Annotated in this window: 42 protein-coding genes (1 of these 42 only partly in view); 29 read left to right on the forward strand and 13 right to left on the reverse strand. The window is 65.0% G+C overall.

Going from position 1 to position 57,671, the window contains the following annotated elements; translation table 11 throughout:
* The first annotated feature begins 155 nt into the window (after positions 1-155).
* The 7 genes from DESPIG_RS12905 (at position 156) to DESPIG_RS08515 (ending at position 5,114) form a co-directional block, all read left to right on the forward strand.
* A complete protein-coding gene (locus tag DESPIG_RS12905) occupies positions 156-1,478 on the forward strand; it encodes an AAA family ATPase (RefSeq protein ID WP_006007499.1) in 1,323 nt (440 codons plus the stop codon).
* A gap of 204 nt (positions 1,479-1,682) precedes the next feature.
* A complete protein-coding gene (locus DESPIG_RS08495; protein WP_006007501.1) occupies positions 1,683-2,879 on the forward strand; it encodes a primase-helicase zinc-binding domain-containing protein in 1,197 nt (398 codons plus the stop codon).
* Positions 2,860-3,339, forward strand: a complete 480-nt coding sequence (locus DESPIG_RS08500; protein WP_040369746.1) for an ERCC4 domain-containing protein — start codon at positions 2,860-2,862, stop codon at positions 3,337-3,339. The genes DESPIG_RS08495 and DESPIG_RS08500 overlap by 20 nt, the downstream gene beginning before the upstream one ends.
* A 22-nt stretch (positions 3,340-3,361) precedes the next feature.
* Positions 3,362-3,499 carry a hypothetical protein gene (locus DESPIG_RS13805; RefSeq protein ID WP_155807045.1) on the forward strand — a complete coding sequence of 46 codons (138 nt, stop codon included), beginning with the start codon at positions 3,362-3,364 and terminating at the stop codon, positions 3,497-3,499.
* The gene (locus tag DESPIG_RS08505) at positions 3,486-3,953 is read left to right on the forward strand and encodes a hypothetical protein (protein ID WP_147589005.1); all 468 of its coding nucleotides are present in this window, start codon (positions 3,486-3,488) and stop codon (positions 3,951-3,953) included. The genes DESPIG_RS13805 and DESPIG_RS08505 overlap by 14 nt, the downstream gene beginning before the upstream one ends.
* Positions 3,944-4,132 carry a hypothetical protein gene (locus DESPIG_RS08510; protein ID WP_006007510.1) on the forward strand — a complete coding sequence of 63 codons (189 nt, stop codon included), beginning with the start codon at positions 3,944-3,946 and terminating at the stop codon, positions 4,130-4,132. Before DESPIG_RS08505 ends, DESPIG_RS08510 begins: the two co-directional genes overlap by 10 nt.
* Before the next feature lies 1 nt (position 4,133).
* Positions 4,134-5,114 (forward strand): hypothetical protein, encoded by a 981-nt coding sequence (locus DESPIG_RS08515; protein WP_006007512.1) that lies wholly within the window; start codon positions 4,134-4,136, stop codon positions 5,112-5,114.
* Between the two features lie 675 nt (positions 5,115-5,789).
* On the opposite strand, the gene DESPIG_RS08520 is transcribed toward DESPIG_RS08515, so the two are convergent.
* The gene (locus DESPIG_RS08520) at positions 5,790-6,764 is read right to left on the reverse strand and encodes a DMT family transporter (RefSeq protein ID WP_006007518.1); all 975 of its coding nucleotides are present in this window, start codon (positions 6,762-6,764) and stop codon (positions 5,790-5,792) included.
* Positions 6,765-7,408: 644 nt separating this feature from the next.
* On the opposite strand from DESPIG_RS08520, the gene DESPIG_RS08525 reads away from it, so the two are divergent.
* Together DESPIG_RS08525 and DESPIG_RS08530 are read left to right on the forward strand one after the other, a co-directional pair.
* Entirely contained in the window at positions 7,409-8,875 is a 1,467-nt protein-coding gene (locus DESPIG_RS08525) for an APC family permease (protein ID WP_006007524.1), read from the forward strand.
* A 216-nt stretch (positions 8,876-9,091) separates the two neighbouring features.
* Positions 9,092-9,829: a sulfite exporter TauE/SafE family protein gene (locus DESPIG_RS08530; RefSeq protein WP_006007526.1), complete on the forward strand. Its 738-nt coding sequence runs from the start codon at positions 9,092-9,094 to the stop codon at positions 9,827-9,829.
* A 90-nt stretch (positions 9,830-9,919) separates the two neighbouring features.
* On the opposite strand, the gene DESPIG_RS08535 is transcribed toward DESPIG_RS08530, so the two are convergent.
* The gene (locus DESPIG_RS08535) at positions 9,920-11,431 is read right to left on the reverse strand and encodes a sigma-54 interaction domain-containing protein (protein WP_006007527.1); all 1,512 of its coding nucleotides are present in this window, start codon (positions 11,429-11,431) and stop codon (positions 9,920-9,922) included.
* 244 nt (positions 11,432-11,675) lie between these two features.
* On the opposite strand from DESPIG_RS08535, the gene DESPIG_RS08540 reads away from it, so the two are divergent.
* From DESPIG_RS08540 to DESPIG_RS08565, 7 genes are all read left to right on the forward strand, one after another.
* Complete coding sequence (locus tag DESPIG_RS08540; RefSeq protein ID WP_006007528.1) at positions 11,676-14,120, forward strand: glycyl radical protein; 2,445 nt, start codon at positions 11,676-11,678, stop codon at positions 14,118-14,120.
* An 88-nt stretch (positions 14,121-14,208) separates the two neighbouring features.
* Positions 14,209-15,105, forward strand: a complete 897-nt coding sequence (locus DESPIG_RS08545; protein WP_006007529.1) for a glycyl-radical enzyme activating protein — start codon at positions 14,209-14,211, stop codon at positions 15,103-15,105.
* 18 nt (positions 15,106-15,123) lie between these two features.
* The gene (locus tag DESPIG_RS14495; RefSeq protein ID WP_155807046.1) at positions 15,124-15,417 is read left to right on the forward strand and encodes an ErpA-related iron-sulfur cluster insertion protein; all 294 of its coding nucleotides are present in this window, start codon (positions 15,124-15,126) and stop codon (positions 15,415-15,417) included.
* A 591-nt stretch (positions 15,418-16,008) separates the two neighbouring features.
* Positions 16,009-16,743 carry a sulfite exporter TauE/SafE family protein gene (locus DESPIG_RS08550; protein WP_006007533.1) on the forward strand — a complete coding sequence of 245 codons (735 nt, stop codon included), beginning with the start codon at positions 16,009-16,011 and terminating at the stop codon, positions 16,741-16,743.
* A gap of 225 nt (positions 16,744-16,968) precedes the next feature.
* Complete coding sequence (locus DESPIG_RS08555) at positions 16,969-18,747, forward strand: TraB/GumN family protein (protein ID WP_006007537.1); 1,779 nt, start codon at positions 16,969-16,971, stop codon at positions 18,745-18,747.
* Positions 18,748-18,824: 77 nt separating this feature from the next.
* Positions 18,825-19,829: a translation initiation factor IF-2 gene (locus DESPIG_RS08560; RefSeq protein ID WP_187119492.1), complete on the forward strand. Its 1,005-nt coding sequence runs from the start codon at positions 18,825-18,827 to the stop codon at positions 19,827-19,829.
* Complete coding sequence (locus DESPIG_RS08565) at positions 19,826-20,896, forward strand: radical SAM/SPASM domain-containing protein (protein WP_006007542.1); 1,071 nt, start codon at positions 19,826-19,828, stop codon at positions 20,894-20,896. The genes DESPIG_RS08560 and DESPIG_RS08565 overlap by 4 nt, the downstream gene beginning before the upstream one ends.
* 590 nt (positions 20,897-21,486) lie before the next feature.
* On the opposite strand, the gene DESPIG_RS08570 is transcribed toward DESPIG_RS08565, so the two are convergent.
* Positions 21,487-22,416 (reverse strand): phosphoglycerate dehydrogenase, encoded by a 930-nt coding sequence (locus tag DESPIG_RS08570; RefSeq protein WP_006007548.1) that lies wholly within the window; start codon positions 22,414-22,416, stop codon positions 21,487-21,489.
* Positions 22,417-22,704: 288 nt separating this feature from the next.
* Here DESPIG_RS08570 and epsC point away from each other — a divergent pair, with 288 nt between their 5' ends.
* From epsC to DESPIG_RS08605, 8 genes are all read left to right on the forward strand, one after another.
* Positions 22,705-23,616 carry a serine O-acetyltransferase EpsC gene (gene epsC, locus DESPIG_RS08575; protein ID WP_040369750.1) on the forward strand — a complete coding sequence of 304 codons (912 nt, stop codon included), beginning with the start codon at positions 22,705-22,707 and terminating at the stop codon, positions 23,614-23,616.
* Positions 23,613-23,759 (forward strand): hypothetical protein, encoded by a 147-nt coding sequence (locus tag DESPIG_RS13815; RefSeq protein WP_006007553.1) that lies wholly within the window; start codon positions 23,613-23,615, stop codon positions 23,757-23,759. The genes epsC and DESPIG_RS13815 overlap by 4 nt, the downstream gene beginning before the upstream one ends.
* 16 nt (positions 23,760-23,775) lie before the next feature.
* On the forward strand, positions 23,776-25,029 hold the full coding sequence (locus DESPIG_RS08580) for an amidohydrolase family protein (RefSeq protein ID WP_006007554.1): 1,254 nt from the start codon (positions 23,776-23,778) through the stop codon (positions 25,027-25,029).
* A 273-nt stretch (positions 25,030-25,302) separates the two neighbouring features.
* Positions 25,303-26,604, forward strand: a complete 1,302-nt coding sequence (locus DESPIG_RS08585) for an NCS2 family permease (RefSeq protein ID WP_006007556.1) — start codon at positions 25,303-25,305, stop codon at positions 26,602-26,604.
* A 43-nt stretch (positions 26,605-26,647) separates the two neighbouring features.
* Positions 26,648-28,027 (forward strand): sodium-dependent transporter, encoded by a 1,380-nt coding sequence (locus tag DESPIG_RS08590; RefSeq protein WP_040369752.1) that lies wholly within the window; start codon positions 26,648-26,650, stop codon positions 28,025-28,027.
* A gap of 337 nt (positions 28,028-28,364) precedes the next feature.
* Positions 28,365-29,738, forward strand: coding sequence for a sodium-dependent transporter (locus DESPIG_RS08595; RefSeq protein WP_040369753.1), 1,374 nt, complete (start codon positions 28,365-28,367; stop codon positions 29,736-29,738).
* Positions 29,739-29,823: 85 nt separating this feature from the next.
* Complete coding sequence (gene lepB, locus DESPIG_RS08600; RefSeq protein ID WP_006007562.1) at positions 29,824-30,444, forward strand: signal peptidase I; 621 nt, start codon at positions 29,824-29,826, stop codon at positions 30,442-30,444.
* Positions 30,445-30,726: 282 nt separating this feature from the next.
* Complete coding sequence (locus DESPIG_RS08605) at positions 30,727-32,253, forward strand: YifB family Mg chelatase-like AAA ATPase (protein WP_040369754.1); 1,527 nt, start codon at positions 30,727-30,729, stop codon at positions 32,251-32,253.
* Positions 32,254-33,058: 805 nt separating this feature from the next.
* Here the strand turns inward: DESPIG_RS08605 and DESPIG_RS08610 are convergent.
* The 9 genes from DESPIG_RS08610 to DESPIG_RS08655 all read right to left on the reverse strand — a co-directional run bounded on the left by DESPIG_RS08610 (position 33,059) and on the right by DESPIG_RS08655 (position 50,799).
* Positions 33,059-34,267, reverse strand: a complete 1,209-nt coding sequence (locus DESPIG_RS08610; protein ID WP_006007566.1) for an acetate kinase — start codon at positions 34,265-34,267, stop codon at positions 33,059-33,061.
* Positions 34,268-34,367: 100 nt separating this feature from the next.
* On the reverse strand, positions 34,368-36,470 hold the full coding sequence (gene pta / locus DESPIG_RS08615) for a phosphate acetyltransferase (protein WP_006007568.1): 2,103 nt from the start codon (positions 36,468-36,470) through the stop codon (positions 34,368-34,370).
* Positions 36,471-36,764: 294 nt separating this feature from the next.
* Positions 36,765-40,313, reverse strand: a complete 3,549-nt coding sequence (nifJ, locus tag DESPIG_RS08620) for a pyruvate:ferredoxin (flavodoxin) oxidoreductase (RefSeq protein WP_006007573.1) — start codon at positions 40,311-40,313, stop codon at positions 36,765-36,767.
* A gap of 728 nt (positions 40,314-41,041) precedes the next feature.
* Complete coding sequence (locus DESPIG_RS08630) at positions 41,042-42,751, reverse strand: FAD-dependent oxidoreductase (RefSeq protein ID WP_006007579.1); 1,710 nt, start codon at positions 42,749-42,751, stop codon at positions 41,042-41,044.
* A 189-nt stretch (positions 42,752-42,940) separates the two neighbouring features.
* Entirely contained in the window at positions 42,941-44,884 is a 1,944-nt protein-coding gene (gene selB / locus DESPIG_RS08635; RefSeq protein ID WP_006007581.1) for a selenocysteine-specific translation elongation factor, read from the reverse strand.
* A 473-nt stretch (positions 44,885-45,357) separates the two neighbouring features.
* Positions 45,358-46,209 (reverse strand): 4-hydroxy-3-methylbut-2-enyl diphosphate reductase, encoded by an 852-nt coding sequence (gene ispH, locus DESPIG_RS08640; protein WP_006007587.1) that lies wholly within the window; start codon positions 46,207-46,209, stop codon positions 45,358-45,360.
* 435 nt (positions 46,210-46,644) lie between these two features.
* The gene (locus tag DESPIG_RS08645; protein WP_006007591.1) at positions 46,645-47,643 is read right to left on the reverse strand and encodes a tRNA dihydrouridine synthase; all 999 of its coding nucleotides are present in this window, start codon (positions 47,641-47,643) and stop codon (positions 46,645-46,647) included.
* On the reverse strand, positions 47,640-49,472 hold the full coding sequence (locus DESPIG_RS08650; RefSeq protein ID WP_147589007.1) for a SulP family inorganic anion transporter: 1,833 nt from the start codon (positions 49,470-49,472) through the stop codon (positions 47,640-47,642). Before DESPIG_RS08650 ends, DESPIG_RS08645 begins: the two co-directional genes overlap by 4 nt.
* A gap of 211 nt (positions 49,473-49,683) precedes the next feature.
* Positions 49,684-50,799 (reverse strand): hypothetical protein, encoded by a 1,116-nt coding sequence (locus DESPIG_RS08655; protein ID WP_040369755.1) that lies wholly within the window; start codon positions 50,797-50,799, stop codon positions 49,684-49,686.
* 238 nt (positions 50,800-51,037) lie between these two features.
* Here DESPIG_RS08655 and DESPIG_RS08660 point away from each other — a divergent pair, with 238 nt between their 5' ends.
* The 5 genes from DESPIG_RS08660 to DESPIG_RS08680 all read left to right on the forward strand — a co-directional run bounded on the left by DESPIG_RS08660 (position 51,038) and on the right by DESPIG_RS08680 (position 56,525).
* Positions 51,038-51,682, forward strand: coding sequence for an OmpH/Skp family outer membrane protein (locus DESPIG_RS08660; protein WP_050760303.1), 645 nt, complete (start codon positions 51,038-51,040; stop codon positions 51,680-51,682).
* 110 nt (positions 51,683-51,792) lie between these two features.
* Positions 51,793-52,488 carry a carbonic anhydrase gene (locus DESPIG_RS08665; protein ID WP_006007600.1) on the forward strand — a complete coding sequence of 232 codons (696 nt, stop codon included), beginning with the start codon at positions 51,793-51,795 and terminating at the stop codon, positions 52,486-52,488.
* Between the two features lie 187 nt (positions 52,489-52,675).
* A complete protein-coding gene (locus DESPIG_RS08670; protein WP_006007604.1) occupies positions 52,676-53,656 on the forward strand; it encodes an AEC family transporter in 981 nt (326 codons plus the stop codon).
* A gap of 278 nt (positions 53,657-53,934) precedes the next feature.
* Positions 53,935-54,909, forward strand: coding sequence for an AEC family transporter (locus tag DESPIG_RS08675; RefSeq protein ID WP_006007607.1), 975 nt, complete (start codon positions 53,935-53,937; stop codon positions 54,907-54,909).
* 140 nt (positions 54,910-55,049) lie between these two features.
* Positions 55,050-56,525, forward strand: coding sequence for a hypothetical protein (locus DESPIG_RS08680; RefSeq protein WP_040369756.1), 1,476 nt, complete (start codon positions 55,050-55,052; stop codon positions 56,523-56,525).
* A gap of 295 nt (positions 56,526-56,820) precedes the next feature.
* Here DESPIG_RS08680 and DESPIG_RS08685 read toward each other — a convergent pair whose 3' ends face one another.
* A protein-coding gene (locus DESPIG_RS08685) for a BPL-N domain-containing protein (protein WP_006007612.1) crosses the window boundary here: on the reverse strand, positions 56,821-57,671 show its 3' portion. 592 nt of this gene lie beyond the right edge of the window; the window shows 851 of its 1,443 coding nt (coding positions 593-1,443); its start codon lies off the right edge, out of view — the gene reads right to left on this strand; the stop codon is at positions 56,821-56,823.

Consider the following 57,671-nt stretch of genomic DNA (forward strand, 5'->3'; position numbering starts at 1 on the left):
TTCTGATGAAAGCAATATGGGCCTTGCCCTCTGCTTCGACCTGCTCCTGGACAAAATCGCCATCGCCGGCGGGGAGCTCTCCTTCCCCCTTGCCGGGCTGCCGCATGAGCGTGACCTGCCCCCGCTGTGGGATCCCGAACGGGAAGGGGGCGACCATGAGTAACATCACGGACGACATCATCCCCTGCGGCGGGCAGCCCCCCTATGCGGACATGATCCTTGCCAACGCCGCGGCCTTCACCTCCCGGGCGGACACGGCAGGAAGGAAGCCTTGCGCCGCCGTTGTCCCGGTGCGGGCCATCCATCTGGAGACGGCGGCCGGTATCCTGTCCACGCCGCCCGTGGCCTGGCGCGTCAAAGGCGTCCTGCCGGCCCAGGGCGTGGCGGTGGTCTTTGGGGCCAGCGGCTCCGGCAAATCCTTCGTGATGCTCGATCTGGCCGCGCATATCGCCCTTGGCCGCCGCTGGTTCGGCTGCCGGGTCAAGGAAGCCTCGGTGGTCTATGTGAACCTGGAAAGCTCCGGCGGGCTGCGGACGCGCCTTGAGGCCTGGGAAAAAGAATACGAACAGAGCTACCCCCGGGACGTCCAGTTCGTACGCGAACGTCTGCGCCTTATGGACGATGTGGAGGCGCTGGCCAATGTCAGCCCCGACGGCGGGGTGGTCATTATCGACACCCTGCACGCGGCGGCTCCTGATCTGGACGAGAACAGCTCCCAGGACATGGGCCTGATCATCGAGGCAGCCACGCGGTTGCAGACCCGGACCGGCGGGCTGGTGGTGCTGGTGCACCATACCGGCAAGGACCAGGGCCGCGGGGCCCGGGGGCATTACAGCCTGACGGCCGATGCCGACGCCGTGCTGGAGGTGGAGCGGGAAAAGAACGGCGCCCGCGCCGTGGTGCTGCGCAAGAGCAAAGAAGGCGTGGACGGCATGCGCTGGCCGTTCCTGCTCAAGGCCGTGCCGCTGGGGACCGACGAGGACGGGGACCCCTTGTCCTCCTGCGTGGTGGCTCCCGATGTCACGGCAAGGCGGGCCGAACGCCGGCCGCACCTGACCCCCTCGCAGGAATACGGCCTTGCCTCCCTCAAGGCGGCCCTGCAGGAAGCGGGAGACGATGCCGTGCATATCGACGTCTGGCGCAGGCATTTTTATGCCCGGTCCCCTGCGGACAATACCAATGCAAAAAAGATTGCTTTCCAAAGGGTCAGAAAAGATTTGGTCAGCCTGGGGGTCATCACCGTACTGGATGACCTGTACTCCGTTCTTTCCGGGACAGGCGGGACAGAGCGGGACAACTGCGGGACATGTCCCGGGGGACACCCCCCTTCCCTGGGGGCGGGACAACCGGGACACACACCTTTAGGTGTGTCCCGGTCCGATGTCCCGGTCCCGGGAGGTGTCCGGGGCCTGTTGCCGGGGGTGCCGGAACAGGGAGCGGGACAAGCCCAATGTCCCGGTACAGGAGGACAAGAATGATCTGTTCTGCCCTGTCCGGTACGACCGGTACAGACCGGTACATAACCGGTACATGTACCGGGGGCATACCCCATCCCGAGACGGTACAAACGGTACACACCCCTTTAGGGGTGTACCGTGTACCGGTACCGGGGGATGCCTGCGGTATGCTGCCTGGAAAAGAACTGCTTTGTACCGGTGCTTGTACCGGGCAGGAGGGGAACGATGCCTGATCTGAGCACCTTCCTTCCCTGCCCGGAGCGATTCAAGCGCAAGGGGCCGCACGAGCTGGCGGGTCCCTGTCCGGCCTGCGGCGGCCGGGACCGTTTCCTGGTCTGGCCGGATCGCCCGCGCGGCGGCGCGTACCTGTGCCGCCAGTGCGGTGCCCGGGGCGACGGCATCCAGTTCCTGCGGGACTTCTGCCGCCTGTCCTATGCCGATGCCTGCCGCACCCTGGGGCTGGCGTCCGGGGAAGGGATGCGAGGGATGCGGGGGACCACGGGCCGGGGCAGACGCCCCGCCCGCCCCACCGGCACACGGGCGGCACAGACCGGCATGGCCCCTTTTGTGCCGTCCGCACCGGAGATCTTCCCCCCTGCCGTGCTGCCCCCGGATGCCTGGCGGGAGCAGGCCGGGGCCTTTCTGGCCGGGCTGTGCGCTGTGGAGGGGTCCCCCGAAGCAGCCGCCGGGATCTGCGCGGCCCGCTTCCTGCGCCCCGACACATGCCGCGCCCTGGGCGTCGGCTGGAATGGGGCGGACACCTTCCCCACCAGACAGGCATGGGGCCTGCCGCCCCTGGAGGACAGGCGCAAGCTGTTGCTGCCGCGCGGCATCGTCATCGCCACACGGCGCAAGGCCGGGGTGGTGGCGCTGGCCATCCGTGTGCCGGACGAAGACCGGCAGGACGGGAAGCGGCCCAAATACTGGCAGGTGGCCGGGAGCGCCAACGTGCCCTTTGTGGCCGGCCGGGCCGGGGTGCCGGTGGTGCTGGTGGAAAGCGCGCTGGATGCCTGTCTTGTCTGGCAGGAAAGCCAAGCGTCCGTGGCGGCCGTGGCCCTGATGGGCAACTGCAAGGGGCTGGATGCGGACACGGCGGATTTCATCCGGGCCGCGCCGCGGCTGATCGCCTGCCCCGACAATGACGCGGGCGGGCAAAGCGCCTGGCTGCGCTGGCGGGACCTTTTCCCTGCCGCCGCATGTGTCCCCTCCGCCGGAGGCAAGGACCTGGGCGACATGCACCGGGCGGCCCTGGCGCTGGAGCCGGTGCCGACCATCGCGCAATGGCTGGAGGTGGCGTTGTCCAGCCCTGTCAAAAAAGCCCGTATCGCCGCCCTGTCGCACGAAAGGGGCGCGGACGATTCACAGGGCGCAAACGAGGGGAAAACGCGGGAGGAGGGCAGCGGTGCGCGTTATCGTGGATAGCCGGGAGCAGGCTCCCTTTTCTTTCCGGGGGCCGCGCTATGAAGGCGTGACGGTGGAAGTGGGCACCCTGGGCGTGGGCGATTATTCCCTTGCCGGACTGGCGGACAAGGTGGCTGTGGAACGCAAGGAGCTGTCCGATCTGGTGGCCTGTCTGGGACGTGAGCGGGAACGCTTTGAACGTGAGCTGGCCCGCGGCGCCGCCCTGGACGCTTTCTGTGTGGTGGTGGAGGCGAGTTGGGCCGATCTGGCAGGCGGGCAGTATCGCAGCAGGCTGAACCCGCATGCGGCCTGTCAAAGCGTGCTGGCCTTCGCCGGACGGTACCGCCTGCCCTTCTTCTTTGCCGGGAGCCGGGCCGCGGCGGAGTACACGGCCTGGGGCTTCCTGCGGCAATACCTGGAAGGGGCCCGGAAACGCTGGGCCGCCATCGTGAAGGCCCATGATGCGGTGGAAGGTCGCTAACCATCAACGCACGGAGGTGCATATGGAGCTCAATTTCAGGGGGAACGCGGAGGAAGACCTGCGCGCCCTGCATGAACGTGTCCTGAGCGGTGACATGCCGGGATCCCGCGAACTTCTGGCTATCCTGGACAGCATGGATGGGGCCCATGACAGCCAGTAAAAGCACGGCGGAACAGGCAGGGCGTGATGCCCGTGGCCGATTCCGGGCCGGACGGTCCGGCAACCCCGCGGGGCGTCCACCGGGCGCCTCCTGCCGGGCCGTGCGCATGGCCAGGGAATGGGCGGAAACAAAAGGTCTGCCCCTGCTCATGAAGGCCGCCGAAGAGGGAGACTTGGACGCGACCAGGTTGCTGGTGACACTGGCTGTCCCCCGGCAAAAGCCTGTGTCCCTGCCGGAGCCCGTGCCGTCCTTTCCGGCGGACAAAAACCTGCTGGAACAGGGCAAGGCCATCATGGCCGCCGTGACCAAGGGGACCATGACGCTGGATACGGCCCGGGGGTGCATGGAGCTGCTGGGCGTACTGGCCCGGCTGGACGAGAACCTCAACCTTGCGGAGCGTCTGGAAGCTCTGGAAGCCGCCTGGAAATGCAGGAGGGATGACGGATGGGGATGATCGAGCGACGCATCGAAAAACTGGAACGGCTCCTGGGCAGCGACAAGCCGCCCGCTGTGAAGGTCATCTTTCTTGAAGAGGGGGAGACCTTCCCGGAACACGAGGACACGGAAGACAGCGTGACGCTGGTTGTGCGGTGGATCTCACCGAATGCTCACGGCAACAATGAGGAGAAATAGCATGACGCTTTTTTATGAAGCCGACGACGAAATGCCCAAGGAAAACGAACAGGGCATCATGGATGATACAGCCCATGCTGCCCCCTCGCCGGGTGAAGCGAGGAAGGCCGATCCTTTTACCGATGACCTTGATCTTGTCCATAATGCCTATATCGCCAGCAAAGAGCGCCTTAAAGGAGACTGCGGGGCTGCGGACTATGAATTGCTGAGGACCTTCGGCCGAGACGTGATACTTGCCGAAGCGGAGGCCGCGGCCAAGGCAGCGGAAGGGATCGCCGCGGCGCCTCTTGAAGACATCGCTGTCCCCAGGTTCGTGGCCGATGTCGGCAGCATGGACATTTCCTGCGTCAAAAAAAGCCACATCCAGCAGATGGACGCTGCCCTGGAGCGTATCCATACTGCCGGTGCCGGTCTGGCCGCGTTGATCGGCGCCACGGAAGAACGCCTTGCAGATGCGCAGCAACGTACGGGAGGAGCCCCTGCGCTGAATGCCAGGCTGGCGGAACTGGAGGCGCAGCGTACGGAAGCTGTCCTTGACGGCAAGGACTGTCATACACTGGACAAGGAACTGCTGGCGCTGGCAGAGGCACGCGCGGCGGATGACCTGCAGAAAAGACTGGCTGCCGGAGACGTTGCCGCGCTGGATGCACGCTGCGCTGCCCTGCGCGCCTCCCGTGAAAGGGTGGAAAAGCTGTACGAGAAGGTGACGGCCCGGCGCCATGTTTTTGAGGCCTGCATCATCGCGGCGGAATACAACGCTTTGGCAGCAAAACTGGCAAAGCATGTCCGGCGGTTCCTTGAACTGAAAGATCAGTCCGAACGCCTGGAGCCCGGGATCATCCTTCCCCGCACTTGCGGCCTTGGCGTGCACCGTATCCGTATCCCTGCCTTGGGGCTGCGCTGGAGCAAAGTTTCGCCTGATGGTGCCTTGAGCCCGAGCGATCCTTATGGCGAAGCGTACTTCTGCAAGGAAAACATCTAACCGGGATGGGCCCGCACTTGGGTGGCGGGCCCCAGGAGAAGGCTTGGTATGATCAGGGTACAGACCTACGATTCCGTCCCCCGGCGCATCCAGGCGGGCCCTATCGACCCCGGAGCGCCGCATGGAGCGCCAGGCCCAAAAGGAATACGGACAACGCTATTTCGTTTCTCCCACGCAAGACAGGCTGCGGCCCTGGTAAACCAACACCTGCCGGGAATGAAGACCTTTCTGGTGGCGGCGATACGGAAGACGGGGACGCCAACGCAAGACCTGGATGCAAGGATAAAAGGGGGACAGGGGGCATCTGCTCCATGGCATGAAAATAAAGTGTTGGTATTTTTGTTGGTATCCCAATTTTTACAAAAATATAACACTTAGAATTTATTGTATAAAATGTGTGATTTTTGTTGACGCACGACCACCATGGCATGCAAGCCCCTGATGCGAGAGCGTCAGGGGCTTTTTGCGTCTCTGGGGCCTGGGGGGGGCCGCAGATGATGAAGACGGGCCGTCCCGAAAGGGGCGGCCCGTTGGTGTTTTCGGCGCAGGATGGTGCGCGGTGGAGCGGAAAGCGGCGGAAAAAGCAAGGGCCCGGGAGGACACGGAGAACATCCTTCCCGGACCCTTGGGAGCCGTCGTCTGCAGCCGACAGGCTCCATGATCGTGTCTGCATGCTCAATGCTGGGGGGCGCCTTTCCCGGTCAGGGGGCGGGAATGTTCCCGCTCTTCCGTTGGCTCCGTCCCTTCCGTTTTCTTGCCCAGGGCCAGCAGGGCCACACCGCCGAAAAGCAGGCCCATACCGGCCAGTTCCTGGCCGCCGACGGGCTCATGCAGCAAAAAGATGCCCCAGCAGGCAGCGCCCAGCGGTTCCACCAGGGCCAGCGTGGCGGCCATGGCCGTGGGGGTGCGGCGCAGTCCGGCCAGCGTGAGGCTGAAGGCCAGGGCCGCGGTCACGACGCCCAGATACAGGGCCATCCCCAGCCCCTGGGGCTGCAGCAGCCAGAGCGGCGGCGTGCAGAAATGGACGGGCAGCAGCAGGATCCCGCTGCCTGCACAGAGCAGGAGCATGATGTGTTCCGGCGCGTGGACCCGGCCCAGAGGCTTGCTGAAGACGAAGTAGGCGCCGTAGCAGGCCCCCGCCAGCAAGGGCAGGATCAGGGCGGCCGTGCTGGCGCCCTGGCTGCCGCCCAGATTGAGCAGCACGAGTCCCGCCAGGGCCAGGGCCGTGGCGGGGTACCAGATGCGGGCAGGCCTTTCGCCCAGGATGATGTGCGCCAGGATGGCCGCCATGACGGGAGAGAAGCCGATGGCCGTCACCGTGCCCACAGCGACGCCCGCCTGCTGGACGCCCCAGAAGAAGAACACCTGGAAGCCCAGCAGGCCCAGCGTGGCGGGGATGAGCCAGCGCAGCTGCCAGTGTCGCAGGCCTGCGGGCAGGGAATGGCGGCAGGCGCACCAGGCCCAGAGGGCCAGCGCCCCGATCTGCATGCGCAGGGCCCCGATGCCCAGGGGGTGGCTGCCATCCGGAGCCAGGGCCTGCACGGTGCCGGTGGTGCTGAAGCATAGGGCGCCGAGGATGATGCACAAAGGACCGCCAGCCAGCAGGGAGGAGCCGCAGGAAAGCCGCCCGAGGCTCGCTGTGATGCTCATGGTTCGTCAACTCCATAGATAAGGACGTTCGCCAGTCCGCATGTGCAGGCCGGTGATGGGGATCACAAAGCTGTGCCGAGTGTCACAAGCTTGTCTGTGGTCAGCAATTTCCATGCCGCATCAGGGGTATTTATGGAATATGCAATCATATTGATCGAATAGCGTTTGTTTGGTCGTCGGCGGCGGGCAGAGTGGCCTGGAACAGGGGAACCATGGTGCGTGATGGATGGCCTTGCCGGTGGGCCCCCTGACAGGCTGGGCTGCATAAGGCTGATAAATCAAGCTACTGGAGAGAGGGGCGGCTGGAGGCCTTTGAGAAAGGGAAGGTTAGACAAATAATCACAAGCATCCCTTTTTTTACATAATGTAATATAAATTTTAATATAAAAATCAAAATTTTTTTATTTTTCTTACTATTTTTTAAACTAAAATAATGATTATTATTCCTTTTTTCGTGAAAAAACGGGGTATTGTCCGACATAGCGAAGTTTTTCACATATGGCACGCTTGTTGCTGAGCAGGGAGGGACTATAGTTTTCGCCCGGAAGTTCGCCAAAGGGTGCAACGACCAGGCTTCATGTGCATGTATGGCAGCCATAACAAGCAATCCGCAGCGGTATCAAATTCATAACGGAGAAAATGGTATGTCGGAACAGGTCAAGTTGGAAAAGTCCCTTTCGCCGTTGCAGGTGTGCGCACTGGCACTGGGCTCCATTGTCGGTTGGGGTTGCTTTGTGCTGCCCGGTGATATGTTCCTGCCCCAGGCCGGTCCTGTGGGTACCCTGCTTGGTTTCTTTGTCGGCGCCTGCCTGATCAGCTTCGTTGCCGTATGCCTCAGCTACATGGTCAAATACGCCCCTGTTGCTGGCGGTGCTTTTGCTTATGCGTATATCGGTTTTGGCCCTCATGCCGCTTTTGTGTGCGGCTGGGCGCTGGTCATCGGCTATCTTGCCATTGTTGCTATCGACATCGCAGCCCTCTCGGTCATTTTCCGCTTCCTCTTCCCCGGCGTGTTTGAGTTCGGAGAGCTCTATTCCATCGCCGGCTGGACCGTGTATTCCGGCGAAGTCATATTGATGACGGCCGGTACCCTCTTCTTCGGTTACATCAACTACCGCGGTATCGGCTTTGCCGGCGCCCTGCAGCTGATCCTGGCCTTCATGCTGACCTTCGGCATCCTGGCCCTGTTCGGCGGCGTGCTGACCCTGGATACCGCCAGCGTGGCCAACCTGAGCCCCGCCTTCTCCGACAAGCGCAGCATGCTGGCCTGCGTGCTGCTGGTCTTCGCCATCTCTCCCTTCCTGTTCGTGGGCTTCGATACCGTGCCCCAGGCTGCTGAAGAATTCGCCTTCGATCCTTCCCGTGCCCGCAACATCATGGTCGTCGCCATCTTCTGCGGCGTGCTCCTGTACGCCATGGTGATGCTCTCCGTGGGCATGGCCGTGCCGTATCCTGAACTGCTGGCCAAGCTCGACGCCCAGCGCGCCACCGGCGGCGCCGCCTGGGGCACCGGTGAAGTGGCCACCATGGCCTTCGGCAAGTTCGGCTCCATCGTGCTGGCCGTGGCCGTGTTCGGCGCCGTGTGCACCGGTACCAACGGTTTCTTCATCGCCACCAGCCGCCTGCTGCTCAGCATGTCCCGCAGCGGCATCCTGCCCGCCTGGTTCGGTGAGATCCATCCCAAGTACCGCACCCCCTACAAGGCCATCCTGTTCACCATCATCGTCGTGCTGCTGACTCCCTTCGCCGGCCGCTCCGCCGTGGCCTGGACCGTGGACATGAGCTCCGTGGGTACCGGTATCGGCTACCTGTTCACCTGCCTGGCCGCCCGCCGCGTGATCATGGGCAGCGAAGGCGTGGACAAGAAGGGCCTCAAGCTGTTCTGCTGCGCCGTGGGCACCATCACCGCCGTCATGTGCATCCTGCTCCTGCTGGTGCCCGGTTCCCCCGCCCGCATCGGTACTGCCCCCTTCATCTGCCTGGCCGTGTGGGTCGTGCTGGGCTTCATCTTCTACTTCTCCAACAAGAAGCACTGGATCTCCCTGCCTGAAGAAAAGGTCCGTGAGAACGTGCTGGGCCGCAAGGACATCGCGGTCTTCTTCAAGAAGTAACCTCCGGCGGCTCCCCGCAAGGGGAGCCGGACACTGGCTGTCCGTTCGCCGGACCGCCTTTCATGGAAGCCGCCCTGCCCCCCGGGGCGGCTTTTTTATCGGCTCCCGGGCCCCTTGCCAAAACGGCGCGGCGCCCCTATGCAGGAGCAGCACCACAGATCATGCGGCCCCGTTCCCGGAAAGGGCGGCGGGGCCGCGTCCACAGGAGGGAAGGGTATGCCCGAAGCTACGGACCTTTTTGTTTTCTTTGCCTGGATCCTGGGCGGTTTCGTCTCCGGCGTGAGCGGTATCGGCGGGGCCATGGTGGCCTTTCCCCTGCTGGCGCTGGTCATCCCCGTCCATCAGCTCATCGCGCTGACGTGCATCATCAACGTGGTCATGGACGGCTGTCTGGCCAGCATGCACTTCCGGCATTGCCGGCTTTCTTCCCTCTGGCCTATGCTGGCGGGCTCCGTGCCCGGGTCCTTCGCCGGGCTCTACATCCTGCAGATCTGCTCCGGCGCCGTCCTGCAGGGCGCCGTGGGCCTGCTGCTGCTCTACTATGTGTACTGGCAGATGACCTACCGCGCCGCGCAGGGACCCGTTTCCCATCCGCAGATGCTGGGGGCCGCGGCGGGCTTCGGGGCCGGTCTGCTGGGCACGGCCATCTCCTTCGACGGTCCGCCCATCGGCGCCTATGGCCTGTGCATGGGCTGGGAGCCGCGCGTCTTCCTGGGCACGCTGGGCGTCTTTTTCGTGATCCGCGGTTCCCTCACCGTGATCCTGCAGGCCACGGCCGGTTTCTACACCCCGGAAGTTTTGGGCTATGCCCTGTACGGGGCGCCCGGCGTCATCCTGGGCACCCTGCTGGCCTTCCCCGTGGCCAAGTGCATCCCGCAGGAGACCTTCCGCAAGGTGCTGCTGGTCATCATCGGCGTGGCCGGGGCGGTCTGCCTGGTGCGCGCCTTCCTGTAATGCCCGTTTCTGGAGCATGAGATGCGGAACGGCCGGCGGAATGTGTCCGCCGGCCGTTCTCGTCTTTGCCGCATCCTTCGCAGGGCGGGATCAGTCTTCGTTTTCGATGTGCAGGACCTTCATGCGGTAGTGCAGGCCCGCCGGGGTCAGCTCCATGATCCGGGCCGCCTTGGCCACGTTGCCGCCGGTCACGCGCAGCACGTTGCGGATGCAGCTGGACTCGTACTCGTGCAGGCAGGTCTTGATGGAGACGCTGTCGCCGCGCCGGATGCCGCGGTAGTCGAAGTAGTCCGGCGTCGTGCCCGCAGGGACCTGGAGCTGGGCCTCCGCATGCCGCATGACCGGCAGGGGCGGGCGCAGGTCGTCGTCCGCGGGCTGAAGGTTGCAGGCCTCGCGGAAGTGGCGCGGCAGGTTGTGGACGGTGATGACGTCGCTGCCGTCCAGCAGGGCCAGGCTGCCCTCGATGACGTGGGCCAGTTCCCGGATGTTGCCGGGCCAGGGGTAGCGGCGGAAGATGCCCATGACCTCGTCGTCCAGGGTGACGCCGGCGGTCTTCATGGCCAGTTCCGAGCGGTTTATGATATGCCGGACCAGCAGGGGGATGTCGTTCTGGCGCTTGCGCAGGGGCGGCACGGCGATGCCCACCACGGCCAGGCGATAGAAGAGGTCGCGGCGCAGCAGGCCCTGGTCCACGGCCCGCAGGGGATGCTCGTTGAGGATGCTGATGATGCGCACGTTGATGGGGATCTCCGTATGGGAGCCCAGACGGCGCACGCGCTTTTCCTGGATGACGCGCAACAGCTTGGCCTGCAGGCCAAGGGGCATGGAGTTGAGTTCGTCGAAGAGCAGGGTGCCGCAGTTGGCCTTTTCGAACAGGCCGGGCTTGTCCGGGGCGTCGGTGTAGGCCCCCTTGACGGTACCGAACAGGATGCCTTCCAGCAGGTTCTCGGGGATGGCGGCGCAGTTGACCGGGATGAACGGATGCCCGGCGCGGCTGCTGGCCGAGTGGATGGCCTGGGCGAACAGTTCCTTGCCGGTGCCGCTCTCGCCCCAGATCATGACCGGCGAGGAGCTGGTGGCCGCGGAGCGGGCCTCGTGGATGCATTCCTGCAGGGCCTCGTCCCGGCCCACGATGCTGGAGAAGGTATAGTAGTTGTAGGGCGCGTCCGCGTTGCAGGGCTTGAGGGGGCGGCGCGACTCCGAGACGTGGGCGGTGTTGCCCGTCCAGATGGTGAAGGCGATGACGCCGTCCTTGCGCCCGTGGTCGAACAGGGGAAAGAAGTCCGTCACCGTGCTGGCCAGGAAGTTGGTGGAGGTGGCGTACCAGTAGGCTTTTTTGAGCAGGGGCTTGCCGGTCTGGAGGCATTCTATGGTGGGGATGACCTCCAGCTCGTGGGGGACGTAGAGGCTGGTGATGTGCTGTCCTTCCACGGGGATGCGGGTGAAACCGTCGGCACGGCGCTGGATGGGGTTCATGTACTCGCAGATGCCGTCGGCATCGACCACGGCCACACCGATGCACATATTGTCCCAGATGGCCCGGATCTGCGGCGTCAGTACCGAGGCCCGGTTGACGTTGTAGAACTGGCGGCTGTTGAACATGCTTTTCCCCCCGGATAAGGGACTTTTACAAAGAGAAAGTTTTTTTGATTTTCATTAAAATTTCTTTATTTTTTCTTGCGGTCAAGCTGTTTATTTATATCAATAAAAACAAATAGTTAAATATCAAAAATGGCAATTTGTCCATTTTGGCACAGCCTATGCTTTACATTGCGTATCGGCACGGGACGCGCCCGGCGCGTCCCTGCCCCGACATGCAAACAACATCGCCTTTCAGGAGATCGTCATGACCGTACATCAGTTCGAAGACAACGCCGCCAAGGGCGCCCAGGGTTACGCCATCAACTGGGACACCGCCGAAGCCCGCGTGAAAGACCTCAAGGCCTATCTCATGAACGCCCCTCAGGTTATGGACTCCGAGCGGCTGCAGTTCCTGAACGAGGTGTATGAGGAGTTCCAGGGCGAACCCGTTTTCTACATCCGCGCCAAGCTGCTTGAGCGCGTGCTGACCAAGAAAAAGATCTTCCTGGACGGCAACCCCATCGTGGGCACCCTGACCGGTACCCGCGCCGGTGTGTACGCCTATCCTGAATGGAACGTGGCCTGGATCAAGGAAGAGATGCAGATGGCCAAGATGGCTTCTCTGGGCGAGATGAAGATCCCCCAGGAGACCTCCGAGCTGCTGGAAAAGACCTACAAGAAGTGGAAGGGCCGCACCTGCATCGACCTGAACAACAAGATGTTCAAGGACAAGTACGGCTTCAACCCCGCTCCGTACTCCAAGGCCGGCGTGTACTATGACAACGTCAGCGTGGCCAGCGGCTCCGGTATCGCCGACTACCCCCTGGCCCTGAACAAGGGCCTGCGCTGGGTCATCGACGACATCAAGAAGCGCCTGCTGGAATGCCCCACCACCCTGGCCAACAAGGAAAAGCATGACCTGTACCGCGCCATGATCGTGGCCACGGAAGCCGTCATCGCCCACTCCCACCGCTACGCCGACCTGGCCGAAAAGACCGCCGAGACCGAGACCGATCCCAAGGCCAAGGCCGAACTGCTGGAGATCGCCGAGATCTGCCGCCGCGTGCCCGAATTCCCGGCCCGCAACTTCCGCGAAGCCATCCAGTCCTTCTGGTTCATCCATCTGGCCATCGAAGTGGAACAGATGGCCTGCGCCTGCTCCCCGGGCCGCTACGGCCAGTACATGTACCCCTTCTACAAGAAGGACATCGAAGAGGGCAATCTGACCCGCGAACAGGTGCTGACCCTGCTGAAGTTCCAGTGGATCAAGCATCTTGAGCTGGCCGAATACCAGGGCGGCTCCTACGCCATGACCCTGTCCGGCCACACCGGCCAGAGCATCACCATCGGCGGCGTGGACGCCAACGGCAACGACGCCAGCACCGAGCTGGAAGAACTGCTGCTGGAGACCCAGATCCAGATGAAGAACATCCAGCCCACGCTGACCCTGCTCTACCATCCCAAGCTGAAGGAATCCTACATGCAGAAGGTGGTGGAATGCATCCGCGGCGGTTCCGGCCAGCCCCAGATCCTCAACAACAACGTGGTCATCCAGCGCAACCTGGCCCGCTTCTCCCAGTACGAAGGCGGCATCACCCTGGAAGACGCCCGCAACTGCGGCAACTACGGCTGCGTGTCCACCGGCATCTGCGGCAAGGGCAGCTTCATCACCCAGGAAGACCAGCCCTGCCTGGCCAAGATCGTGGAACTGATGCTCTACAACGGCAAGGACCCGCTGACCAAGAAGCAGCTGGGCATCGAGACCGGTGATCCGACCCAGTTCCAGAGCTTCGACGAAGTGTACGACGCCTACAAGAAGCAGCTGCGCCACATCTTCGGCATCTCCCGCAAGCACTCCGACCTGAGCCAGATGGCCCGCCTGCAGGTGGTGCCCAGCATCTTCCGCTCGGTCATGTACGACGGCTGCATCGAAAAGGGCATGTGCGAAGAAGCCGGCGGCACCCGTTATCCCCAGGTCAACCCCATCATGACCGCTGGTATCGACGCCGCCAACTCCCTGCTGGCCATCAAGCACCTGGTGTTCGACACCAAGAAGATCACCATGGCCCAGCTGATGGAAGCCATCAAGGCCAACTTCGAAGGCTACGAAGACATCCGCAAGATGTGCTTCGAAGCTCCCAAGCACGGCAACGACTACCCCGAAGTGGAAGGCTTCGTGCAGCAGTACTACCGTGACGTGGACGAGATCCACCACTCCGTGGGTCCGGACTGCTTCGGCCACCGTACGCCTCTGGACGCCTACTCGCTGTCCTACCACAACTACTTCGGCTCCCTCATGGGTGCCCTGCCCACGGGCCGCAAGGCCGGTGTGGCCCTGACCGACGGCAGCGTGTCCGCCATGCCCGGCACCGACCATGAAGGCATCACCGCCCTCATCAAGTCCGGCGCCGAAGCCATCGACACCGTGCGCTACGGCGCCAACCACTTCAACGTCAAGTTCGTGCCCTCCGCCCTGGAAGGTCCCAACGGTGCCCGCACGCTGATCTCGCTCATCAAGACCTACTGCGACTTCGGCGGCTCTCACATCCAGTTCAACTGCGTGAGCTCCGACACCCTGCGTGACGCCCAGAAGAACCCGCAGGACTACACCGACCTTGTGGTCCGCGTGGCCGGCTTCAGCGCCTACTTCACCCGTCTGGACAAGGGCGTGCAGAACGAGATCGTCAAGCGTACCGAGTACGCTTCCTAACCAACAGCCAATCCTTATATAACCTCCGGCCTGGGGACCGCGTCCGCAAGGGCGCGGTCCCTCCGGTTGTAGTGCGGGGGAGGACGCCATGAGCCAGGGAATGATCTACAATATCCAGAGGATGTCCGTGCAGGACGGTCCCGGCCTGCGGACCACGGTCTTTCTGAAAGGCTGTCCTCTGCGCTGCCTGTGGTGCAGCAATCCCGAATCGCAGCAGTTCACGCCGCAGATGCTGCTGTTCGACAATCTGTGCGTGAGCTGCGGCGCCTGCATGCAGGTCTGTCCCAACGGCGCCGTGGTGCCGCTGGAGAACGGCAAGATGGGCCGCGATACGGAAAAATGCACCCACTGCGGCGCCTGTACCGAGGTCTGTCCCAACAAGGCACGCGTCATGTCCGGCCGTATCATGACCGTGGAAGAAGTCATGGAAGTGGTCCGCAAGGACTGGCTCTTCTACGAGAACTCCGGCGGCGGCGTGACCTTTGGCGGCGGCGAGCCCACGGCGGGCGGGCAGTTCTTCCTCGATCTGGTGCAGACCGCCCATGACGAGGGCCTGCACGTCACGGTGGATACCTGTGGCTTCTGCCCCGAGGACCGGTTTGACAAAACCATCGGCCTGGCCGATCTTTTTCTGTTCGACTGCAAGCACATGGACCCGGAACAGCACAAAAAGCTCACCGGGCAGGACAACGCCCTCATCCTGCGCAACCTGGAGGCCGCGCTCTCTTCGTCCACCGAAGTGCGCGTGCGCATGCCCCTGATGCCGGGCCTCAACGATTCCAACGAGAATCTGGCGGCCATGGCGGCCTTTTTGGGGCGTTTCGGCCGCAAGCAGGTGGAGATCATGCCCTGCCATGCCTTCGGCAAGAGCAAGTACGCCGCCCTGGGCAAGCCTTACCCCGATGTGCAGCAATATACCCCTGAAGGTCTCAAGGCCGCGGAAGAGCGCTTTGCCCGTCACGGTCTTGTCCTTGTCATCGTATAACCCTTGATGGAGAAAACAATGTTCACCGTTACTGTTGACGAGAGCATGCTGGAAAAGCTTCGCGGCATGCTGGAAGATGAAGACGAAGGTACTTGTGTGCGTCTGCGCGAATACAAGGTCGGTGGTGGCTGACATGCCAAGATCGTGCTCGGTCTGGGCATGGACGAATTTGATGAGGACGAAGACGTGCAGATCGACATCGACGGCGTTCCCTTCGCCGCGGAGAAGGATTTTCTGGAAAAGTACGGGACTGCCTTCACGCTGAGCTACGGCGAGAACAAGGAAGTGGTCCTGACCGCCGACCAGGCCTAATCTCCCGGGGATGTCCCCGGCACGGCAAAGGCTCCTGCCCTGGCGATGCCATCGCGAAGAGCTGCCGTAAGCGCCGGCTTCCCCGTCTGACGACGCCGTCCTGAAGCTGGCGACTGCCGCCATCAGGGCGAATACGTGGGGAGCCTGTCCACTGGACAGGCTCCCTTTTTTTATGCCTTTTTTCCTCCTTCCCTGTTGCCAAAAGGCCGCGACCTCCCTAAGCATGGACTGCGCGGTCCGTACTGCAGGCATGCAGGGCGGGCAGGGGAGAGGCCGCGGCCGGAAGGCCCCGCAAGCCAGGCCTTGCGGGCGGGAAAAGATGCTGTGCGGTGCGAAAAGGCCGGTCGCTCCGGCGGCAGTCCTCTGCGGAGCGGGCAGGCCTCAGGCACGGGTAGCCGCTGGCCCCGCCGTTTTCCTGAGGACGTGGACGCCGCACGGCGGATCCCTGATGGGAGCGGCCATCGCCATACGGGGCGTCGCCTCGTTGTGCGTCTGGATGTCCCGCCACCGGCTGTCCGCCGACGGAGCGGCAAGCGACTGAAGTTTGATTTCATCCACTGATGGGGCGGCCCGTGGCCGCAGGAGGGGCGTATGCCCGGGATGACGGAGATCTGTGTGTTCCTCGCCTGGATAGCGGGCGGTTTCGTGTCCGGCGTCAGCGGCATCGGCGGCGCCATGGTGGCCTTTCCTTTTCTGGCCATGCTCCTGCCGGTGCATGAGGCCATCGCCCTGACCTGCATCGTCAACATGGTCATGGACATCTGTCTGGCCAGCCTGCATTTCCGCTTCTGCCGCGTCAGCGCCTTGTGGCCCATGCTGCTGGCCTCGGTGCCCGGGTCCTTTGCCGGGCTCTACATCCTCCAGATCTGTTCCGGCCCCGTGCTGCAAGGCGCCGTGGGCCTGCTCCTGCTCTATTACGTCTACTGGCAGAAGACCTTCCGCGCCCGCGGCAGCATCGCCCATCCCCGGGCGCTGGGCGCCGTGGCCGGTTTCGGTTCCGGCCTGCTGGGCACGGCCATCGCCTTCGACGGCCCGCCCGTGGGGGCCTACGGCCTGTGCATGGGCTGGGAACCGCGCGTGCTGCTGGGCACGCTGGGCGTCTTCTTCGTGCTGCGCGCCACCGTGACCCTGGTGCTACAGGGCATGGCCGGTTTCTACACGCCCACGGTGCTCACCTGCGCCATGTACGGCGCGCCCGGCGTCATCCTGGGCACCTGCATCGCCTTCCCCGTGGTCAAGCACATCTCCCAGCAGGCCTTCCGCAAGGTGCTGCTCTGCGTCATCGCCGTGGCGGGCCTGGTCTGTCTGGTGCGGGCGCTGGGGTAGGCGCGCCTGCCTGAGCACGGCAGGCTGCGTGCCTTTGGGGCGGCCCGGATGGCTGCTGCCCGACACCACGGGCTGGTCAAGCGCGGCGATGCGGCAAGGGCCGGGGCTTGCGCAGCCTCAGGCCCCTACACCCCCTGCCCCGCATTGCGGCCCGCCGTCAAAGCGGCTATCCTGCGAAAAGATGCGAGAAGCATCCTTTCCGCACTCCAGCAGTGAGGCCGCGTCATGAATCCCGTCACCGACATCCTTGCCCGCGCCGTGGTCCCCGAGCATTCCGCGCCCTTCATGCAGGCCGTTTCCGGGGGCCGGGTGCTGACGGTGGATCATTTCGTCTTTTACGCCGCCGAAGACTGGCTCATGGCCATCGCCTACCCCTTGCGGGACGGCGGCGAGTACAGCCACCAGCGTTTCGAGGCCGCCTTGTCCGGGGCCCTGCGCGAGACCGGGGCCACGGCCTGCTTTGCCGTTGGGCCCGACCTGCCGCCGCGTCTGGCGGACAGCGTGCTGGAGCGGGACGAGTTCTACACCCTTCCGGCCGATGCGCCCGTGCCGCCGCGTCTGCGCTCGCCCGTGCGCAAGGCCCGGGAACGCCTGCGCATCGACGAGACGCGCGAGTTCGGGCCGCAGCATCGCCGCCTGTGGGCCGAATTCATGGGCCGGGCCGTACTGCGGGCCAACGTGCGCGAGCTCTTTGCCCGCACGCCGCAGATGCTGGCCGCCGAAGGCGCCGACGTGCGCCTGCTCAACGCCTGGGACGGCGACCGCCTGGTGGCCTGTCTGGTGCTGGATTACAGCACGCCCGCCTTCGTCAGCTATATCGTGGGCGCCCGTTCGCGCAACCATCCCGTGCCCCATGCCGGGGACGCGCTCTTTGCCGTCATGCTGGAGAAGGCCCGCGCGGCGGGCTGCGACTTCGTCCAGCTGGGCCTGGGCGTCAACGAAGGCATCACCCGCTTCAAGCGCAAGTGGGGCGGAACGCCGCAGCTCTCCTACGTCATGGCCCAGTGGCAGGAGCGGCCGCGCGCCGACGTGCATAAGGTGGTGTTGGACGAGCTCATGCAGGCCTTGGTGGAGCGCAGTGACGAGGGCCTTTCCAAGCGCCAGATACTGGACAGGCTGCCCGACCAGCGCCCCTTTGCCATGCTCTGGGAGCTGGAGAAGCAGGGCCGCCGCTCCTGGATCTGCGGCACGGCGCATTTCTTCTGCTATTCCTTTGCCGACTCGTTCCGCCGCCTGTTCCGCAAGGTGGATACCGTCATCTTTGAAGGCCCGCTGGATGCCGAGAGCCTGGCGCAGGTGGAGGCCTGCGGCAAATCTCCCGATCCCGGGACCGTGCCGCTGGACAGCCTGATGACCGAGGCCGAGATCCGGCGGCTGGAGCGCGTGGTCTGCGGCGTGCGCGGGCCGGTGGCGCGCTTTCTGAACATGGAGTGGGAGGACGCGCCGGACGTGCGGGGGCGCCTGCATACCACCCGGCACTGGTACGCCTTCTTCTCCCTCTGGACGGCCTTCCTGGAGCGGCAGGGCTGGCGCGATTCCGTGGATCTGGAGGCCTGGCATCTGGCCCGCGACATGGGCAAGACCGTGCTGGGCATGGAGACCATGGAGGAGCAGCTCCATTCCCTGGAAGTGGTGCCCGTGCCGCGCGTGCTGGATTTCTTCCGTCACTGCGGCCAGTGGCGCTCCTACATGAAGCGCAATATCTACCATTACCTGCGCGGGGAGCTGGAACCCATGATGGGCACCAGCACGGAATTTCCCACGCGCACGCAGCAGGTCATCGACTTCCGCGACCAGCGTTTCCGCGAGCGCATGCGCCCTTTCATCGAAAAGGGCGGGGTCGCCGTCTTCGTGGGCGCGGCCCACATGCTGCGCCTGCGCCGCATGCTCACCGAGGACGGCTTCACGGTGCGGCAGGTGCGGCCCACCTGGATCCACAGGATGCGGGCCCGCCTGCGTGGCGAGGACGATCTTTACCGCATCCCCGCTGACGGGGATCGCTGACAGCCGGGGGCGTCCCGCCGGTCCGTGCTCCGCTGGAGCAGGCCGTGGCCCGGGCGCTCCGCCACAAGGAGACCATCATGTTTTCACAGGGATTGCAGCATTTCACGGCCGAGGCCGTGGTCCCGGAACAGCTGCTGCACTATGTGGCGGCCGTGGCCGGTTCCCGCCCTCTGGCCTGCGCCGGTTTTCCCGCCTATCTGCTGGAAGGGCATCTGGTGCTGGTGGCCTACGACGCGGCCATGCTGGAGACCTTTTCCGGCGGGCCGGATCTGGAAGCGGCCACCGCCAGAGTGAAGGAGGCCACGGATGCGGCCGCCCGTCTGGAGGCCGTGAGCGTGCGCCAGAGCGCCGAGGCCGCCACGGCGGAGGGCGTGCAGCTGCGTGTGGACGCCGCTGTGGATGCGGCCCTTGCCCTGCCGGAGGTGCGCCGGATCACCGTCCTGGCCCCGGTGCGGCCCACACGGGCTCCGCAGGATGCAAGCACGGGAACGCCGGACGCCTACTGGGACCTTGAGCTGCCCCTGCTGCGCGAGGATGGCTCCCTGCCGTGGCAGAAGCTGCGCAACATGGAGCGCCGCGCCCTGCGCGACGTGGAGGTGGTACGCGAGGCCTGGCAGCCGGACCACGCCGCGCTGGTGCAGGACTTTTTGCGCCGCAAGCCCTTTGAGCCGGGCACGGTGCACATCTTCAGCCATCTGGAAAGCTATGTGGGCTCCCATCCCGACGTGCAGCTCTGGGCCGCCCGCCACCGGGAGGACAACAGCCTCCAGGCCTTTGCCGTGGGCGATTACGCCTCCCTGACCACGGCCTTCTACATGTTCGCCTTCCGGCGGCAGGATGCCGTGCCCGGCTGCGCCGACGCGCTGCTGGCCGGGCTGGTCAGCGAGGCCGAGGCCCGCGGGCATATGCGCTTCTGCCTAGGCCTGGGCATCGATCCCGGCATCCGCTTCTTCAAGCGCAAGTGGCATGCCCGCCCGGCGTTGCCTTGTCTGGAGACCGGCTGGAGCACCCGCGCCACCACCTCGGGGGGCGGCTGGTTCTCCCGCTTGCGCCGCCTGCTGGGCGGCGAGGAGGCCGCATGAGTACGCCCGATCCCCTGAGCCCCAAGGCCCTGCCCGGGCCGGGACTGCGCCAATGGCTGCGCGAGGCCTTCACGGGACGGTCCACGCCTCTGCTTTGCATGCAGGTGGAGGTCTCGTCCGTTTGCGCCTGCCGCTGCACCTACTGCCCGCACACCACCAAAAAAGACGTTTGGCAGTCGCGCCTCATGAGCGCCGAGACCTTCGCCGCCCTGTGGCCGCTCATGCGCCAGTGCGGCCGTGTCCACCTGCAGGGCTGGGGCGAACCCTTCCTGCATCCCCGCTTCATGGATTTCGTCAGCGTGGCCCGGCGGGCGGGGTGTGCCGTGTCCACCACCACCTGCGGCCAGCACATGGACGAGGCCCTGGCCGCCGCCATCGTGGACAGCGGCATGGACGTGGTGGCCTTTTCCCTGGCCGGTACCGACGAGGCCAGCAACGCCAGCCGTCAGGGCATCCCCTTCAGCCGGGTCTGCGAGGCCATCCGCTGCCTGCAGGAGGTGCGCCGCAAGAAGCAGGGCGTCCATCTGGAAGTGCATCTGGCCTATCTGCTCCTGCCCTCGCAGCTGGAAGCCGTGAAGCGCCTGCCCGAGCTCATGGAAGAGCTGGATGTGCATTGCGCGGTGGTCAGCACCATGGACTACATCGCTTCGCCGGAGCTGGCCGTGGAGGCCTACAGCCCCGAAGAGGCGGACAAGGTGGCCGCAGCGGCCGCCGTGCTGGCGCCTGTGGCGGCCCAAGTGCGCCAGAGCGGCCGGGAGCTGTGGTACGCCCTGCCTGATCCCGAGGCCGTGGGGCGCGTGCGCAACGGCTGCCGGGAAAACGTGGACCGCACCATCTATGTGGACACGCAGGGCAACCTTTCGCCCTGTGTGTACGTCAACCTGCCCACCAGCGAGGAAGACCCCAAGCGGCGCATCTTTGCCCGCGCCGAATACGGCCGCCCCGCCGAGGAACTGGCCGAGCTGTGGCGCACCAAGGGCTTCAGGGATTTCCGCGCCGCTCTGGCCGGGCCCTGGCCAGACCTGCCCTGCGCGGGCTGCTCCAAGCGCTTCGAGAAGATCTGGTAGAAAGGGCGGAAGAGTTTGAAATGAGGGGGGAAGGGAAACCTTTTTGGAAAAAGGTTCTCCTTCCCCCCCTCAAACTCCCCCCATCCTTTCCAAAAACTTTTATCAGGGAGGATGACAGGGTAGGGGAGCTTGAAGGACTGCTGCCGGCTGCCGGTCTCCGCCGTTGCTCATGGGGAGAGTTTTGCAGCGCGGGAAATCGTTGAACTACCGGGAACGGGATGGCCATCCTGTTCCCGGTAGTTTTTATTATGGATTTTAGACTGTTGGGCGCTACGGTGCGAAACGGGGAACCATCAGCCCCGGGGATGGTCTAGATTCCCGGTCGGCAGCCGGGGGCGTGTCCGCAAGTCTTGGATGGAAGCCGGATGCTCCTGATGCCGGATGTCCGATGGCTGGCTGGCGCATATCCGGTGCCCCATTTGCCTGGGGCAGCAAGATGTCACCGTCTCGCCCGGACAGCGACGGGGACCGGCCATACCGGTCAGAGCAAAAGTTTTTTCGGGGTGGGGGAGAGCACGAGAGGGGGAGGGGCAGTTTTTACCAAAAAACGCCCCTCCCCCTCTCGTCATGATCTCACTGGAGACTGCCGCCTATTTCAAGCCCAGGTCGCGGAGCAGGTTGCTGACGGCCATGTGGCCCATGGTGGCCACGGCGCCGCTGGTGGAGGACGAGCAGTGGGAGCCCATGACCAGATTGTCCAGGGCGTACCAGCGGGCGTCCTGCGGGGGCTCCTGTTCGAACACGTCCAGACCGGCGCCGTAGATGCGCTTCTGCTCCAGGGCCTCCAGCAGGGCGGGGCCGTCCACCAGCTCGCCGCGGGCGGTGTTGATGAGGATGGCGGTGGGCTTCATGAGGGCCAGACGCGGGGCATCCACCAGATGGCGGGTGCTGTCGTCGAGGCTGGTGTGCAGGCTGATGAAGTCGGCTTCGCGGAAGATGCGCTCCAGACCGGCGCGTTCCACATGGTTCTCGCTGGCCCAGGCGTCATCCCAGACGATGTCGTGGCCCAGCACCTTCATGCCGAAGCCCGCGCCGCAGCGGCGGGCCACCCGCTTGCCGATGGTGCCCAGGCCGATGATGCCCACGGTCTTGCCGTACAGGTCGATGCCGGTGATCTTGCTCCAGTCCCGCTCGCGGCAGCGGCGGTCGATGAGGGCCACCTTGCGGGCCACGCCCAGCATGAGGGCCAGGGCGTAGTCGGCCACGGCCTCGCTGTTGGCGCCCACGGTGCGGGAGACCTTGATGCCGCGGGCCTCGCAGGCGGCCAGGTCGATATTGTCCAGGCCCACGCCGTACTTGGCGATGGCCCGCAGACGGGGCGCGGCGGCCAGCACCGCGGCATCCACGGGGTCCACGCCCACGATCAGGCCGTCGCAGTCGGCCAGTTTTTCGCACATCTGGGCGGCGGAAAGGATGCCGCCGGTATCGTTGCGCACGACGTCCAGCCCCGCATCGCGGAGGATGTCGAAGAGTTCGGGATTGTTCTTGCCGAAGGATCGCGGGGTGGCGAGGACTTTCATGACGGGGCTCCTTGTGGGGAAAGGTGTGCGGCGGGGCAGGCGTCCGTTGCCCGCATGAGGCCCGGCCGGAAAAAGGGCCGGACAGGCCGGGGAGCTGTTCGCGTTCTTGCGCTCGCCCTCCGGCGGACGGGCCGTTTGGACGCGGACGGCAGGGGGGCCTGCGTCCTGAACCTAGCCCAGCGGGCGGATTTGTCAACGCCGGGCGCTCTCGCCGGCAGGTGCCCGTTTTCCTTTGCCTTGCGGGCGTCTGCCGTGTACAATGCGCGAAAAAACGCAACGCAGGTGACTATGAGCATTCTTCAGGATAATACTTCTTCCGCCGCCATGGAGCGGCTGGATTCCGTGGTCGACCGTCTTTGCCATCCCGAATCCCTGGACAAGGTCTGGCACTGTTCGGCCCGCGGCATGGCCATGCCTTCCCTGGACAGGCTGAACGAGATCATGGATCGCCTGCGGGCCGCCCTGTTCCCCGGCTATTTCGGGGCCGCGCGCGTCTGGCGGGAATCCATGCGCCATCATCTGGCCGCCAATCTGGACAGCGTCTACCGTCTGCTGGCCGAGCAGATCCAGCGCGGCATCTCCTTCTCCTGCAAGGGCGAGGGCGAAGGCTGCCAGAACTGCGAGCGCAACAGCCGCGAGCTGGCGCTGGCCTTCATGGACAAGCTGCCGGACATCCGCCACAAGCTGGCCGGGGATGCCCAGGCGGGCTACGAGGGGGACCCCGCGGCCACCAGCCCGGGCGAGACCATCTTCTGCTACCCCTCCATGTACACCATGGTGCACCACCGCATCGCCCATGAGCTGTACAGCCTCAAGGTGCCGCTGATCCCGCGCATCATCTCCGAGATGGCCCATTCCCGCACGGGCATCGACATCCATCCCGGGGCCACCATCGGCAACGACTTTTTCATCGACCACGGCACGGGCGTGGTCATCGGCGAGACCTGCATCATCGGCAACAGCTGCCGCCTCTACCAGGGCGTGACCCTGGGCGCGCTCTCCTTCCCCAAGAATGCCGACGGCACTCTGACAAAGGGCATCCCGCGCCACCCCATCCTGGAAGACAAGGTGACGGTCTACGCGGGCGCTACCATCCTGGGCCGCGTCACCGTGGGCCGGGGCGCGGTCATCGGCGGCAACGTCTGGATCACCGACGACGTGCCCGCCGGTGCCAAGGTCACGCAGGAGCGTCCGTCATGAGGCCCGCGCGCAAGGGACGGCTTTTCCTGCCGCTGCTCCTGCTGGCGGCGGTGATGCTGGCGGCCTGCCTGAGCGGCTGCGGCACGGAGGTCAAGGCCAAAGGACAGATGATCGGCGGCGTCTCCATGGGACGCGGCCTGTAACAGCGAGGTCGGGATCATGCGTACTCTGGTACAGGGTGGTCTTGTGGTGCGCCATGACGGCGTACGCAGGGCCGATGTCTTGTTCGAGGACGAGCGTATCGTGGAAGTGGGCGAAAGCCTTTCCGCTTCCGGTGCCTGCGTGGTGGACGCTACGGACTGCTATGTGCTGCCCGGTGGGGTGGACGCCCAGGTGCGCCCCGCCGGTGCGGGACTGGGCGGACTGGCCCGGGCCGCGCTTTTGGGCGGTACCACCAGCCTGGGCGTGCTGCCGCCGTGCGACGGTTCCACGCCGGTGACGGACGGCCTGCCCCTGGATGTGGTCGTGCACGCCGATGCCGCCGGGGAACTGCCGGATGCGGCGGCCTGCGCGGCCTTCCCCGCGTCGCTGCTGACGGCGGCCGATGCCTGCACGCGCCTGCGCGGTCTCAAGAACCAGGGCATGCTGCCGTTGGCGGCCTGCGGTCTGGAGCCCGTGGTCAGGGGCATGCGCGCCCGTCTGGAGGCCGAAGGGCAGCGGGACGTGCAGATCTGGCCGCAGGTCTTTCCCGCCTATGCCGAAGAAACGGCCGTGCGTCTGGCGCTGACCCTGGCCCATGCGGCGGAGAGCCCCCTGTGCCTGGGGCCGGTCTCGTCGGCACGTGCCCTGACGGCGCTTTCCGGCGGGCATGACTGCGGCCGCATCCACGCCTGCACGGCGCCGCGCTATCTGTTGCTGGACGCCGCCTGCTACGGCGAAGGTGCGGCCGAGGGCCTGAAATACGTCTGCATGCCGCCCCTGCGGGCCCCGCGTGACGGGCGCCTGCTGTGGGAAGCCCTTGCCCGCGGCCTGCTGGACCATGTGGTCTCCGCCCATGACGAGGTCAGCTATGCCCGCAAGTGGGCCACCGGCCGGGAATCGGTCTTTGCCTGCCCGCAGGGCATGCCCGGCGTGGAGACGCGCCTGCCCCTGCTGTTCTCGGAAGGCGTGCGCAAAAGCCGTCTGACCCTGCCGCGCTTCGTGGACGTGGCCTGCACCACGCCTGCGGCCCTGCTGGGCCTGGGCGAGTGCAAGGGCCGTCTGGAAGCCGGTTTCGACGCCGACGTGGTGGTGCTGGATCCGGTCTACTGCCGGGAGCTGAGCGTCCGCGGTCTGCATCAGGGCGACTACACGCCCTATGAAGGTCTTGAGGTGCAGGGCTGGCCGCGCCATGTCTGGGCGCGGGGACGCCACATGGTCACCGAGGGCGTCTGGAGCGGCCCGGAACAGGGCGGCACCGGCCCGGCCGCCTGAGGAATGTTTTTGCCGGCGCGGCATCCCTGACGGGGGTGCCGCGCCTTTTTTGCTTTGGCGGCGCACTTGGCAGAGCGGGGCTTGCCGGGTATAAGAACGCTTCGCACCACTGTTGCGGAGCGCAGCCGGACGCCGCGCTGCCGCAGGCCAGGGAAGCATGGCCCCGGCCGGTCGGGCGGATGCCCGGTGACCGGCCCCTGGGGGCCTGTCTTTTTGCCGGTGCGCCGGGGCCCGACTCCCACGGCGGCCCGCTCCGGTTCGAAAGGAGGATGTATGCTGGAAAAGATTTTTGCCCTCAAGGCCAACGGGACCTCGGTCCGGCAGGAATTGCGTGCCGGTCTGACGAGCTTCATGGCCATGTGCTACCTGATCTTCGTGGTGCCTTCCATGCTGGCCGATGCGGGCATGCCGCGCGAGAGCGCCGTGGCCGCCGTCATCTGGGTGACCATCGCCATCACCCTGCTCATGGGCCTGTGGGCGCGCTTCCCCGTGGGCGTGGCGCCCGGCCTGGGGATCACGGCCTTTTTTGCCTATTACGTCTGCGGCCCGGCGGGCTACAGCTGGCAGACGGGCCTGGGCGCCGTCTTCATCTCCGGCGTGTTCTTCATGCTGCTGACCGTGACCCGCGTGCGGCAGATGATCATCGACGCCGTGCCCATGGATCTGAAATACGCCATCGTGGTCGGTATCGGGGCCTTCATCGCCTTCATCGGCCTCAAGAACTGCGGCATCGTGGTGGCGGATCCCTCCACCTTCGTCACCCTGGGGCCCCTGACCAGGCCCGAAGCCCTGCTGGCCCTGGGCGGCCTGGCCCTGATGGCCATGCTCATGTGCCTGCGGGTGCCCGGCTCCATGATCATCGGCATCCTGACCGTCACCGTGGCCGGCGTGCTCTGCGGCGTGACCGCCATGCCGGAGCAGGCCTTTTCCGGTTTCAGTCTGCCCCTGCCCACCGAGACCTTCATGCAGATGGACCTCAAGGGGGCCCTGCATCACGGCCTGATCTCCATCATCTTCACCCTGACCATGGTGGACCTGTTCGACAACATGGGCGTGCTCATCGGTCTGGCGCGCAAGGCCGGCTTCATGGATGAAGAGGGCCACATCCGCCATCTGGACAGGGCCCTGGTGACCGACTCCATCGGTACCATGTGCAGCGCCGTGCTGGGCGCCACCACGGCCACGTCCTATCTGGAATGCGCCGCCGGCGTGGCCGAAGGCGGCCGTACCGGCCTCACGGCCGTGACCATCGCGGGCCTGTTCCTGCTGGCCCTGTTCTTCACGCCGCTGGTGGCCATGGTGCCCGCCTATGCCACGGCCCCCGTGCTGGTGCTGGTGGGCGCCCTGATGATGCAGGAAGTGGTGCAGATCAAGTTCCGCGATCTGAGCGTGGCCATCCCGGCCTTCCTGACCATCATCGCCATGCCCCTGACCTTCAATATCGCTACGGGCTTCGGCTTCGGCTTCATCAGCTTCGTGGTGCTGCGCGTCCTGACCGGGCGCTGGCGCGAGGTGAGCCCCATCATGTACATTGTTGCCGTCTGCTTTGCCGCCAACTTCGCGTTGCGCGGCTAGCAGGGCTGGACCATATCAACTCTCAAAGGATCAAGGCGGAATTATGTCTGGTAACACACAGCGTGAGATGCTGGGAAGCCGTCTGGGCTTCTTGCTGCTTTCGGCGGGCTGCGCCATCGGCCTCGGGAACGTCTGGCGTTTCCCCTACATCACCGGCGCGTATGGTGGCGCCATCTTCGTGGGTATCTATCTGCTCTGCCTGTTCGCTGTGGTGCCTACCATGATCATGGAATTCGCCGTGGGCCGTGCCGCCCGCCGCAACATGGGCCTGGCCTTCCACATCCTTGAGCCCAAGGGCTCCAAGTGGCACTGGGGCGGCAAGGTGGCCCTCATCGGCAGTTATTTGCTGATGATGTTCTACACCACGGTCACGGGCTGGATGCTCTATTACTGCTGGTACATGGCCAGCGGCGCCCTGAGCGGTCTGGATGCCGCCGGTGTGGGCAAGTTCTTCGGCGCCACCCTGGGCGACCCCGTGGCCCAGGTGGTGGGCATGACCCTGGTGGTGCTCATGGGCTGCGGCGTGTGCGCCATGGGCGTGCAGAAGGGCGTGGAACGCGTGGTCAAGCTGATGATGCTGGGCCTGCTCTTCATCCTCATGGCCCTGGTCATCCGCTCCCTGACCCTGCCCGGCGCCGAGGCGGGCGTCTCCTTCTACCTGTCGCCCGATCCCTCCAAGCTGGAGAAGACCGGTCTGTTCCCGGTCATCAACGCGGCCATGAACCAGGCCTTCTTCACCCTTTCCGTGGGCATCGGCGCCATGTGCATCTTCGGCAGCTACCAGGGCAAGGACCGTTCCCTGACCGGTGAGGCCATGTGGATCATGGGCCTGGATACCTTCGTCGCCCTGATGGCCGGCCTGATCATCTTCCCGGCCTGTTTCGCCTTTGGCGTGGAGCCCGGTTCCGGCCCCGGCCTGGTCTTCGTGACCCTGCCCAACATCTTCAACGTCATGGCCGGCGGCCAGCTGTGGGGCACGCTGTTCTTCATCTTCATGAGCTTTGCGGCCCTTTCCACGGTCATCGCCGTGTTCGAGAACATCATCTCCTACAGCGCCGACGTGTGGGGCATGGAACGCCGCCGCGCCACCTGGGTGCATGCCGTGGGCATCTGGGTCTGCTCGCTGCCCTGCGCGCTGGGCTTCAACCTGCTGGCCGACTTCCAGCCCCTGGGCCCCGGCACCTGCGTGCTGGATCTGGAAGACTTCCTCATCAGCAACAACATCCTGCCCCTGGGCGGCCTGTTCTTCCTGCTTTTCTGCTGCCTGCGTCGCGGCTGGGGCTGGGACAACTTCATCGCCGAAGTGGACCAGGGCATCGGCATGAAATTCCCCCGCTGGCTGCGCGGTTATGTGACCTACGTCCTGCCCTGTCTGATCATCTTCGTGTTCGTCATGGGCTACGTGGACAAGTTCTGGAAGTAGGCGGGCCCGGCGGCCCGCAAGGGCCGCTCCCGCTGTCGGGACCGTTCCCCGCGCCGTGCCGCGGCCGCCGGGGGGCGGTCCTGTCATGCCCGGCCCGGGGCAGAGCTGCTCCGGACCGGCCGTATCCCCGTTTTTCAGCCGTCCCCTTGGGGTGACGGTCTTCGCGTCCCGCTCCTGACAATCCGCCGGAGGCCTCCGGCCATGCGCCGCGAGCGTCCCTGGCCGGTACCGGCCAGGCGGCATGGAAGGGCAGGGCGCCGGGACTGAGGTCGTGCACGGCTTCTTTCCCTCACAACGACACATGCCGACCCTCATCCGCGGCCGGCAGGGAGGTTTCATGTCTCAGTCCAGAGAGATGCTGGGCAGCCGTCTGGGCTTTCTGCTGCTTTCGGCGGGCTGTGCCATCGGGCTGGGGAACGTCTGGCGCTTCCCCTATATCACCGGTGCGTACGGCGGCGCGGTCTTCGTGGGCGTCTACCTGCTCTGCCTGCTGGCCGTCCTGCCGGTGATGATCATGGAATTCGCCGTGGGCCGCGCGTCCCGCAGCAACATGGGCCGCGCCCTGAAGGTCCTGCCGCCCGAGGGCACGCGCTGGCACATGTTCAGCAAGATCCCCCTGTGGGGCAGCTACCTGCTTTCCATGTTCTACACCACGGTCACGGGCTGGATGCTGGCCTATTGCTGGCACAGCCTTTCCGGCAACCTGGCCGGTCTGGACACCACGGGCGTGGCGTCCTTTTTCGGCAGCACGCTGGCCAGCCCCTTTGAACAGGTGCTGGGCATGACCATCGTGGTGGGCGTGGGCTGCCTGGTCTGCGCCATGGGCGTGCAGAAGGGCGTGGAGCGCGTGGTCAAGGTCATCATGGTGGGCCTGCTGGCCATCCTGGTGCTGCTGGTGGTCCGCAGCCTGACCCTGCCCGGTGCGGGCGCGGGCGTGAGCTTTTATCTGGCCCCGGATCTGGAGAAGATGCAGAGCGTGGGCTGGTATGCCGTGCTCAATGCGGCCATGACCCAGGCCTTCTTCACCCTGTCGGTGGGCATCGGCAACATGACCATCTTCGGCAGCTACCAGAGCAAGGACCGTTCCCTGACCGGTGAGGCCCTGTGGATCATGAGCCTGGATACCTTCGTGGCCATCATGGCGGGCCTGATCATCTTCCCGGCCTGCTTCGCCTTCAGCGTGGCGCCCAACAGCGGTCCGGGCCTGATTTTCATCACCCTGCCCAACATCTTCAACGCCATGGACGGCGGCATCCTCTGGGGCACGCTCTTCTTCGTCTTCATGAGCTGCGCGGCGCTCTCCACGGTCATCGGCGTGTTCGAGAACATCATCTCCTACAGCGTGGACGTCAGCGGCATGTCGCGCCGCCGTGCCTGCGCCGTGCACTTTGTCTGTCTGTGGCTGGCCTCGCTGCCCTGCGCGCTGGGCTTCAACCTGCTGGCGGACTTCCAGCCCCTGGGCCCCGGCACCTGCGTGCTGGATCTGGAAGACTTCCTGCTCAGCAACAACCTGCTGCCCTTCGGCTGCCTGCTCTTCCTGCTTTTCTGCAGCTGGCGGCGCGGCTGGGGCTGGGACAACTTCGTGGCCGAGGTCAACCAGGGCCAGGGGGTGCGCTTTCCGCGCTTCATGAAGTATTATCTGCGTTACGGCCTGCCCTGCATCATCCTGCTGGTCTTCATCATGGGCTACGTGGACAAGTTCGGCAAATAACCTCCGGGTACTTGCCCTCGGCGCTTTGCCGGGGCATAGTGCAAGGGCCGCACGCTTGGGCGGCAATCACGAAAAAGGAAGATCCATGAGTACATTGCTGCAGAAATCCTCCAAGAAATCGCTGATCCGTGAATACGGCGAAGCCCTGCTGGTGGCGCTGGTCCTGGCTTTCGTCATCAGGACCTTCGTGGTCCAGGCCTACAAGATCCCCTCGGAATCCATGGTCGAGACCCTGCTGGTGGGCGACCATCTGCTGGCCAGCAAGTTTGCCTACGGCATCAAGATCCCCTTCACCCACACCTACATCTACCGTGGCGATGATCCCGCCTACGGTGACATCATCATCTTCGAATACCCCAACGATCCCTCGGTGGACTACATCAAGCGCGTCATCGGCCTGCCCGGCGACGTCATCACCGTGCGTGACAAGCGTCTTTACCGCAACGGCATGCCCGTGGAAGAGAGCTACATCCGCTACGAGCAGCCCAACATCATCGAGCCCATCCGCGACAACTTCGGTCCCGTGACCGTGCCGCCGGACAAGTACTTCGTCATGGGCGACAACCGCGACAACTCGCTGGACTCCCGCTTCTGGGGCTTTGTGGATCGCGGTGCCATCCAGGCCAAGGCCTGGCGCATCTACTGGTCCTGGGACGACAAGGACAACAGCCCGCGCTGGAGCCGCATCGGCAAGGCCGTCCGCTAGGGCCCGAAAACCGGAGGGATTCGTTGCGGGAAGGGGCATGTCTCCGCTGCCGGAAGGCGGCTCCTTTCCCGGTCGTGCCTTCTTCCCGCATCGCGTTATGGGAAGGGCATGACGGTGGGGATCCGTTCCGTGTCCTGCGGGCTTTTTCCACAGGAGCATGATCACAGGCGCTGTCGCAGATGCGGCAGCGCTTTTTTTGCAGCCGTCGTGCGGGCCGGGCAACAGGCCATGCCGCACGGGGAGGCCGTTCAGCGGCAGGGCCGACGGCGGTGGGGGAGGATTATGGTCATACGATTGTACAGCGCCGGTCTGGAAGGGGTGGATGCCTTTCCGGTGGACGTGGAAGTGGATCTGGTGCGCCAGGGGTTGCCCGGCTTTACGCTGGTGGGCCTGGCCGAGGCTGCCGTGCGCGAGGCCCGGGAGCGGGTTTTTTCGGCCCTGCGGGCCTGCGGTTTTCGCCTGCCGCCTTCGCGCATCACCGTGAACCTGGCCCCGGCCGGACGCCGCAAGAGCGGGACGGCCTTCGATCTGCCCCTGGCCTTGGGCCTGCTGGCGGCCAGCGGCCAGATCCCGGTGGAAGCCTTGCAGGGCCGTGTCTTTGCCGGAGAACTTTCCCTTTCCGGTGCGCTCAGGCCGGTGCCCGGCATGTTGCCCCTGACCATCATGGCCCGGCAGCAGGGCCTCAGCTCCGTCATCCTGCCGCCGGACAACGGTGCCGAAGCGGCCGTGGTCCGGGACGTGGCCGTCTACACGCCCACGCATCTTTCCCAGTGCGTGGCCTTTCTGCTGGGGCGGGAAGAGCTCGAAGCCCGGCAGCCCTTGCCCGTGTCTCCAGAGGATGCCGTCCTGTGCGGCATGGACTTTGCCGAGGTCCGCGGCCAGCAGGGCGCGCGGCGTGCGCTGGAAGTGGCGGCCGCCGGCGGGCACAATCTGCTCATGATTGGCCCGCCCGGCAGCGGCAAGACCATGCTGGCCCAGCGTCTGCCCACCATCCTGCCGCCGCTGGACTTTGAAGAAGCCTTGGAAGTGACCAAAATCTACAGTGTGGCGGGCAAGCTGGCCCCCGGTCAGGGACTTGTGCGCGTGCGGCCCTTCCGGGCGCCGCACCACACGGTCTCGGAAGTGGCTCTGGTGGGCGGCGGCCTGCATCCTCTGCCCGGTGAGGTGAGCCTGGCCCACCGTGGCGTGCTCTTCCTCGACGAGCTGCCCGAATTTCGCAAGAACGCGCTGGAAGTGCTGCGCCAGCCCCTGGAGGACGGCCGCGTGACCATTGCCCGTGCCGGGCAGAGCCTCACCTATCCGGCCGCCTGCATGCTGGTGGCCGCCATGAATCCCTGCCCCTGCGGCTACTACGGGGACCCCGACCACGAATGCACATGTCGCCCCGACATCCTGCACCGCTACCGCAACCGGCTGTCCGGTCCGTTGCTGGATCGTATCGACGTCCACGTGGAGGTGCCTGCCGTGCCCTATGAGGACTTGCGCGGGGGCAGCCCTGCCGAAGACTCATCCACCATCCGAAAACGCGTCCTGGCGGCCCGTGAGCGCCAAAATGCCCGTTATACCGGGACGGCCTGCCGTTGCAATGCCGATCTGGGCGGCTTTTTGCTGGAACGCCACTGTGCCCTCGATGCCGCCGGGCACGCGCTCATGGAGCAGGCCGTGCGTGCTCTGGGCCTCTCCGCCCGCGCCTACACCCGTGTGCTGCGTCTTGCCCGCACCATCGCCGATCTGGAGGGCAAGGACGCCATCGCTCCCGCCCATGTGGCCGAGGCCATCTCCCTGCGCGTGCTGGATCGCCCGCAGTAGGCGAGAAGGATAGTTGCGAGGGGGAGGCCCCCCTTTTGTGGACAAAAGGTGCGGCCTCCCCCTCGCGCTCCCCCTCCACGCCAAAAAACTTTGTCAGGGGGACACCTCCTGCCGGAAGAGCAGAAGAAATTATAGGCGTTGAAAGAGACGGGGATTTTTCCCAGCGCCCCAAGCTTTCACCGCCATGCAAGGCTCCTCTCTTTCCCTTCAGAAAAAATTGTTCCGGTTATCAGGCGAGACGTGCGGCCGTCGATGGGCTTGGTGCTTGGCGGTTCCCGGGATGCACAGCATGGTCTGGCGCGCTGTCACCGCCGGTAGTCTGTTGGAGTGCGGTATGGCGGCCCCCCTTCGGGCGACATCTCTGTTGTCGTTTCCCCTCCTTGTTTTTTTGCCTGAACAGAGGAAGGCGCGTGAAGCGCGCCAGACCATGAGCGGTTTTTGGGGGGAGGGGGAGTTTGAGGGGGAGGGCCCGCTTTTTACCGCAGGAAAAAGGGGCCCTCCCCCTCAAGGCGCTCTGCCCGGCAGATCACCGATACAAAGAAAACGGGGCCGTCTCGTGAAGAGACGGCCCCGTTTCGTATCGTGGGAGCTGTCGTTGAGCCGGGAAGCGAGGCACCGGTGCGGCGGGCACAGCTCCGAATGCGGCCTTTGTCGCCGCGCCCCGTCCCATGGTGCTCTGCTTTGAACGGAGGAAGTCGCGCGGGACGCGCCTTTCCAAGAGCGTTTGGGAGGGGGGAGTCTGAGGGGAAGGCCCGCTTGTTACCGCAGGCAGAAGGGGCCCTTCCTCCTCAACATATGTTTTGCCTTAGGCCAGCACTTCCATGGTGGCCTGGGCGATCTGCAGTTCCTCGTTGGTGGGGATGATGAGGACCTTGATCTTGCTGTCGGGGGTGGAGATGGTGCGGGCACCGGGCTTGCGGGTGCCGTTTTCTTCCAGGTTCAGGCGCACGCCCAGTTCTTCCAGGCCTTCGCAGACCTTGGCGCGGACGATGTCGTCGTTTTCACCGATACCGGCGGTGAAGACCAGGGCATCGACCTTGCCGCCCAGCAGGAAGAAGTAGGCGCCCAGGGTCTTCTTGATGCTGCGGACCAGCATGTTGAGGGCCAGTTCGGCCTTCTTGTTGCCGTTTTCCACTTCCTTGTGCACGTCACGCATGTCGGTGAAGCCGCACAGGCCCAGCAGACCGGACTTCTTGTTCATCAGGGTGTCCATTTCCTCGGGGGTCAGGCCCTTCTTTTCCATGATGAAGGGGACGATGGCCGGGTCGATGGAACCGCAGCGGGTGCCCATGATGAGGCCTTCCAGAGGGGTGAGGCCCATGCTGGTATCAAAGCACTTGCCGTCTTTCACACAGCTCATGGAAGAGCCGTTGCCCAGGTGCATGGTGATGGAGCGCAGCTCGGACTGGGGCTTGCCCAAGTATTCGGCGGTCTTCTTGGCGATGTACTTGTGAGAGGTGCCGTGGAAGCCGTAGCGGCGGATGTGCATCTCTTCGTAGATCTCGTAGGGCAGGCCGTACATGTAGGCTTCCTGCGGCATGGCCATGCCGAATTCGGTGTCGAACACGGCCACGTTGGGCACGCCGGGGAAGAGCTTTTCGGCCACTTCGATGCCCATGAGGTTGGCGGGGTTGTGCAGGGGGCCCAGGGGGAAGCAGTCACGGATGATCTGCTTCACGTTTTCGTCCACCTTCACGGTCTCGGTGATGGATTCGCCGCCGTGCAGCACGCGGTGGCCGATGGCGTAGATCTCGCTCTTGTCCTTGATGACGCCCTTTTCAGCGTCGGTCAGCAGGGCGATGACCATTTCCATGGCTTCCACGTGAGTGGGGAAGGCGCTTTCGCGCACGATCTTTTCTTCGTGGTCGGTGTCGGGGGCGATCTTGTGGGTCAGCTTGCCCATGCCCTGGCCGATGCGTTCGGCCAGACCGGAAGCCAGGACGGTCTCGGTGTCCATTTCCAGCAGCTGATATTTGCAGGAGGAAGAGCCAGCGTTGATAACCAGTACTTTCATGAGGATCCTCGTCAGGGGGGAATGGAGGGACGGAGCCTAGGCTCCGTCCCTGATATGGTGGTTGCGGACAGGATGCCGGGCGAGCCGGCGCTGGTCCGTACTACTTCTGCTTTTCGGCAGCGGCCTGGATGGCGGTGATGGCCACGGTATTCACGATATCGGGCACGGTGCAGCCGCGGGACAGGTCGTTGACGGGCTTGTTGAGGCCCTGCAGGACAGGACCGATAGCCACGGCCTCAGCGGCACGCTGCACAGCCTTGTAGGTGTTGTTGCCGGTGTTGAGGTCGGGGAAGATGAAGACGGTCGCCTTGCCGGCCACCTTGCTGTTGGGCAGCTTGGTCTTGGCCACGGTGGGATCGATGGCGGCGTCGTACTGCAGGGGGCCTTCCAGGGAGAGCTCGGGAGCCTTTTCCTTGGCCAGGGCCGTGGCTTCCACCACCACATCCACGTCGGCACCCTTGCCGGACGTACCGGTGGAGTAGGAGAGCATGGCCACGCGGGGATCGATGCCGAAGACCTTGGCGGTATCGGCGGAGGCCACGGCGATCTCGGCCAGCTGCTGGGAGGTGGGGTTGGGGTTGACGGCGCAGTCACCGAAGACCAGCACGCGGTCCTTGAGGCACATCAGGAAGACCGAGGAGACCACGGAGTAGCCGGGCTTGGTCTTGATGAATTCGAAGGCGGGACGGATGGTGTGGGCGGTGGTGTTCACGGCACCGGAGACCATGCCGTCGGCGTCGTCCTTCTTGACCATCATGGTGGCGTAGTAGGTGGCGTCGCTCATGACGTCGCGGGCGCGTTCGATGGTCACGCCCTTGGCCTTGCGCAGTTCGGCGTAGGTGGCGGCGTAGTCTTCGAACTTGGGCGAGGTGGCGGGATCGATGATGGTGGCCTTGCTGATGTCGAGGTGCAGTTCGCGGGCCAGCTTGTTGATCTTGTCCTCATTGCCCAGCAGGATGATGTCGGCCACTTCGCGGCGCAGCAGGATGTCGGTGGCCTGCAGGATGCGGGGTTCCTCGCCTTCGGCCAGGACGATACGCATCTTGTTGGCCTTGGCGCGCTCGATGAGGTTCAGTTCGAACATCATGGGCGTCATACGGCCGGGTTTGGTCATGTTCAGGCGGGCGCTGATCTCCTTGCCGTTGACGTAGTGGTCATACAGGCCCAGCACGGTGTTGATCTTGCGGGTATCGGTGGGCTCGATGAGGCCGTAGATCTCCTGCAGGGACATGAAGGCCTTGGAGGTGTGCTGGTCGGTCAGCAGCACGGGCAGGGGAGCACCGGTCCAGCCTTCGATGAGGCTGCTCACTTCGGCGCTGGGACGGATGCCGCCGGTCAGCAGCACGCCGGCGATGTCGGGCTTGCTGGAGGACAGGCGGGAGGCGATGGAGGCCAGCAGGATGTCGGTGCGGTCGCCGGGGGTCACGATGAGCTGGTCCTTGGCCAGGTAGCCCAGGAAGTTGTCCACGTGCATGGCGGCGATGAGGTAGTCGCCCACCAGGGCGTCGAGGTGGGCCTCGCCGGAGAGCACTTCGGCGTTCAGGCCCTTCTGCAGGTCACGCATGGTGGCGCGGCCCAGGGCGGGCTCGTCCGGGATGGCGTAGACCAGGCCGGGCTTGTCGTCGGCGGCAAAGATATCGCTCAGGTCGTCGGCTTCGGCGCGGGTCAGGCTGGAGCGGTTGACGATGGTGGCGATGACGTCCAGGGAGTAGGGGGCCATGGAGTCGCGGGTCACCAGCAGGGAGTCGCGCACTTCTTCGGCGCTCTTGCCTTCACCGCTGGTGATGAGCATCACGGGGCAGCCCAGGTTGGAGGCGATCTCGGCGTTCAGTTCGAATTCGAAGACCGGGTCCTTGCCCAGGAAGTCGGTGCCCACGCAGAGCACGAAGTCGTGGCGGCTCTGGAGTTCCTTGAACTTCTGGATGATGTTCTCGATGACCAGGTTGCGGTCGCCCTGATTGATGATGGTGCGCACTTCCTGGTAGGTGTAGGCGAAGGTGTCGCAGTAGTCCTGCTTGAGCTTGAAGTGTTCCAGCAGCAGGTTGATGTCCGGGGCGCGGTCATCCAGCTGGGGTTCATTGATGATGGGGCGGAAAATGGCCACATCCTGCATGTTGCGGCTCAGGATGGACATGGTGCCCAGGGCGATGGCGCGCTTGCCGGTGCGCGGGCCCGTGGCGGTAAGGTATAGGGCGCGATGCATGGTTTCCTCCAGGACGGGGCGCTGGCCCCGGTGAATCGATGCCGTTATGTTTGAAGTTTCGCGAGCCGGAAACTTCCAAAGCGCGGGTTGGCTGATGGCGCGCTGCGCGCCGCGGCCCGCAGGCCGCTGCCCTTGCGGGCGGAAATATGGTGTTGCGCCATGCGGGTCTGCCGTCCCGGCATGGGCGCGTCCTTGCCGGCGGGGCCGGAGGACGCAGGGGCTCGACCCGCGCTCCAGATAATGGGGGCGCGGCCGTTGCGGCCGCGCCCCTTCATTTATTCAGCGTATGCCGGCTTAGTTTTCGCTGCCGGGATGGGGCAGGCTGGCCAGCTGCTTGTACAGAGCGTGACGCTCGTTGTAGGCCTTGTCCAGTTCAGCCTTGAGCTGCTTGGACACTTCGGGATCCTTCTTGTCCAGAGCGGCGAAACGGGTTTCGCCGGCCAGGAAGGCCTGCAGTTCGCCGTTGGGATCCTTGGTGTAGTCCAGCTGGAAGGGATTCTTGCCTTCCTTGGCCAGTTCGGGGTTGAAGCGGTACAGGGGCCAGTAGCCGGTCTGCACGGCCAGCTTTTCTTCTTCCTGGCTCTTGCCCATGCCCTTGCGGATACCCTGGTTGATGCAGGGAGCGTAGGCGATGATCAGCGAGGGGCCCTTGTAGGCTTCGGCTTCGCGGAAGGCCTTGAGCACCTGCTGCTTGTCGGCGCCCATGGCGATGGAGGCCACGTACACATAGCCGTAGCTCATGGCCATGCGGCCCAGGTCCTTCTTGCCGATGCGCTTACCGGCAGCGGCGAACTGAGCGATGGCGCCCAGAGGAGTGGACTTGGAGGCCTGACCGCCGGTGTTGGAGTACACTTCGGTATCCATCACCAGGACGTTGATGTCGTCGCCGGAAGCCAGGACGTGGTCCAGACCGCCGTAACCGATGTCGTAGGCCCAGCCGTCACCACCGAAGATCCACACGCTCTTCTTGGTGAAGAGGTCGCCCATATCCCACAGCTTGTGGGCCAGAGCATGGTTGGCTTCGGACAGGCTGTCCAGGTTGTCCAGGATCTCTTCACCGAACTTGCGGGAGCCTTCGGCGTCGTCCATGTTGTCCAGCCAGCCCTGCAGGGAGGCCTTCAGTTCGTCGTCGATGCCTTCGGTGGCCAGGGCTTCCTTCACAGCCAGGGCCAGGGCGCCGCGGCGCTGCTTGTAGCCCAGACCGATACCGCAGCCGAATTCGGCGGCGTCTTCAAAGAGGCTGTTGCCCCAGGCGGGACCGAAGCCGTCCTTGTTGGTGGTGTAGGGCGTGGTGGGGGAAGAGGCGCCCCAGATGGAGGAGCAACCGGTGGCGTTGGCGATCAGCATGCGTTCGCCGAACAGCTGGGTGAGCACCTTGACGTAGGGGGTTTCACCGCAGCCGGCGCAGGCGCCGGAGAACTCATGCAGGGGCTGCTGCAGCTGGGAACCCTTGACGGTGTCGCGAGCCATCAGGTCGTCCTTGATGGAGACGTTGGCTTCGGCGAAGGCCAGGTTGGCCACCTGGGCGTCGATCTGGGTATCCAGGGGCTTCATGGACAGGGCGCGCTTTTCAGGCTTGGTGGGGCAGACTTCCACGCAGGAGCCGCAGCCCAGGCAGTCTTCGGCGTACACCTGCATGCGGAACTTCATGCCGGTCAGTTCCTTGCCCTTGGCAGGCACGGTCACGAAGCTTTCGGGAGCGCCGGCCAGTTCTTCGTCATTGGCGACCACGGGGCGGATGGCGGCGTGGGGGCACACGAAGGAGCACTGGCAGCACTGGATGCAGTTGTCGGCCACCCATTCGGGCACGTTGATGGCCACACCGCGCTTTTCACAGGCGGCGGTGCCCAGGGGCATGATGCCGGCGGGTTCCATGGCGGACACGGGCAGCTTGTCGCCGCGCTGGGCCAGGATGGGACGCACCACACCGGCGATGTACTCGTCGTCGCCGCAATGGCAGACTTCGGCACCTTCGGTGGCGTCAGCCCAGGATTCGGGGTACTTGATCTCGACCAGGGCGTCCATGCCCTTGTCCACGGCGGCGATGTTCATGTTGACGATCTTGTCGCCCTTCATGCCGTAGGTCTTCTTGATGGATTCCTTCAGCAGGGCCACGGCCTTGTCGAAGTCGATCACGTTGGCCAGCTTGAAGAAAGCGGTCTGCATGATCATGTTGATGCGGCCGCCCAGACCCACTTCCTGGGCCACGGCAACGGCGTCAACGTTGAAGAACTTCAGGTGCTTGCGGGCAATGGTGCGCTTCATGGAAGCAGGCAGGTGCTTTTCCATGTCTTCCAGCGACCAGTTGGAGTTCAGCACGAAGGTACCGCCGTCCTTGATGCCGTCCAGGATGTCGTACTGGGTGACATAGGCGGCCTTGTGGCAGGCGATGTAGTCGGCCTGGGTGATGAGGTAGGACGACTGGATGGGGCTCTTGCCGAAGCGCAGGTGGGACACGGTGAAGCCACCGGACTTCTTGGAGTCGTAAGCGAAGTAGGCCTGAGCGTACATGTCGGTGTTGTCACCGATGATCTTGACGGCCTGCTTGTTGGCACCCACGGTACCGTCGGCGCCCAGACCGAAGAACTTGCACTGCACGGTGCCGGCGGGCACGGTGTCGATCTCTTCTTCAACGTCGAGGCTCAGGTTGGTCACGTCGTCGTTGATGCCCACGGTGAAGTGGTTCTTGGGAGCCAGGCCCAGCATGTTGTCGAACACGGCCTTGGCCATGCCGGGGGTGAAGTCCTTGGAGCCCAGACCGTAACGGCCGCCCACGATGGTGGGAGCTTCGCCCTTTTCCATGAAGGCAGTGCACACGTCCTGGTACAGGGGCTCGCCCAGGGAACCGGGTTCCTTGGTGCGGTCGAGGACGGTGATGGTGGTGGCGGTGGCGGGGATGGCCTGCAGCAGGTGTTCGGCCGAGAAGGGACGGAACAGATGCACTTTCACCAGACCCACACGCTGGCCGCGTTCGTTCAGGTAGTTGACGGTTTCCTGGATGACTTCACAGGAGGAACCCATGCTGATGATCACGCGGTCGGCTTCGGGATGGCCCACGTAGTCGAACAGGCGATGCTTGCGGCCGGTGATGGCGGCCACTTTCTTCATGTTTTCCAGCACGATGCCGGGCACGGCATCATAGTACAGGTTGCTGGCTTCGCGGTTCTGGAAGAAGATGTCGGGGTTCTGGGCGGTACCGCGGATATGGGGATGTTCCGGGTTCATGGCATTGGCGCGGAACTCTTCGACCTTGTCCCAGGGAACCAGCTTGCGGATGTCTTCGTAATCGATGGTCTCGATCTTCTGCACTTCGTGAGAGGTACGGAAACCGTCGAAGAAGTGGCAGAAGGGCACGCTAGCGTCAAGGGCGGACAGGTGGGCGACCAGGGCCATGTCCATGCATTCCTGCACCGAAGAGGAGCAGAGGAAGGCAAAGCCGGTCTGACGGCAGGCCATGACGTCCTGATGGTCACCGAAGATGGACAGAGCGTGGGAAGCCAGGGCACGGGCCGAAACATGGAAGACGCCGGGCAGCAGTTCGCCGGCGATCTTGTACATGTTGGGGATCATGAGCAGCAGGCCCTGGGAAGCGGTGTAGGTGCTGGTCAGAGAACCGGCAGCCAGCATACCGTGCACGGCACCGGCGGCACCGGCTTCGGACTGCATTTCACGCACGGTCACGGTCTGGCCCATCAGGTTCTTGCAACCCTTGGCGGCCATTTCGTCCATGACTTCGCCCATGACGGACGAAGGGGTAATGGGGTAAATGGCAGCCGTGTCCGACAGAGCGTAGGCAATATACGCGGTGGCGTTATTGCCGTCCATGGTTTTCATTTTCGCCATCTGTTCCTCCTTGCGCGTCTATCTTGGCGCGCATGTTTTTCCGGAATGGACACACCGGCAGGCCGGTGGTCGTGTGCAAACAGAGAGGATCCATCGCATCATGCCGTGGCATGAGGCCGGAGCGGCCCGGGCGGAAGAAGCCCGAAAAAACGGCCGGGACCGTGCCTGTTCGCAATGGATGAGCCCTACCACAAAATTGTTTGTTTGAACAGTCTAATGTGGTCAGGCTGTGAAAAAAAATGCGCAGGCATTTTTATAAGAGAAACAAAGGGGTTAGGAAGATTTTGGGCCGCTGTGGCCCCGCAGGACGCGTGAGCACCGCCTTTGTCTCTCTTCAGGCTGCCTACTAAAAAGGGCGACAAAAGGCAACTACGGAAAATCCCATGAAATGTGTCATGTGATCATAGCCTGCAAATCGGCGCCGCGCAAGGCTTTGAAGGCGCTTTCCGGCAGGCGGGGACGGCAGGCCGGGCAGGGGCAAAACATGTGCCGGAACGACCGGGACGGGGCCGGGGGGAAGGCGGGCGATCTGGGGGCGGAACGCACCGGAGACAGGCCGGAAAAGCGAGGCAAAGGGCAGACGCGGCAAAGCCCTCTGCCGACCGGTACGGACGTCCGGGCCGCGCTCCCCCGGGGGCAGCGCCCGTCCGCCGGGACGCGGGAGGGCAGGCCATGAAAAAAGGGGCCCCCTGACGGGAGCCCCTTGGAGAGGTCACAAGGACGGACAGCTAGATCTTGCCGCCGGTCTTGAGCACGGCCTGCATGCCACCGGCGGCGTTGACCACGTCGGTGATGCCGTTGCGGGCCAGGATCAGCACGCTGTCATAGGCGCGCAGACCCGTGTTGCAGATGATGGCCACAGGACGGTCCTTGGGCACTTCGTTGACGCGGCTGGGCATCTCTTCCAGAGAGATGGAGTGCCATTCGGGATGGACGGCCTGCACGGCCTGACCGGCCTTGGCGGGACGGGCGTCGATGAAGAAGATGTTGTTCTCGGCGCGCTTTTCCCACAGGGCCATGAACTCTTCGGAGGTGATGGGCTTCACACGGCCGGCCAGCACGTTGTCGGCCACGTTGGCCACCACGTTGACCACGTCCATGGCGGAGGCGAAAGGCGGCGCGTAGGAGATCTCCAGGTTGGAGATGTCTTCCACGGTGGGCTTGCCGTACTGCAGCACGGCGGCCACGGCGTCGATGCGGGCCTTGAGGGCGTCACCGGCGGTGCAGGCGCCCTGGATGCCCAGCACGCGGCGGTCGCTCTTGTCCACCACCAGTTCCAGGCTCATCATGTTCTTTTCGGGATAGAAGTGGGCGCGGTCCAGCTGTTCCACGGCCACGGAGATGGCGTCATAGCCTTCCTTGCGGGCGCGTTCCACGGTGAGACCGGCGCCGCAGAAGGACATGTCGAACAGTTTCACGGCCCAGGTGCCCACGAAGCCGGGGAAGCTGGCGTCGCCGCCGGCCAGGTTGGTGCCGATGACGCGGCCCTGGCGGTTGGCCATGCTGCCCAGGGGCAGGTAGCCCAGCTTGCCGGTGATGAGGTTCTTGATGGCCACGCAGTCACCGCCGGCGTAGATGTCGGGGTCGCTGGTCTGCATCTTTTCATTGACCACGATGGCGCCGAAGGGGGCCACTTCCAGACCGGCGTCCTTGGCCAGCTGGCCGTTGGGCAGGAAACCGGCGGCAAAGATCACCAGCTGGGCGGGCAGTTCGCGCTTGTCGGTGATGACCTTGCACACGGCGCCGTCCTTGCCTTCCAGCTTGACGACCTTTTCGGAGGTGTAGACGGACAGGCCGTGGGCCTCGCAGTCGTGGGCGGCCATCTTGCCCATGTTGTGGGAGAGCACGCCGGGCAGCATCTGGTCCATCATTTCCACCACGCTGACCTTGACGCCCCACATGTCGGACAGGGCCACGGCGGCTTCCAGACCGATGAAACCGCCGCCCACGATGACGGCTTCGTTGACCTGGCCGTATTCGCAGGCTTTGCGGATGACGTCGGCGGCTTCCAGACGGGTGAGGGTCAGGACGTTCTTGAGGTCATGGCCTTCCACCGGAGGCATGCGCGGGGTGGCGCCGGTGGCCAGCACCAGCTTGTCGTAGGGCAGCTTTTCTTCCTCGCCGGTGACCACGTTGCGCACCAGCAGGGTCTTGGCGGCGCGGTCGATGGCCATGGCGCGGGTCTGGTTGCGCACGGTGATGCCTTTCATGGTACGGAAGAATTCGGGGTCACGCACGGTGTGGTAGGGCGTGGCGCGCAGGTCGTCGAGGTTGTTGACCTCGCCGGACACATAATAGGGGATGCCGCAGCCGCCGTAGGAGATGAAGAGGTTTTCATCCACCAGGGTGATCTCGGCGTCGGGCATCAGGCGCTTGCAGCGGCAGGCAGCCTTGGGACCCAGGGCAACGCCGCCGATAACCAGGATTTTCTGTGCCATGATAGACTCTCCTTGTAGAGCATTTGGCGTTTGAAACGCCGGGCGTCTCAAACTTTGTGCCGTCCGGGGACGAGGGCTCTCGCCCGGACACGGGCGGCCGCGGGCGCGGTCGCCGGAGCATGACGCTGTTGTTGGTCGGGCCTCGGGCGGCGACCTTGCGGCCACCGGACAGGGACAGGCAGCCTGTCCCTAACGGCCCCGGTACTGCCGGGCGTCTCCCACCCGGACGGTGATCTTTTCCCTGTCCATGAACTCCAGCAGCGCGATGAGGTACTTGCGCGAGAGGCCCAGGATCTCCTTGAGGCCGCCCACGTCCAGATCCTCGTGGTCGCCGAACCACTGGCGCACCTTGTCCAGGATCTCTTCCACGGCCTCGTTGCTGTAGTACAGGCCGTCCTTGACGCGCACCAGCTTCTTCTGCTCGCAGAGCAGGCGCAGGACGGGCGCCGCCTCCTTGCTGGTCACGCCCAGTTCCTCAAGCACGTCCTTGAGATTGGGCGGGGTCAGGCCCGCACTGACATGGGCCTCCAGCAGCTTGCGGCTCAGTCCCTCCTGGTCGGAAGCCAGCGTGACCTTGTGGCTGGCCAGGCGCAGGCCGTCGCCTTCGGCCACCAGCAGGCCCTTTTTCTGGGCCGCTTCCAGCACGCGGGCCACCAGACGCTGGGGCAGCTTGTCGCCCCAGCCGGCGCACAGGGCACCGCTGGGCAGCGAGGGCTTGAGCGGGTTCTTGGCGTGCAGGGCGGCGGCCCTGTCCAGACAGGCGCGGATCAGGGCTTCGAAATGCAGGCTGGCGATCCACATGCGGCCTTCCTTGTGCCAGCAGATGGCCTCGCCCTGGGAAGAAAGCTGGACCAGCTGCTTTTGCAGGGCCGCGGCGTTCTGGCCGGTGAGGACCTGCAGCTGGCTGTGGCTGGCGCCCGCGCTGCCACTAAGGCTCAGGGCCGCCCTGGTGAGGTCGAGGCCGGAATGGGCCGTGATGTATTCGGGGGCGGCCAGTTCGGGCAGACGGGCCAGCAGATCGAGCTTGTTCTGGAAATCCGGGTCCTTGCGGCGCAGCAGGGGCGGCAGGGGGCTGACGATGGTGCCGCCGGCCACAGTGCGCAGGGGCGAATAGGCGCGCAGCACGCAATGGTCGCCGAAGACCCCCACCATATCATGGGAGAAGCGCAGCTCGGCCAGGCAGGAATCGCCGGGGGCCAGGCGGTCACGGTCGAAGAAGACCACCCGGGCCGCGCATTCCTGCGTGGCGTGGTGGAAGTGGACCTCGGTGCGCTGGCGCAGGGGGCGCGGCGCGGACTTGAGGCACTGCAGGCGCACCAGCCAGCGGCGGGAGGAGAAAAGCGTGTCGGGACGGCACAGGGTGTTGCCGCGATGGATGTCCGTCACTTCCAGGCCCTGGACGTTGACGGCGCAGCGTTCGCCGGCGCGGACCATCTCCACGCTGCTGCCGTGGCGCTGCAGGCTGCGGGCGCGGGTGGGCAGGGCGCCGGGCATGAAGCAGAGTTCGTCCCCTTCGCTGACCGCGCCGGAGATGACCGTGCCCGTGATGACCGTGCCATGCCCCTTGAGGGTGAACACGCGGTCCACCGGCAGGCGGAAGACATCGGAGCCGTGCCGGGGCGGCAGGCTGCTGGCGCAGGCCAGGATGTGTTCGCGCAGGGCCGGGATGCCCTGGCCCGTGCTGGACGAGACGGGGAAGATGGGGGCGCCTTCCAGGAAGGTGCCCTGCAGGAAGGCGCGCACGTCTTCCTGGACCAGCTCCAGCCAGTCCGCGTCCACCATGTCCACCTTGGTCAGGGCCACGAAACCGTGCCGGATGCCCAGCAGGGAGCAGATCTCCAGATGTTCGCGGGTCTGGGGCATGACGCCTTCGTCGGCGGCGATGACCAGCATGACGAAGTCCACACCGGCGGCACCGGCCACCATGTTTTTGACGAAACGTTCATGGCCGGGCACGTCCACGATGCCCAGGCGCTCGCCGCCCGGCATGGGGACCCAGGCGAAGCCCAGTTCGATGGTGATGCCGCGCCGCTTCTCTTCTTCCAGACGGTCACAGTCGATGCCCGTCAGCGCGCGGACCAAAGATGTCTTGCCGTGGTCGATGTGACCGGCGGTACCCAGGATCAGAGCCATTCTACCCCCAGAAAAAACACAGGCGCCCCGCCGGAAACGCCTTGCGGCGGCCCGGTGAACGGGGGCTGTCCCGTGTGCGGAACTGGTTTTCAGTGTACGCCAGAGAGCGGGGCTTTGCAAACGGCTGCGGCGGACGACCGGAGAAGTTTCATGGCTCCAGCGCTCTGGTGAAAAATATCACAATGGTGGCCGGGTCGTGATGCCGCTCAAAAATAATCTTTAAATCCAGACTATTATAACCGGCGTTGAGCCCAGGCCCTGTTTGCCGAAAGGTGCATCCTGCCGGCAAACAAATACAAGAAAAAAATAAGGGGAATGTCCGAAGGGCCCTGGCCGGGGCAGGAAGGGCAGCACCGCGAGGGCCGGGAACGGGAGAAAAGTTTTTTTGCCGCGCGTCACGTACGGTAAAGCCTTTTGTTCACAAGACAGCATGGCTCGCGGGGGCACGTCGTGGCGCCCCCGCGGGCATCCTTTTAATCGGGCAACTGTTCCAGCCAGTGCTGGGTGGCGTCGATGAGCTTGCGGGGGGTGGAGGCCCCGGCGGTGAGCCCCACGCGCTTCTTGCCGGCAAAGTCTTCGGCCCGCAGTTCTTCGGCCTGTTCTATATGATAGGTGCTGATGCCGCTTTGGGCGGCCAGGTCGGCCAGACGGCGGGTGTTGCCGCTCTGGCGTCCGCCCACCACCACCATGGCATCCACCTGGGCGGCGATGCTGCGGGCTTCTTCCTGACGCTCGCGGGTGGCGTCACAGATGGTGGCCAGGACCTTGAGCCGGGGCAGCCGTTCACGCAGTTCCTTTTCCAGCTGCTCGAAGACGGAGCGGTCCTGGGTGGTCTGGGAGGCCAGCACATAGGAGCGTTCCGGGTCCACATGCAGGGCGGCCAGTTCGTCTCGGCTTCCGAACACATGGGCCGGGCCGTGAGCATAGGAGACGAGGCCGCGCACTTCGGGATGATCGGCCTCACCGAAGAGCAGCAGCTCCGCACCGTCGCGGGTGGCGCGTTCGATGGCCAGCTGGGCGCGCTTGACCTTGGGGCAGGTGGCGTCCACCACGTCGGCGCCGGTGGCCCGGACAGCTTCTTCCACCTGACGGGTGATGCCGTGGGCACGGATGAGGACCCTGTCCGCGGCATCGAGCTGGGAAGGATCCTGGGCGCAGAAAACCCCCAGAGCCTCATAATCGGCCAGCACCTGCGGGTTGTGGATGATGGGGCCCAGGGTGCAGGTGCGGCCCTCGCAGGGCTGTTCCAGAGCGGTATCCAGTTTTTGCAGGGCCAGACCGACCCCCATGCAGAAACCGGCGGTCTTGGCGCGGATGACGTCCATAGTTCTCTCCCGGAAAAAAGTCTTTGCGGCAGTGTTCCGTGAGAGGGAGGCCCTGTCAAGGGGAAGGGGCGTTGTCGTTCGCGCTGCGTGGGGATCGCCGCCGGATGGCGGCTGCTGTCCGGTAGGCGCGGTGGCAAGGGGCAGGGCTCATGCGCAGGTGCCTCTTTGGCTGGACAGGGGAGAAGGGGCTGTCTGTGGGACGCCGGGGAAAGGTCGTGCAGGCAGGAGGCGGACGGACTCCTGCCGCTGGGAAGGGGAGGCTGTCCGTGAAGGCAAAGGAAAGCACGGGGGAGAGAAAACCGGAATTCCCTGCCAAGCGTCCTGTGCGGAGCGCGGGACGCTGTGAGCGGTTTTTGAAGGATGGGGGAGCTTGAGGGGGAAGGGGACTTTTTTCCGCTGGAAAAAGTCCCCTTCCCCCTCAACAGATCTTGCCGTCTATTCCGGCAGGAAGCGGTCCATCAGTTCGTGCAGGCCTTCCCAAGAGGTGCAGCGGCAGAGCTCGAGGCGCAGGGCCTTGACGCCGGGCAGGCTGCGCACATAGCGGGGCACCACGCTGCGCATCTTCCAGAGGGCGGCGCGACCGGGGCAGAGCTCCTGAGCCAGTTCCATATGGCGCAGGACCATGGCCCGCAGGGCGGCCGGTGTGGGAGACTGGGGCTCCTCGCCCCGGCAAAGGCGGAGGTGATCATCGAAGATGGCCGGGCCGTGCATGGCGCCCCGGGCGTACATGACCGTATCCACGCCGGTCTGGTCCAGCACGCGCAGGCCGTCCCGGGCGCTGAACAGGTCGCCGCTGGCGATGAGGGGGATGTCCAGGGCCTGCTTGAGCTCGGCCAGCACTTCGTGGGCGGCCTCGCCGCCGAAGCCCTGGCGTGCCGTACGCGGGTGCAGGGTGATCCAGCCCGCGCCCAGATCCTGGAGGCGCAGGGAAAGGTCGCGCCAGACATGCCGCCGGCTGTCCAGGCCCAGACGGATCTTGAAGCCCACCCGTCCGGGACCGGCGGCCCGGAGCATGGCGCGGGCCACTTCCAGGGCGTTGGGCACATCGCCCAGCATGGCGGCCCCGGCCCCCTGCTTGAGGACCTTGGCCACCGAGCAGCCCATATTGAGGTCGAACCAGCCGTAGCCCACGTCGCGGAGCATCTCCACGGACCGTTGCAGGAAGGAGGCCTCGGCGCCGAAAAGCTGGACCACCAGGGGCTGGTCTTCGGGCAGGCTCTGCAAGAGCTCACCGGTGCCGGGGCTGCGGTAGACAAGGCCCTTGGCACTGACCATCTCGGTCACGCAGACCGCCGCGCCGTACCGGCGGCAGAGCAGGCGGAAGGGCAAGTCGCTGTAGCCGGCCAGCGGCGCCAGCCAGGGATGCTCCCGGTCGAAGGGGAGGCTGTCGGGATTGGCCGGGGATTCCGGCAGGAAAAACGCTTTGTGCATCATCGATGTTCCGTAGGGGAAGACGCGGGGTCTTCGGGGCGTATCTGTTGCAGGCGCTGTTGCGCCAGCTGGTCCACGCTGCGGGGAGCAGCGGCCGGGGCACGGGCCGGATCGGGGCAGGATTCCTCGGGACAGCCGGTGTGGCAGCGGATGTGCCTGTCCAGCATGTCCACGCCGATGCGCAGGCCGTCGCCCAGGGTATCGGCCACGAAGCCGTCGCTCAGGCAGTCGATGACGCCCGTGCGGCCAAGGATGTCGCGCACGTTGCGGCTGCCCACCACCAGCACCACCGGCACGCTGCGGGCATAGCAGCGTTCGAGGAACTGCTCAAGGGCGTGGGCGCCGGAGGCATCCAGCCAGAACACGCGGGTCAGGTGCAGGACCACCAGCCGGGGCGGCGTGTCGTCCTCTTCGTAGAGCTGGCGCTCCAGCTCATGGATGGCACCGAAGAAGAGCGTGCCTTCGATGACGTAGACCACCAGGCCCTCGGGCATGTGGTCCGGGGCGTAGCGCATGAGCGGGTCCGTGGCCCGCAGGCGGCGCACCCGGGGATGGGCGGCCTTGTAGATGAAAAGGGTCAGGGAAAGCAGCACGCCGATGAACACGGCCCGCTCCAGATCGAGGAGCAGGGTGGACGCAAAGGTGATGAGCAGCACCCAGCGGTCGATGCGTGTGGCCCGCAGGCAAAGACGGATGGCCGGGATGTCGATCATGTTCACCGAGATGAGCAGCAGCACGCCCGCCAGGGCGGGCATGGGCAACCAGCTGACCAGCGGTGCCATGACGAAGAGCATGGGCAGGGCCAGCAGGCCCGAAAAGACCGTGCCCATGCGGCTGCGCCCTCCGCTGGTGACCACCAGGGCGCTGCGGGTGAAGGAGCCGCAGCCGGGGATGCCGGAGGTGAGGCCCGCGGCGATGTTGCCGAGGCCCTGGCCGATGAGTTCCTGGCTGCCGTCGAAGCGGTCGCCGCGGATGCCCGCCAGCTGCTTGCCGATGGCCAGGGATTCCACGGCGCCCAGCAGGGCGATGGCCAGTGCGGGCATGAACAGGTCGCGGATGGAGGCCATGTCGAAGGCCGGGGGCAGGGAGAGGGGCGGGACCACGCTGGGGATGGCGCCCACCAGGCGCACGCCCTGCTCATGGAGCCCCAGCAGGGCCGAGACGGCGGAGATGATGACCAGGGCCGCCAGGGTGGCCGGGAAGCGGCGCGAGATGCGCTTGAAAAGCAGGATCAGCAGGATGGTGCCCCCGGAGACCAGCAGGCACCAAATGTTGAGCCGGCTGAAATTGTGGATGACGTGATCGATCTGGGGGAAGAAGCCCTGCGCCTGGGAGGAGGGCAGGCCCAGCGCGGTCTTGAGCTGGCCCGACGCGATGAGCAGGGCCGCACCGGCGGAGAAGGCCACCATGACCGAATGGGAGATGAAATTGGCCAGCTCGCCCAGACGGGCAAGGCCCATGCCCACCTGGATGAGGCCGCAGAGCAGGGCGATGCCGAAGATGTAGGGCATGCGGGCCTCTTCGGGCAGGCTGGCCACGGTGATGCCGCCGATGCTGACCGTGCTCATGGTGGTGAACAGCACCATGGAGATGGCGTTGGTGGGCCCGGCGGCCAGATAGCGGGCCGAGCCCCAGAGGGCGGCCACGATGACCGGCAGCATGCAGGCATAGATGCCGTATTGCGGATGCACACCGGCGATGAGGGCATAGGCCATGGCCTGGGGGACGGCCATGGGGGTGACTGTGAGCGCGGCGACGAAGTCGGCGCGGAAATCGCGCAGGCTGTAGTGGCGCAGTTCGTTCAGGAAGGGGAAGAGGCGGGCGGCATTCATGGCGGCGCTCCGTGGCATTGGAGGTGACGGGCCGGAAGGGCGACGCCCGGCAGGACACGGAGCCTGGAAGATCGGCGCATGTCCCCGGCAGGGCGGGCGGCATCGTGACAGGAAAGGGGCAGGGGGATCCCGGCGGCATGCGCCGTGCGGCGTATGGTTCCGCCGTCCTGGCAGGGGACGGCGGCATTGCGGGGGATCGGCCTGCCCCGGCCTAGTCGTGGGAGTCGTCTTCCAGCTTGAGGACGTCCTGCCCCAATGCGTAGCGCATGAGCGAGGGACGCTCCGCGGATTTTTTCAGGGAGCCGATGATGCGGGTCATGCGGCGGGTGCCTTCCAGCACGCCGCCCAGGTGCCCGGCCAGTTCCGTCAGGTCGGCGCGGGCCAGGATCTTTTCCAGTTCCAGGGCCAGACGCTGGCCGCGCGAATCCTCGTGGAACTCCGCGCGCAGTTCGCGGGAAAGACGCAGGGCACGGGAAAGGTTGTTGTCGATGTCTTCCACCAGCTCGCCGCAGTATTCGGCCTGGTTGCGCATGATGTTCAGGGCGTTGTTGCCGTAGTGGGCCATGGCACCGGCGGCTTTTTCCAGCGTGTCGCGGGCCACGGCCAGGCGGCGGCCCGTGGTCAGGGACACGATGCGGGCGCATTTGGACAGGAAGTGGGCGTCGTACATCTCGAAGCCGTATTCCCGCTGGGTGTAGAGCAGCACCAGGCCGAAGGGCGGCCTGTCGTTGCGCTCGCGCAGCACGAAGGCCAGACGGGAACGGTAGCCCGCCTTGTAGACCACGCAGTCGAAGGACTCGCCGCCGCGTTCGATGCCCCGCAGGTTGTTGGACACCACATGCCGTGCCGAGCCTTCCTTGACCGTGCGCATGACGGGATGGTTGCGGATGCCCTCTTCCAGGGCGGGGACCACCATGGGGATGCCGCCGCCGTCACGACGCGCGGCGGCCTGTACCACCCACTCGCCCTGGGGGTTGCGCAGACGGCAGACGTAAAGGTCGGCATGCAGGGCATGGACCAGGATCTCGGCGCTCTGGCGCAGCACTTCCCCGGGGGGCGCCATATGGTCGGCCATGGAGAGCAGGTCGTTGGAGACACGCAACAGGGTCTCCGTCTCGCTCTGCATGGCGGCGACGGAGGAGAGCAGCTGGAGCAGCGAGCGCCAGCTGCGCAGGGGCACGGCCCGCACATCGGGCTGATAGCCGCGCTTCAGGGAGCGATAGGCGGCCCGGATAAGGGCGATGATGGCAGGACGCACTTCGGGCGGCGCGTGTCTGACGATCTCGGTGATGGCTTCGCGCGGGGTGCGCAGGGAGTGGTATGACACGAAAATTCTCGCTTGGCGGCAGGTCCGCCCTGAAGATCTTATAAAATTAAGGACAACGTCCAGAATAACAATATCGCATCCTTTGTCAATGCGCGTGCCGTCTTGCACGAGGTCCCGTCCCGGACGGCATGCCGGAGCGGGACGGCGGAAAAGTATTGAGTCCCGGAACAAAACATCGTACAAGCAGGCCATTCAGACTGAAACCGCACATCTGCGGATGATCCAAGGAGAACTCCCCATGCGTATTCGTTTCCTCGTCCTTTCCCTGCTCGTCCTCTGTCTCGCCGTCAGCGGCTGCCAGCAGACCCAGGAACCCGCCGTCAAGGTCGGCGTGGTCGATATGAACCGCCTGCTGCGTGACAGCGAACCCGGCAAGGAAGCCAGCCGCTTCCTGGAAGGCATGCAGAAAGAGATCCAGCAGCAGATCGACGACGTGCAGGCCCGCCTGGGCAAAGACCCCGAGAACGAAAACCTGCAGCGTGAACTGCAGGCCATCTACATGGGTGGCCAGCAGCGCATCAACGCCGAACAGCAGAACGTGGTCAGCCAGCTGCTGGACCTGACCCAGCGTCTGGTGAACAACTACCGCAAGGCCAACGGCCTGAGCGTGGTGCTGGGCACGGACGTGGCCGTGGCCTATGACCCCGCCCTGGACGTGACCAATGCCCTGCTGGACGAAATGAACAAGCAGAAGGTCAACTTCGTGTCCGTGAGCAACCCCCAGCCCGAAGCTCCCGCCGCGGCTGAAGCCCCTGCCGCCGAAGCTCCCGCCAAGGCCGCCCAGGACGCCAAGGCTGCCGAGAAGCCCGCTGAAAAGCCCGCTCCCGCTGCTGAAAAGCCCGCCGCCGAAAAGGCCGCTCCGGCCGAAGCCAAGGCCCAGTAGCCCCTGTCTTTGACGCTATCCGAGAGCCCCGGTCCATCCGGGGCTCTTTTCGTCTCTTCCGTCCGGCGGCCCCGTACGCCGCACGGGCGGGCGCCATCCCTGAGGGAACAATGAAAGACTTTGAGAAATTCATCGACGGTTTCAGGAACTTCCGCCGCTTCTACTTCGATGCGGAGAACGACTACTACACCTCTCTGAACAAGGGACAGCACCCCAAGGCCATCGTCATCGCCTGCAGCGATTCCCGCGCCGATCCGGCCCTGCTCATGGGCTGCGACCCGGGCGACATCTTCGTGGTGCGCAACGTGGCCAACCTCGTGCCCCATGCCGACGACGCCCTGCGCCGGGATGCCGTGCTGGCCGTGCTGGAATACGGGGTGCATCACCTCAAGGTGGAACACATCATCGTGCTGGGCCATTCCGGCTGCGGCGGCATCCAGGCCCTGCTGAACCCCGAATCGCTACATGACGAGAGCTTCGTGGCCAACTGGGTCTCCATGGCCGCGCCCGCCCTGGAGCGGATGCGCGATGATGTGCGCGACGAGACCCCGGCCGACCGGCAGCGCCACTGCGAAGAGGCCGCCATCCTCGTCTCCATCGACAACCTGCTCTCCTATCCCTGGATACAGGAGCGTGTGGCCGCCCACAAACTGTCGCTGCATGCCTGGTATTTCGACATGTCGCAGGGCTCCCTGCTGGCCTATTTCCCGGACAGCGAGACCTTCGAGCCCCTGGTGGCCCACTGCCGCCAGTGCGGGGCCCTGGACGCCGCCTGCGACTGCCATGCGCATGGCGGCCAGGCCTAGGACAGGTCCGGCGCCTGTGCCCCAGGTGTACTGAAAAGATGGCCCGGCAGCACGGAGGCAAGGCCTGTCCGGAGGGCGGCATGGCCGCTTTCCCGACGGGTTCCCGTGCTGTTCCGGGCCTTTTTTGCGGGGTCCGGTCGCAGCCCGCGCTTCTGGACATCCGTCCGGGAGAAGCATAAGCAAGGGCATGATCGAAGCATTTTCCGCCGTTGTTCCCGTGTTCCTGCTCATCGGTCTGGGCGTTTGCCTGGACATCTTCCGGGCCCTGCCCGAGAACGCCCATCAGACCATGAGCCTCTATGTCCTCAACGTGGCCCTGCCGCTGCTGCTGTTCCAGATCATGGCCACCGCGCCTTTGGAGAGCTTTGCGCATCCGCAGTTCTGGCTGGGCGTCATCGCCGCGCAGTTCCTCATCTACGGGGCCTGCTATGCGGCCGACCGCATCCTGGCCCGCCATAACAGCGCGACGGCCACCGTGACGGCCCTGGGCGGCTGTTTCTGCAATGCCGCCTTCGTGGGCATCCCCGTCATCACCAGCGCCCTGCCGGGCAATGCCGAGGCCCTGTTCGTGGCCGGCCTGTTCACCATCACGCCCAACCTGCTGTTCGTGGTGGGGCAGGTGCAGCTGGCTGCGCATGATCCTTCCCGCTCCATGCCGCAGGGGCGCAAGGCCGTGCTGCTGCATGTGCTGCGCTATTCGCTGCTGTACAATGCCGTGTTCTGGGGCATGGCGGGCGGTGTGCTGGTCTCGGCCCTGGGGCTGGGCCTGTGGGATCCGCTGAACAGGGCCGCCGAGCTGGTGGGCCATACGGCCGCGCCCTGCATGCTCGTGACCCTGGGCCTGACCCTGCGGGAGCGGCTGGCCGTGGTCCTGCGGCATGCGGGCCGCCATGCCCTGCTGCGCCAGACGGCCCTGCAGGTCTGCAAGCTGGTGGTGCAGCCCCTGGTGTGCTGGGCCATCCTGGCCGCGCTGGGTGTGGAAGGCCTGTGGCTGGCGGTTTCGGTCATCATGGCCGCTTCCGGCTCGGCCCTGGTGGTCCCCGTGCTGGCCGACGTGCATCATGCCGGGCCGGAAGAAGCGACCCTGACGGCCCTGGTCTCCAACGGCCTGAGCCTGTTCTCGCTGAGCTTCTTCATCTGGATGATGCGTCTGCTGGGCCATATCTGATGCGTCCGGTATGGCTCCCTGCCGTGCCCTGGCGGCAGGGGCAGAGGGGCCTTTCGCCTCCCGCCGGTCCAGCCTGCGGGCAAGGCGCCGAAAGGCCTTCGGCATATCCTGTCCGACAACACAAAGCCCGGTCGATACCGGGCTTTTTCAATGAGTTAAATCCTGTTTGATTGAACAAACAATTTTCTGGACAAGCGGATGAAAGAGGCGCATCTTTCCCCTCACCGCAAGCGACATCCTCCGGGAGAGCCACACTACGGTCCCTATGGAGGTGTCGTATGGAAGCGTTCTATGCCGTTCTTCCCGTCTTTTTGCTCATAGCCGTGGGCGCCGCGGTCCACATGACCGACGTGCTGCCCGAGAACACCGGTGCGGCCATGGGCCTGTATGTGCTCAAGCTGGCCCTGCCCGTGCTCATGCTGCATATCCTGTCCGGCGCGAGCCGTCTGGATCTGGCCCACGGCGGCTTCTGGCTGGGCGTCATCGGGGCGCAGATGCTGTGCTATCTGCTGGGCTATGTCGTGGACAGGCTCTTTTCCCGGCGGGGCACGGGCCCGGCCATCATCTCCGGTCTGGCGTGCAGCGCCAGCAATACGGCCTTCGTGGGGCTGCCCATCGTGGCCGGCCTGCTGCCGGGCGATCACGAAGCCATGGTCGTGGCCGGTCTGGCTGCCCTGACGCCCAATGTGGTGGTCATCATGGCCCAGATCCGTATGGACTGTCTGGCGGGTTCCGCGGCCTGGGGCGATGGCCGGGGGCGTATCTGGAAGCTGCTGCGCCTGTTCCTGCTGGGCAATCCCCTGCTGCTGGCCACACTGGTGGGCCTTGGGCTGGCCTGCTCGGGGCTGGGGCTGTGGCAGCCGCTGGATCACGCCGCGGCGCTTATCGGCAGCACGGCCGCGCCCTGCATGCTGCTGGCCCTGGGCTTCGACCTGCGCCAGAAGCTGGTGCTGGCCCTGCGCCGCAACGGCGGGCATACGGTGATCCGGCAGGTCTGGCTCCTGCTGTGCAAGCTGGGCATCCATCCCCTGATCTGTTGGGGCATCATGCGTCTGGCGGGCCTGCCGCCGCTCTGGCTGGGCGTGGGCGTGCTCATGTCCGCCACCGGCACGGCCCTGGTGGCCTCGGTGCTGGCCGAGGTCTACAGCGCCGTGCCCGAAGAGGCGGCCCTGACCGCCGTGCTGAGCAATGCCGCCAGCATGGTCAGCCTGATGCTGTTCATCTTCCTGCTGCAGGGAGCGGGCTGTCTGTAGTGCTTGTCAGGAAAGGTGCCGAACTATAGGATAGAGATCATTCCTCTTTTCGGGCTGGTGGTCCTTCCATGCTGTCTGTCCGCAGGCTGCCGTTTCCCGGGCCCGTCTCCCGACCTTTTTCCCGAACAAGGAATCTCTTGATGGATCGATTCTCCCGTCTGTGCCTGTGGGGATCCATGGCGTGTGCCTTTTTGAGCCTGGCCCTGCTGTCGTTCGACGTCTTCCCCTGGTATGAAGTACCCTTCATGCCGCCCCGTCCCATGTATCCTCTGGCATGTGCGGGCATGCTCCTGTTCCTGATTTCCGGCCGATGGTATGGCCATATGCGGGAACACCGGTGGCTACTGCTCCTGTGGGCGGCCTTGATCGGTTGCAGCGTCCTTTCGACCTGGCTGGGCCTCCGTGAGGTGCCGCACGGCATCGCTCCCGCTGTCTGGCTGGGTCTGGCCCGCTGGTTCATCGTGCCCTTCTGTTTCCTTCTCTGGTGGGCCGTGATGTTCTCCTGTCTGCCGGTCCGATGCGGGAAGCACCTTTTCCAGGCGGCCCTGCTGGTGCTCGGTCTGTCCAATTTTGCCCATATCATTCTGGAGATTTTGGCTAATCACGGTGCTACGGGGATCAAGGACTTTCTGGTCAGCATCAATCCCTGGTTCCGCATGGAGTGCATCGGTCATGGCTGGTGGCCGCCACCATATTTTACCGACAGGGTCAGGGGGCTGTTCGCGGAACCATCGCACATGGCGTTTGGCCTTTTGCCGGTGCTTGGCCTGCTGCTGGCGAAGTGTGCGGGCAATCGTCTGTGGCTGTTGGGGGTCGCGGGGTGGGGACTCATCATGTGGCAAAGTAAGGTCCTTACCGGCGCAGTCGCTTTTGCACTGGTTTGTGTCATGGCTGGCATCCCCTGGTATCTGACCATCTGGCGTCGCTACAGCCGCAAGGTCTTCGTCCTGTCCTGCGTGCTGCTTCTTTTGGCCGGCGCCGGATGCTGGACAATCCTGCAGCCCAAATTCGAACGCTTCGGGGCAGTGGCTCAGGAAACGGATTCCATTCTGCATTTTTTGGAAGACAGTCATGCCGGTCTTTCGCCCCAGTGTCCCAAGCTGGAAGGGGCACTGGAGAGGAACGGCTCTTTGGGCATACGCTATGTCTGTACCCGGCTGGATATGGCCGCCGGCCTGTCCCGCGTGCTGGGAACGGGATTTTATTTGCGGGGATTCTACTGGCAGCCGCTGGATGCATGCAGCCTGGAGCGGGGCAGCGAGCTGCGTGGTTTCGCCCGGCAGGCCGGGGAAGACGAACTGCGTCGCGTACCACCGCTGAATGAATATTCCGTCCTGCTCGCGGAGTTCGGCGTCCCTGGTCTGCTCCTGTTCCTGGGGCTGTGCGGTATGCTGCTCTGGCGGAGTGTCCGTTTTGCTGCTCGGAATCGGGACTGGTATGTGTACGCCATGGCCTGTGTTTTCCTGGGGATGCTGGGGGCATTCATTTCCACAGGCCTCATGAATGCCCTGGTGTTCACCTTTTTCGCCGGCTATCTGTATGCCGTCAGCGGGGAAAGAGCCGGAGCGGTCGATGCGCCCGGCGGAGCGCAGGCCCCCCAGCAGGAGCGCGGATAGTATCGCAAGATGGCGGGGCGGAGACTGCCGTTCCGGCTGGGCGTCCCCCAGTGACGGCGATGGCCCCGGCGGCAAGGGATGCCGCAATGGCGCGGATCGCGAACGGCGGGCCCTTCATGCAGGCGGGTCTTGTCCGGCGTGTACGTCGTGCGGACATGTGCTCTCTTTTTAAGGCGTTCCTGTGGAACATTCGACAGCTGACCGTACCTAGTAGGGCGTCCGTAAAGACGGGATGCGGCCAGGAGAGGCGGGGCGTTCGGGAGCGGGCCTTGTTTTTCAGGCGGGCCTCGCGGGATCAGTCGTCCAGCGCGGCGCAGGCATCTTCCTGCTGGCCGCGGTAGAGCAGCTCGTCGGTCATCTCCAGCAGTTCGCCCACGATGCCGCCCCCGGTCATGGGATGGCCGAACAGGGCCTCGCGCTGGTTGGTGAGGCCGCGACGGTCCACGGCGTCGGGCATGGTGGGGGAGAGCGTCTCGCGCAGGCGGCAGGCCAGCAGATAGCCTTCGGCGCCGGGCAGGAAGATGTCCGTGAGGGCGGCGAAGCGGGCGCGCATGCTGTCCCAGGCGGTCAGGGTGTCCGGGCCGGGCCGCAGGCCGCAGAGCACGCGCAGGGACGAATACAGGTTGTTGCAGACCGCGCCGGGCAGGCCGGGGCGCCAGCCCCAGAGCCAGGGGGTGCGCTCGAAGAAGAGGTTGTGTTCCACGCCCAGATCCAGCAGGGCGCGCATGCCGTGCAGCAGGGTACGCAGGGGCGCTGTCTGCGGCGTTTCGGGCCAGCGGAAGGCGGCCTTGCGGTGCAGGTCCCAGGCGGGCACCAGCTCGCGCTGCGGCGCAAGACCGGCCAGCGCGCGCAGCAGATGGGCCAGCCAGGCGTTGGCATCGGGGCTGTCCGGGGTCTCCAGATGGGAGTAGCTGAGGACGTAGCGGCCCCGGCCGTAATTGCCCGCCACCATCAGGGGCTGGCCGTCGAGGAAGTCCGCCGAGACGTTGACCCCGTACAGATCTTTCCAGGCTTCGAAGACGGGGGCCGGGATGCGGCTCAGGGGCAGGTCGGCCAGCCAGAAGTCCGTGTCCGGCTGGCGGTAGGAGGCCAGGATGCTGACCCGTTCGTCGGCTTCCGGGGCGAAGCGGCCGGGCCACCAGACAG

This window comes from Desulfovibrio piger ATCC 29098 (assembly GCF_000156375.1).
GTDB lineage: Bacteria > Desulfobacterota > Desulfovibrionia > Desulfovibrionales > Desulfovibrionaceae > Desulfovibrio > Desulfovibrio piger.

What these genes read in the sequence shown, in the direction of transcription:
- DESPIG_RS08555 (WP_006007537.1), top strand. Translation starts at nt 16,969, where the DNA reads ATGAATCCCGTCACCGACATCCTTGCCCGCGCCGTGGTCCCCGAGCAT.
- DESPIG_RS08580 (WP_006007554.1), top strand. Translation starts at nt 23,776, where the DNA reads ATGCGTACTCTGGTACAGGGTGGTCTTGTGGTGCGCCATGACGGCGTA.
- DESPIG_RS08585 (WP_006007556.1), top strand. Translation starts at nt 25,303, where the DNA reads ATGCTGGAAAAGATTTTTGCCCTCAAGGCCAACGGGACCTCGGTCCGG.
- DESPIG_RS08570 (WP_006007548.1), bottom strand. Translation starts at nt 22,416, where the DNA reads ATGAAAGTCCTCGCCACCCCGCGATCCTTCGGCAAGAACAATCCCGAA.
- DESPIG_RS08665 (WP_006007600.1), top strand. Translation starts at nt 51,793, where the DNA reads ATGAAAGACTTTGAGAAATTCATCGACGGTTTCAGGAACTTCCGCCGC.
- DESPIG_RS08515 (WP_006007512.1), top strand. Translation starts at nt 4,134, where the DNA reads ATGACGCTTTTTTATGAAGCCGACGACGAAATGCCCAAGGAAAACGAA.
- DESPIG_RS08530 (WP_006007526.1), top strand. Translation starts at nt 9,092, where the DNA reads ATGCCCGAAGCTACGGACCTTTTTGTTTTCTTTGCCTGGATCCTGGGC.
- nifJ (WP_006007573.1), bottom strand. Translation starts at nt 40,313, where the DNA reads ATGGCGAAAATGAAAACCATGGACGGCAATAACGCCACCGCGTATATT.
- DESPIG_RS08650 (WP_147589007.1), bottom strand. Translation starts at nt 49,472, where the DNA reads ATGAATGCCGCCCGCCTCTTCCCCTTCCTGAACGAACTGCGCCACTAC.
- DESPIG_RS08610 (WP_006007566.1), bottom strand. Translation starts at nt 34,267, where the DNA reads ATGAAAGTACTGGTTATCAACGCTGGCTCTTCCTCCTGCAAATATCAG.
- DESPIG_RS08595 (WP_040369753.1), top strand. Translation starts at nt 28,365, where the DNA reads ATGTCTCAGTCCAGAGAGATGCTGGGCAGCCGTCTGGGCTTTCTGCTG.
- DESPIG_RS08520 (WP_006007518.1), bottom strand. Translation starts at nt 6,764, where the DNA reads ATGAGCATCACAGCGAGCCTCGGGCGGCTTTCCTGCGGCTCCTCCCTG.
- DESPIG_RS08605 (WP_040369754.1), top strand. Translation starts at nt 30,727, where the DNA reads ATGGTCATACGATTGTACAGCGCCGGTCTGGAAGGGGTGGATGCCTTT.
- selB (WP_006007581.1), bottom strand. Translation starts at nt 44,884, where the DNA reads ATGGCTCTGATCCTGGGTACCGCCGGTCACATCGACCACGGCAAGACA.
- DESPIG_RS12905 (WP_006007499.1), top strand. Translation starts at nt 156, where the DNA reads ATGAGTAACATCACGGACGACATCATCCCCTGCGGCGGGCAGCCCCCC.
- DESPIG_RS13815 (WP_006007553.1), top strand. Translation starts at nt 23,613, where the DNA reads ATGAGGCCCGCGCGCAAGGGACGGCTTTTCCTGCCGCTGCTCCTGCTG.
- DESPIG_RS08495 (WP_006007501.1), top strand. Translation starts at nt 1,683, where the DNA reads ATGCCTGATCTGAGCACCTTCCTTCCCTGCCCGGAGCGATTCAAGCGC.
- DESPIG_RS08590 (WP_040369752.1), top strand. Translation starts at nt 26,648, where the DNA reads ATGTCTGGTAACACACAGCGTGAGATGCTGGGAAGCCGTCTGGGCTTC.
- DESPIG_RS08505 (WP_147589005.1), top strand. Translation starts at nt 3,486, where the DNA reads ATGACAGCCAGTAAAAGCACGGCGGAACAGGCAGGGCGTGATGCCCGT.
- DESPIG_RS08510 (WP_006007510.1), top strand. Translation starts at nt 3,944, where the DNA reads ATGGGGATGATCGAGCGACGCATCGAAAAACTGGAACGGCTCCTGGGC.
- DESPIG_RS08540 (WP_006007528.1), top strand. Translation starts at nt 11,676, where the DNA reads ATGACCGTACATCAGTTCGAAGACAACGCCGCCAAGGGCGCCCAGGGT.
- DESPIG_RS08630 (WP_006007579.1), bottom strand. Translation starts at nt 42,751, where the DNA reads ATGGCACAGAAAATCCTGGTTATCGGCGGCGTTGCCCTGGGTCCCAAG.
- DESPIG_RS08660 (WP_050760303.1), top strand. Translation starts at nt 51,038, where the DNA reads ATGCGTATTCGTTTCCTCGTCCTTTCCCTGCTCGTCCTCTGTCTCGCC.
- DESPIG_RS08525 (WP_006007524.1), top strand. Translation starts at nt 7,409, where the DNA reads ATGTCGGAACAGGTCAAGTTGGAAAAGTCCCTTTCGCCGTTGCAGGTG.
- pta (WP_006007568.1), bottom strand. Translation starts at nt 36,470, where the DNA reads ATGCATCGCGCCCTATACCTTACCGCCACGGGCCCGCGCACCGGCAAG.
- epsC (WP_040369750.1), top strand. Translation starts at nt 22,705, where the DNA reads ATGAGCATTCTTCAGGATAATACTTCTTCCGCCGCCATGGAGCGGCTG.
- DESPIG_RS08535 (WP_006007527.1), bottom strand. Translation starts at nt 11,431, where the DNA reads ATGTTCAACAGCCGCCAGTTCTACAACGTCAACCGGGCCTCGGTACTG.
- DESPIG_RS08545 (WP_006007529.1), top strand. Translation starts at nt 14,209, where the DNA reads ATGAGCCAGGGAATGATCTACAATATCCAGAGGATGTCCGTGCAGGAC.
- lepB (WP_006007562.1), top strand. Translation starts at nt 29,824, where the DNA reads ATGAGTACATTGCTGCAGAAATCCTCCAAGAAATCGCTGATCCGTGAA.
- DESPIG_RS13805 (WP_155807045.1), top strand. Translation starts at nt 3,362, where the DNA reads ATGGAGCTCAATTTCAGGGGGAACGCGGAGGAAGACCTGCGCGCCCTG.
- DESPIG_RS08645 (WP_006007591.1), bottom strand. Translation starts at nt 47,643, where the DNA reads ATGATGCACAAAGCGTTTTTCCTGCCGGAATCCCCGGCCAATCCCGAC.
- DESPIG_RS08675 (WP_006007607.1), top strand. Translation starts at nt 53,935, where the DNA reads ATGGAAGCGTTCTATGCCGTTCTTCCCGTCTTTTTGCTCATAGCCGTG.
- DESPIG_RS08680 (WP_040369756.1), top strand. Translation starts at nt 55,050, where the DNA reads ATGGATCGATTCTCCCGTCTGTGCCTGTGGGGATCCATGGCGTGTGCC.
- ispH (WP_006007587.1), bottom strand. Translation starts at nt 46,209, where the DNA reads ATGGACGTCATCCGCGCCAAGACCGCCGGTTTCTGCATGGGGGTCGGT.
- DESPIG_RS08550 (WP_006007533.1), top strand. Translation starts at nt 16,009, where the DNA reads ATGCCCGGGATGACGGAGATCTGTGTGTTCCTCGCCTGGATAGCGGGC.
- DESPIG_RS08560 (WP_187119492.1), top strand. Translation starts at nt 18,825, where the DNA reads ATGTTTTCACAGGGATTGCAGCATTTCACGGCCGAGGCCGTGGTCCCG.
- DESPIG_RS08565 (WP_006007542.1), top strand. Translation starts at nt 19,826, where the DNA reads ATGAGTACGCCCGATCCCCTGAGCCCCAAGGCCCTGCCCGGGCCGGGA.
- DESPIG_RS08670 (WP_006007604.1), top strand. Translation starts at nt 52,676, where the DNA reads ATGATCGAAGCATTTTCCGCCGTTGTTCCCGTGTTCCTGCTCATCGGT.